This window comes from Streptomyces sp. S6 (assembly GCF_054880855.1).
In genome coordinates this window covers 1-41,509 of the sequence record NZ_JBTYMC010000023.1, presented here as the reverse complement: position 1 = coordinate 41,509, position 41,509 = coordinate 1, and the positions used below count along the sequence as shown (strand labels likewise).

38 protein-coding genes and 2 pseudogenes are annotated in these 41,509 nt (G+C 70.2%); 17 read left to right on the top strand and 23 right to left on the bottom strand.

Annotation, left to right across the window (positions count from 1 at the left end; all coding sequences use genetic code 11):
- The coding region (locus ACVNF4_RS05665; protein WP_461801546.1) for a S8 family serine peptidase at positions 1 to 794 on the top strand (794 nt) is incomplete at its 5' end.
- Between the two features lie 26 nt (positions 795 to 820).
- On the opposite strand, the gene ACVNF4_RS05660 is transcribed toward ACVNF4_RS05665, so the two are convergent.
- Together ACVNF4_RS05660 and ACVNF4_RS05655 are read right to left on the bottom strand one after the other, a co-directional pair.
- Positions 821 to 1,030, bottom strand: a complete 210-nt coding sequence (locus tag ACVNF4_RS05660; protein WP_461801545.1) for a DUF397 domain-containing protein — start codon at positions 1,028 to 1,030, stop codon at positions 821 to 823.
- On the bottom strand, positions 1,023 to 1,820 hold the full coding sequence (locus tag ACVNF4_RS05655) for a helix-turn-helix domain-containing protein (RefSeq protein WP_461801544.1): 798 nt from the start codon (positions 1,818 to 1,820) through the stop codon (positions 1,023 to 1,025). The genes ACVNF4_RS05660 and ACVNF4_RS05655 overlap by 8 nt, the downstream gene beginning before the upstream one ends.
- A 113-nt stretch (positions 1,821 to 1,933) precedes the next feature.
- On the opposite strand from ACVNF4_RS05655, the gene ACVNF4_RS05650 reads away from it, so the two are divergent.
- The 11 genes from ACVNF4_RS05650 to ACVNF4_RS05600 all read left to right on the top strand — a co-directional run bounded on the left by ACVNF4_RS05650 (position 1,934) and on the right by ACVNF4_RS05600 (position 12,404).
- Positions 1,934 to 2,161, top strand: coding sequence for a hypothetical protein (locus tag ACVNF4_RS05650; RefSeq protein WP_461801543.1), 228 nt, complete (start codon positions 1,934 to 1,936; stop codon positions 2,159 to 2,161).
- A complete protein-coding gene (locus tag ACVNF4_RS05645; RefSeq protein WP_461801542.1) occupies positions 2,145 to 2,312 on the top strand; it encodes a hypothetical protein in 168 nt (55 codons plus the stop codon). Before ACVNF4_RS05650 ends, ACVNF4_RS05645 begins: the two co-directional genes overlap by 17 nt.
- Entirely contained in the window at positions 2,309 to 2,758 is a 450-nt protein-coding gene (locus tag ACVNF4_RS05640; RefSeq protein ID WP_461801541.1) for a hypothetical protein, read from the top strand. The genes ACVNF4_RS05645 and ACVNF4_RS05640 overlap by 4 nt, the downstream gene beginning before the upstream one ends.
- Positions 2,759 to 2,765: 7 nt before the next feature.
- Positions 2,766 to 3,155 carry a hypothetical protein gene (locus tag ACVNF4_RS05635; protein ID WP_461801540.1) on the top strand — a complete coding sequence of 130 codons (390 nt, stop codon included), beginning with the start codon at positions 2,766 to 2,768 and terminating at the stop codon, positions 3,153 to 3,155.
- Between the two features lie 184 nt (positions 3,156 to 3,339).
- Positions 3,340 to 3,678, top strand: coding sequence for a hypothetical protein (locus tag ACVNF4_RS05630; RefSeq protein ID WP_461801539.1), 339 nt, complete (start codon positions 3,340 to 3,342; stop codon positions 3,676 to 3,678).
- A gap of 546 nt (positions 3,679 to 4,224) precedes the next feature.
- Positions 4,225 to 5,535 (top strand): type VII secretion-associated serine protease mycosin, encoded by a 1,311-nt coding sequence (mycP, locus tag ACVNF4_RS05625; protein WP_461801538.1) that lies wholly within the window; start codon positions 4,225 to 4,227, stop codon positions 5,533 to 5,535.
- Positions 5,536 to 5,755: 220 nt separating this feature from the next.
- Complete coding sequence (locus ACVNF4_RS05620) at positions 5,756 to 6,274, top strand: hypothetical protein (protein WP_461801537.1); 519 nt, start codon at positions 5,756 to 5,758, stop codon at positions 6,272 to 6,274.
- 64 nt (positions 6,275 to 6,338) lie between these two features.
- Positions 6,339 to 8,612, top strand: a complete 2,274-nt coding sequence (locus ACVNF4_RS05615) for a hypothetical protein (RefSeq protein WP_461801536.1) — start codon at positions 6,339 to 6,341, stop codon at positions 8,610 to 8,612.
- Positions 8,602 to 9,294 (top strand): hypothetical protein, encoded by a 693-nt coding sequence (locus ACVNF4_RS05610; protein WP_461801535.1) that lies wholly within the window; start codon positions 8,602 to 8,604, stop codon positions 9,292 to 9,294. The genes ACVNF4_RS05615 and ACVNF4_RS05610 overlap by 11 nt, the downstream gene beginning before the upstream one ends.
- 79 nt (positions 9,295 to 9,373) lie before the next feature.
- Positions 9,374 to 10,687, top strand: a complete 1,314-nt coding sequence (gene mycP / locus ACVNF4_RS05605; protein ID WP_461801534.1) for a type VII secretion-associated serine protease mycosin — start codon at positions 9,374 to 9,376, stop codon at positions 10,685 to 10,687.
- 208 nt (positions 10,688 to 10,895) lie between these two features.
- The gene (locus ACVNF4_RS05600; protein ID WP_461801533.1) at positions 10,896 to 12,404 is read left to right on the top strand and encodes an APC family permease; all 1,509 of its coding nucleotides are present in this window, start codon (positions 10,896 to 10,898) and stop codon (positions 12,402 to 12,404) included.
- A 39-nt stretch (positions 12,405 to 12,443) separates the two neighbouring features.
- On the opposite strand, the gene ACVNF4_RS05595 is transcribed toward ACVNF4_RS05600, so the two are convergent.
- The 20 genes from ACVNF4_RS05595 to ACVNF4_RS05500 all read right to left on the bottom strand — a co-directional run bounded on the left by ACVNF4_RS05595 (position 12,444) and on the right by ACVNF4_RS05500 (position 36,210).
- The gene (locus tag ACVNF4_RS05595; RefSeq protein ID WP_461801532.1) at positions 12,444 to 13,646 is read right to left on the bottom strand and encodes a cytochrome P450; all 1,203 of its coding nucleotides are present in this window, start codon (positions 13,644 to 13,646) and stop codon (positions 12,444 to 12,446) included.
- A 126-nt stretch (positions 13,647 to 13,772) separates the two neighbouring features.
- On the bottom strand, positions 13,773 to 15,419 hold the full coding sequence (locus ACVNF4_RS05590) for a cell wall-binding repeat-containing protein (RefSeq protein WP_461801531.1): 1,647 nt from the start codon (positions 15,417 to 15,419) through the stop codon (positions 13,773 to 13,775).
- A 3-nt stretch (positions 15,420 to 15,422) separates the two neighbouring features.
- A complete protein-coding gene (locus ACVNF4_RS05585; RefSeq protein WP_461801530.1) occupies positions 15,423 to 15,740 on the bottom strand; it encodes a hypothetical protein in 318 nt (105 codons plus the stop codon).
- 231 nt (positions 15,741 to 15,971) lie between these two features.
- The gene (locus ACVNF4_RS05580) at positions 15,972 to 16,643 is read right to left on the bottom strand and encodes a response regulator (RefSeq protein ID WP_461801529.1); all 672 of its coding nucleotides are present in this window, start codon (positions 16,641 to 16,643) and stop codon (positions 15,972 to 15,974) included.
- Entirely contained in the window at positions 16,640 to 18,037 is a 1,398-nt protein-coding gene (locus ACVNF4_RS05575; RefSeq protein ID WP_461801528.1) for a sensor histidine kinase, read from the bottom strand. The genes ACVNF4_RS05580 and ACVNF4_RS05575 overlap by 4 nt, the downstream gene beginning before the upstream one ends.
- A 130-nt stretch (positions 18,038 to 18,167) precedes the next feature.
- Entirely contained in the window at positions 18,168 to 18,845 is a 678-nt protein-coding gene (locus ACVNF4_RS05570) for a response regulator (RefSeq protein WP_461801527.1), read from the bottom strand.
- Positions 18,842 to 20,455, bottom strand: coding sequence for a sensor histidine kinase (locus ACVNF4_RS05565; RefSeq protein ID WP_461801548.1), 1,614 nt, complete (start codon positions 20,453 to 20,455; stop codon positions 18,842 to 18,844). Before ACVNF4_RS05565 ends, ACVNF4_RS05570 begins: the two co-directional genes overlap by 4 nt.
- A 4-nt stretch (positions 20,456 to 20,459) precedes the next feature.
- Complete coding sequence (locus ACVNF4_RS05560; RefSeq protein ID WP_461801526.1) at positions 20,460 to 21,869, bottom strand: acyltransferase family protein; 1,410 nt, start codon at positions 21,867 to 21,869, stop codon at positions 20,460 to 20,462.
- Positions 21,853 to 22,851, bottom strand: a complete 999-nt coding sequence (locus ACVNF4_RS05555; RefSeq protein ID WP_461801525.1) for an alpha/beta hydrolase — start codon at positions 22,849 to 22,851, stop codon at positions 21,853 to 21,855. The genes ACVNF4_RS05560 and ACVNF4_RS05555 overlap by 17 nt, the downstream gene beginning before the upstream one ends.
- 223 nt (positions 22,852 to 23,074) lie before the next feature.
- Positions 23,075 to 23,989: an alpha/beta hydrolase gene (locus ACVNF4_RS05550; protein WP_461801524.1), complete on the bottom strand. Its 915-nt coding sequence runs from the start codon at positions 23,987 to 23,989 to the stop codon at positions 23,075 to 23,077.
- Between the two features lie 245 nt (positions 23,990 to 24,234).
- Positions 24,235 to 25,446, bottom strand: a complete 1,212-nt coding sequence (kynU, locus tag ACVNF4_RS05545; protein ID WP_461801523.1) for a kynureninase — start codon at positions 25,444 to 25,446, stop codon at positions 24,235 to 24,237.
- Entirely contained in the window at positions 25,439 to 26,278 is an 840-nt protein-coding gene (locus ACVNF4_RS05540) for a tryptophan 2,3-dioxygenase family protein (RefSeq protein WP_461801522.1), read from the bottom strand. The genes kynU and ACVNF4_RS05540 overlap by 8 nt, the downstream gene beginning before the upstream one ends.
- 201 nt (positions 26,279 to 26,479) lie before the next feature.
- Positions 26,480 to 26,893 carry a DUF3151 domain-containing protein gene (locus ACVNF4_RS05535; protein ID WP_461801521.1) on the bottom strand — a complete coding sequence of 138 codons (414 nt, stop codon included), beginning with the start codon at positions 26,891 to 26,893 and terminating at the stop codon, positions 26,480 to 26,482.
- 255 nt (positions 26,894 to 27,148) lie between these two features.
- A complete protein-coding gene (locus ACVNF4_RS05530; RefSeq protein ID WP_461801520.1) occupies positions 27,149 to 29,134 on the bottom strand; it encodes a WD40 repeat domain-containing protein in 1,986 nt (661 codons plus the stop codon).
- Between the two features lie 252 nt (positions 29,135 to 29,386).
- The gene (gene fbaA, locus ACVNF4_RS05525) at positions 29,387 to 30,418 is read right to left on the bottom strand and encodes a class II fructose-bisphosphate aldolase (protein WP_355877667.1); all 1,032 of its coding nucleotides are present in this window, start codon (positions 30,416 to 30,418) and stop codon (positions 29,387 to 29,389) included.
- 141 nt (positions 30,419 to 30,559) lie between these two features.
- Entirely contained in the window at positions 30,560 to 31,108 is a 549-nt protein-coding gene (pyrE, locus tag ACVNF4_RS05520; RefSeq protein ID WP_461801519.1) for an orotate phosphoribosyltransferase, read from the bottom strand.
- A 138-nt stretch (positions 31,109 to 31,246) separates the two neighbouring features.
- Complete coding sequence (locus tag ACVNF4_RS05515) at positions 31,247 to 32,035, bottom strand: aldose epimerase family protein (RefSeq protein ID WP_461801518.1); 789 nt, start codon at positions 32,033 to 32,035, stop codon at positions 31,247 to 31,249.
- Positions 32,036 to 32,437: 402 nt separating this feature from the next.
- Positions 32,438 to 33,661, bottom strand: a complete 1,224-nt coding sequence (locus tag ACVNF4_RS05510) for an SRPBCC family protein (protein WP_461801517.1) — start codon at positions 33,659 to 33,661, stop codon at positions 32,438 to 32,440.
- A 168-nt stretch (positions 33,662 to 33,829) separates the two neighbouring features.
- Positions 33,830 to 35,470: a polyamine aminopropyltransferase gene (locus ACVNF4_RS05505; protein ID WP_461801516.1), complete on the bottom strand. Its 1,641-nt coding sequence runs from the start codon at positions 35,468 to 35,470 to the stop codon at positions 33,830 to 33,832.
- A 224-nt stretch (positions 35,471 to 35,694) separates the two neighbouring features.
- The gene (locus tag ACVNF4_RS05500) at positions 35,695 to 36,210 is read right to left on the bottom strand and encodes a DUF2617 family protein (RefSeq protein WP_461801515.1); all 516 of its coding nucleotides are present in this window, start codon (positions 36,208 to 36,210) and stop codon (positions 35,695 to 35,697) included.
- A 622-nt stretch (positions 36,211 to 36,832) separates the two neighbouring features.
- Here ACVNF4_RS05500 and ACVNF4_RS05495 point away from each other — a divergent pair.
- From ACVNF4_RS05495 to ACVNF4_RS05480, 4 genes and pseudogenes are all read left to right on the top strand, one after another.
- Complete coding sequence (locus tag ACVNF4_RS05495) at positions 36,833 to 37,078, top strand: hypothetical protein (protein ID WP_461801514.1); 246 nt, start codon at positions 36,833 to 36,835, stop codon at positions 37,076 to 37,078.
- A gap of 66 nt (positions 37,079 to 37,144) precedes the next feature.
- The gene (locus tag ACVNF4_RS05490) at positions 37,145 to 38,344 is read left to right on the top strand and encodes a pyridoxal phosphate-dependent aminotransferase (RefSeq protein WP_461801513.1); all 1,200 of its coding nucleotides are present in this window, start codon (positions 37,145 to 37,147) and stop codon (positions 38,342 to 38,344) included.
- 71 nt (positions 38,345 to 38,415) lie between these two features.
- The gene (locus tag ACVNF4_RS05485; protein WP_461801547.1) at positions 38,416 to 38,598 is read left to right on the top strand and encodes a type II toxin-antitoxin system Phd/YefM family antitoxin; all 183 of its coding nucleotides are present in this window, start codon (positions 38,416 to 38,418) and stop codon (positions 38,596 to 38,598) included.
- 9 nt (positions 38,599 to 38,607) lie between these two features.
- Positions 38,608 to 38,763, top strand: a pseudogene (locus ACVNF4_RS05480) (type II toxin-antitoxin system YoeB family toxin); the annotation flags it as partial.
- A 47-nt stretch (positions 38,764 to 38,810) separates the two neighbouring features.
- On the opposite strand, the gene ACVNF4_RS05475 reads toward ACVNF4_RS05480, so the two are convergent.
- Positions 38,811 to 40,961 (bottom strand): IS1096 element passenger TnpR family protein, encoded by a 2,151-nt coding sequence (locus ACVNF4_RS05475; protein WP_461801512.1) that lies wholly within the window; start codon positions 40,959 to 40,961, stop codon positions 38,811 to 38,813.
- 237 nt (positions 40,962 to 41,198) lie between these two features.
- On the opposite strand from ACVNF4_RS05475, the pseudogene ACVNF4_RS05470 reads away from it, so the two are divergent.
- Positions 41,199 to 41,509 (top strand): annotated as a pseudogene (locus tag ACVNF4_RS05470) (ATP-dependent helicase); the annotation flags it as partial.

Below are 41,509 nucleotides of genomic sequence, written 5' to 3'. Positions count from 1 at the left end.
AGTCATCGCAGGTGACCACGGCGCAGGTGACAGAAGCAGTCTCGTACGCCCTCAGGAAAGGCTCGTTGATCTTCGCGAGTGTCGGCAACGACGCGAAGGTGGGCAACCTGCCGATGTACCCGGCGGCCACCCCGGGCGTCGTCGGCGTCGCGGCAGTCGGCAAGAACCTCCACCGGACCGACTTCTCCCAGTACGGCCCCCAGGTCGACATGGCCGCCCCCGGCAAAGACATGGTCCACGCCTGCGGCGGCAAAACCGGCCTGTGCACCACCAGCGGCACCAGCGACGCCACCGCCCTAGCCTCCGCCAGCGCCGCCCTCATCTGGTCCGCCCACCCGACCTGGACCAACAATCAGATCCTCCGCGTCATGCTGAACACGATCGGCGGCCCCACCGACGGAGCAAAGCGCAACGACGCCATCGGCTACGGCATCGTCCGCCCCCGCATCGCGCTCAAAACCCCCGGGGATCCGGGTCCGGCCGACGTCTACCCCCTCCCCGACCTGGCCGAAGCCGAGAAGGCGGCGTCCCCCACACCTTCGGCGAAACAGAGCGAACCCGCGAAAGCGGCTGCCGCCTCGAAGGGGGACGACGGAGCCCCCTGGCTCGGCATCGGCCTCGGCGCGGGCGCCCTGGTGTTGGCCGGCGTGGCCACAGCCACCGTCGTCCGAAAACGCCGTAGGACCACCGCCACCGCACCCACCCCGCAACAGGGCTTCGGCCCACCCCCCGTCATGCCCGGCAGCATCCCCCCGCCGCCAGGCCCGAACTCCGGTAACTCCGGCGCGTCTTGAGAGGTTGCCTGAGCGTCGTCGGGGGCTCAGGGCTTGCGGAAGCTTTCGACGAACGTTGCCCAACTGGTCGTGGGGAAGAGTAGGGCGGGGCCGTGGGGGATCTTGCTGTCGCGGACGGGGACGCCGGGGGCGTAGCCGTCCAGGACCTCGACGCACTCGCCGCCCTGCGACCCGCTGTAGGAGGACTTGCGCCAACCGCTCAGGGTGGACGCGTCCTTGATGCGGTGTTCAGCCATGTTGTCTGTAATCCTTCTCTGCCGCCCTCAGGAAGGCTACAGACTCCCGGAGGGGTTGGGCCTCGCTCAAAGCAAGATCGTAGGCTCCCTGGATCTCCTCGACCATGGCGGGGGAGTCATGCAGCTTGCCCGTACGCATGCCTTCGGAGTACGCAACGGGTGGCTGATCCGCGAACCACATCAGCGTCACCAGTCCGTCCACCAACGGGTGCGGAGTCGCGCTGAACGGCAGCACGTTGACCCTGATCCGCCCGGACTCGGCAAGCGCCACAATGTGAGCCAGTTGGTCCGCCATGACCAGGGGGCCTCCGATGGGACGCCTGATGACCGCCTCATCCAGCAGCGCCCATAGTTCCGGGGTCAGCGGGTTCTCCAGGATCCGGGCCCGCTCAAGCCGTGTTACGACGGCCTGGTGACGCTCCGCCTCGCTGGTTCGGGGGTACCCGGCGTTGATGACCGTCGTGGCGTACTCCTCGGTCTGTAGAAGTCCCGGGACGTACGCCAGTCCGAATACACGAAGGTTCGTCGCCTGTTGCTCCAACTCACGCGCCCGCTCGAACCAGTTGGGCACATCGCCCTTCTGCCCTCCCGGCCGGAACGTCTCCAGTACATTCCCCGTCCCCAGCGCCATATCGAGTCGCTTCGCGTCCTCCTCGTTCGGAAAGCGCGTCCCCACCTCGATCGCCGCAATGAGCGAACGGGACATGATCGCCGCATTCGCCAACTGCTGCTGCGTCCACCCCTTCGCCGTCCGCGCTCCCTTCAACCACTCGCCGTAAGTCGTGGCCATCGCCTAACTCCGTTCTGTTTCCCGGGCGTTGTATCAGGATGTCAGTACCGAGCCCCTCGGAATGGGTCGTTTCCTGAATAGGTAAAACCAGCGCCCCCAGGAGGTAGACAACGATGGGCAACCGAACACGCCGAGCCGTTCCGCTCACCCCGGTCGCGTACTCCACCTACGCACCCCCCGGACACTCCTGCGCCGACTGCAAGTCCCTGATCAGCCCCGACGTCCCCGTCATCCGTCTCGCCGACGACCACATCGCGAACGGTCAGGCCAGCCCCGACTACCGGCACCTCACCTGCTTCTACCCGAAGCCGCGAAGGGGGACCCGTGGTGGTCACCGCTGAACACATCGGGCAGGAAGTCACCAACGGCGAACGCACCGGAATTCTCCAGACCCTGTGGCTCGGCCAGGCCTGGGTGCGTCCGAAACTCGGCGGCGTGGAGTGGAACGCTTCCCCGTCCGAGCTGTTCGTCCTGGAAGAGGAAGCGCGGTGAATCCGGAACGTGCCGCCGCGAGGCAACGTGTGCTGGAGGAACGTGAGTTGGTGATCCGGCGTTATCGGCTGGGGGCGCCGTTGAGTGGGCTTGCGGAGGAGTACGGGGTGACCGCCGGCTGGTTGGGGCGGCGGTTCGACGAGTGGGGCGAGCAGCGGCGGAACCTCGTCGACGCGTTGCTGTACCGGCGGGCCGGTGCGCGGGTGTTCAGGGGGCGGGCCCAGCGGCGCAGCAGTGCCGAAGTGCGGGCGGCGCGTGCCGGGTTCGTCAGGGCGCGGGAGTTGGTGGTCCGGCGGTATCAACAGGGCGTGTCCGCCGCCGCGTTGGCCCGGGAGTTCCGGGTGAGTGCGACGTTCGTGGCGGAGCGGCTCGTGGAGTGGGGGGTGATCCGGCGAGAGGGGGACGAGCCGGTGTCGTCCGTCCAGCACGTCTCAACCGATCTGTGAGGGCGTCATGTTGCAGTGCACCGGGGTCAGGCTGCTGCCCGTGCCGGAAGTGCTGGCCTTGTTGGAGTCGGCGCCCGAAGGGGCGTACGAGGACTGCGAGTTCGCGGAGGGGTACGTCTGCTGCGAGCTGGCGGAAGGGCATCCGGGGGAGCACGCCGACTTCCTGTGGGACGGGGAGGCGGCGGACGACGGGCAGTGGATCCTGTGGGGTGAGGACGGGTTCCGGTTCGCCGTCCTGCGCTGGTGCGAGGCATCACACACCAACGGGGACGCCTGCGGGCTGTTCGGCGCGCATCCCCTCGTCCACGCGTGGGACATCTCCGACCCGACCGTCGAGACACTGCTCCAGGACCTGGCGGCGAACCCGGAGAGCTGGGGGTTACCGGGGGACCTGTAGCAGCGCACCGCCCCGCGTTCGTCACCTGCCTGTTTCCGTGTTTCCCAAAACGTCGTCAGGCAGCGGGTGTTGGTGCTAGCGTGCGCTGCACAACATCAAAAAAGGTGGCCCCGCCAGGACTCGGAGTGTTGGTCGCACTCCGCTGACGGGGCCGTGACGACAACTCCCTGAAAGGTCTGTCGCCGTGCGCCACTCTATCGCGCATGCCATTTCGGCGTGCCTGCGTACCCTCTTCTCCCTCCTCTTCCCCGCCACGGGCAAACGCCGCAAGCAGCCCGCCTCCCCGGCAGTGGCCCCCACGCCCCAGCCGTACGTGAGTCCCTGGTCCCGACCGTGGACCGGACCCACGAAGGAAGAGGCGGCGGAGTTTTTCCGCCGACAGGCCGCAGCGGACGCTGAGCGCGAAGCCCGGCTCCAGTACGAACGCCGCCAGGCAGCGGCGTATGCGAGCGTCGGCGTGGACTATCCGTACACGTATGACGGCGCCCCTTTCGGCGCGGAGGCCTTCAGGGCGAGCGCGTAGAGCTTGCGTCCTGACAGGGGTGGACCCCGACGGCGTGGAGTGCTGCTCTCTCCCGTCGGCCGCCACGCGGATCGTCACGGAGACCGGTGGGGCAGCGGCATCGTCGGCGGTCGGCCCGTCCTTCCTGCCGAGGGACGGCCGACCGGGGCGATCTCGCGCGGCACGGTCGAGGGGAAGGCGCAGCCGTACGTGGCCCGATGGGGTCCATGTATGGCGAACCCGATCGGACGGACGCCGGGCGCCCCGGGCACGGCGTCCGGTGTCCGCCCGGTTTCCCCGTCCGGGTCCGGCGGCGTCGTCCTGCCCCCAACACCGGTGTCGTAGGCAGCAGTTCTGTCCAGCGGCCGAGGAGTGCGGGAGCACAGGCATCCGACAGGGGTCGCGGTCTCCGGCCCGTCCCCGTCGGCGGCGCCCCGCAGCGCGAGGAACGGTAGCGGTCGGCCGTACGGTGTGACGGAGGACGAGGAGACCTGGCGGCGGAACCGGCGGCCCACCGTGCCGCCGGTCGTCGACTGACACGTCCGGGGAACAGGGAGAGCGAAGTCCATGAGTGCCAGCAGTACGCGACACGGGGTCCGTCGTATCGTCGAGGCGACCATCCTCAGCCTGCTGCTTGCGAGCGCTGCCGCAGCACCGGCGGTCAGCGCGGAGACGATCCGCCAGGAGCAGTGGTACCTGGACCGGATGCAGGCCGAGAGCATGTGGAAGACCAGCACCGGCAAGGAAGTCACCGTCGCGGTCATCGACTCCGGTGTCGACGGGACCAACCCCGACCTCGCCGGACGCGTCCTGACGGGCAAGGACTACGCCACCGGCCAGCCCGGCGACGAGCACAAGGACTACGACACCTTCGGCCACGGCACCGGCATGGCCGCCTTGATCGCGGCAACCGGTGCTGACCTGGGGGGCAGGGGCTCTTTCGGTCTCGCTCCCGGCGCCAAGATCCTGCCGATCCGGATGCCCAAGGGTGGCGTGTCGGCCAACTTGGCTCAGGGCGAGGAAAACTTCAACAAGGCGCTGGCGCCCGCGATCCGTTACGCCGCGGACCACGGCGCGAAGGTCATCAACATCTCCATGGGAGCGTCACAGACGACACCGCAGGTGACGGAGTCGGTGAAATACGCCCTCGGCAAGGGGGCGTTGATCTTCGCGGCCGTCGGGAACAGCGGAGACAAGGCCAACTTGCCCGAATACCCGGCCGCCACCCCCGGCGTCGTCGGCGTCGCGGCGGTCGGCAAGGACCTCCACCGGACCGCCATGTCCCAGTACGGCCCCCAGGTCGACATGGCCGCCCCCGGTGAGGACATGGTCCACGCCTGCGGCGCCAAAACCGGCCTCTGCACCACCAGCGGCACCAGCGACGCCACCGCCCTAGCCTCCGCCAGCGCCGCCCTCATCTGGTCCGCCCACCCCACCTGGACCAACAACCAGGTCCTCCGCGTCATGCTGAACACCATCGGCGGCCCCACCGACGGCGCAAAGCGCAACGACGCCATCGGCTACGGCATCGTCCGCCCCCGCATCGCCCTCAAAACCCCCGGCGACCCCGGCCCCGCAGACGTCTATCCCCTCCCCGACCTGGCCGAAGCCGAAGCCCAGCAGTCCGCCACCCCGACCCCTTCAGCAAAAGAGAGCGAACCCGCGAAAACGGCCACCGCCGCCAAGGACGACGACAACGGCACCCCCTGGCTCGGCATCGGCCTCGGCGCGGGCGCCCTGGTGTTGGCCGGCGTGGCCGCAGCAGTCGTCGTACGGAAGCGTCGTAGCGCGGCCGTGCCCACTCCGCAGCAGGGTTTCGGCCCGCCCCCCGTCATGCCCGGCAACGTCCCCCCGAGCCAAGGCCCCGGCCCTTCCTGAATATGCGCCAGGACTCGACGGTTGCCCTCTCGCGAACCCCGCACCGGTAGAGACGGGCCCCTCCCCGAACACTTCACATCCGCAAGCGGATCCGTTCCAAGCGCCCAGCCCCGATTCTCTTACCAAGTTGCTAACTTGTGCCGGAGCCCGGCCACGCGAGTGGTGCCGTACGGAGGACAGTCGCGGCGGCGAGCCGCACACGGGGAAAGGTGGCAGGCCCATGGCCTGGGACGAGTGGGAACAGCTCAAGACGAACGCGCTACAGCGCGAACAGAGTTCCGGGATGCGGCTGAACGGGGTGGACGACGGCACGGGCCGAGGCTCCGGCGGCCCGGCCCTGCCGGACTCGTACGGCGTCCTGAAGGTCTCGCAGAAGGACCTCGCGGCGATCGGCAAGACGGCGCACACCCTGTTCGACGACCTCTGGAACAAAGCCCGCGTCTCGGTGCCGTCCAGCGACTCCGCGGCGACCGACCTCACCCAGCAGGGCTTCGCACTCGGCGGCGCACTCCAGCACGTGTCCAACCGCTGGGACGCCCAGCTCAAATCCCTGATGGACGCGTGCTCGCACATCTCGAACCACATGCACGTGACGAAGAAGCTGCACGCGGGGGACGACGACTACATCGCGCGGATGGTCAGCAGCATCAGCGTCCTGGACGCGGGCTTCGACGAACGGGTCGGCAAGCCCGGCGCCCCCAACCCCGTCTACGGCGAGCCGAAGAAGAAAAAGGAGTGAGGAACGGCGAACTCCCAGCCGCCCCGCACCGCCGGCCGACCTCCTCACCCTGGACTGACCCCTCGTGAAATTCGACGCCCTGTTCCACGCCAACTTCAGCCTGTTCTCCGCCGCCGTCACCGACTGGGGAACCCTCGTCAAAAGCCTCGAACAGCTCCAGAAGGACGCGGAGGACGGCCTGCACAAGGCCGCCTACAACGCCAACTGGGCCGGTGTGAACTCCCAGATCAGCAGGGAGTTCATCGGCAGGACAGCCGGCGAGTTCGCTGACGCGCACACCCAGGCGAACACCATCTACCGGATCCTGGAGGACACCCTCGGTGAACTCAAGGGTTTCCACCGGCAGTTGACGACAGCCGTCGAGGGCGCCCGCACCAAGGGGTTCACCGTCCTCCCCAACGGCGACGGTTTCATGGTCACGTTGACGACCCGCCCGCAGGACCCCGCGGGCAAGGAACCGGACCGGACTGCGGAGCTGACCGCGGTTCGCGACGACATCCAGAAGATCCTCAACCAGGCCTCCACGAGCGACAGTTCAGCCGCGACCGTCCTCAAGTCCATCGCGGACCAGAGCGAGTTGGGCTTCTCTGACGCCGACTACAAGGACCGAGACTCGGCGGCGAAGGCCGTTGCCGACGCCGAGGCGGCGGCGAAGATCCTCAAGAAGAACCCGCGCGACGTCACGAACACCGAACTGGCGTCGCTCAACTCGGCCTTGGCCAGATACCAGGACGACCCCCTCTTCTCCGAGAAGTTCACCACCGAGGTCGGGCCCAAGAAGCTGCTCACTTTCTATGCCGGAATCGCCGATCCCTACCAGGGGACGTACGACCCCGCACGGAGCGAACAGGCCAAGCAGCTTCAGAAGAACCTCGGAATCACCATCGGCCGGGCCACACTCTCGGACAGCGTCGACATGCACGAGTGGAAACGGAACATGGTCGGCCTCGGCCAGAACCAGCTCGGTATCGATGACGCGAGCAACCCGACAGGGTTCGTCGTCATGAGTAACCTCATGCGTTTTGGTGACTACGACGACCAGTTCCTGAACCAGTACGGCGACGCGCTTCTCTCCTACGACAAGCAGGTCAACGGTGAGGGCATCAATCTCTGGGTCAACAACGCCAACCAGAGCGACCTCAACTACTGGGACTACAAGAACGACCGGGGGCGGGATCCTGTGACGGGATTCCTTGAAGCGCTTGGGCATAATCCAGGGGCTTCGACGGAATTCTTTGATCAGCCGGACAACAAACCCGGTGCACTTGATGACAAGTCGAGCCTGAACGAACATCTGACGTACCTGACGAAAGAACGCGTCTGGGTGTCCGACGCCACACTCAGTGGCAACGACGATTATGTGGCGGGCCGCAAGGCACTCGGTCACGCCTTGGAATCTGCCACAACCGGCTACCCGTTCGACACCACTGCCGAGGCAGTCAGAGCCGGAGGTGAACATCGCACAGCTGAAACGGCTGCGGTGATGGAACAGGTGGCGTATCTCTACGGCAGCGAAGACGGCCCTAAGATGCTCCATGATCAGCCGGAGATGGCCGAGAGTCTGGGCAAGATGGCCGGTGCGTACATTGACGACATCGACTACAACCTTTCAGGCCTGGGCGATCACGCACGTGACGCTGGAGATTTTCCGCAGGCTTACGCAGGTGAGCGCGCTGAATTCGGAAACCAGGGTGCGATCGATTTTCTCAGCGTGCTGGGTCAGGACGAGAAATCCCACGCAGTTGTTGTCTCCGCACAGCATCTGTACACGGCGAGTCTGCTGGATGCGAACCCACCGACGAACGCCTCAAATTATGACCACGGCACAGATGCTCTCCTCATGGAAGCACAAGCCAGGGGTGTTCTCGATCACTCCAGAGTTCAACAGGCGGCGGCCGACTACGGCGCCGATTCCGAAGACGCCAACAAATCCCTTGGGCGCTCTGCCGATTGGGGCAAGCTTATTGCTGGAACCGCGGTCGGCGTTGGTGTTGCCGCTCTCCCTGTTCCCGGAGCGGCAGCAGCAGGGGTGGCGATTGCACCGATTGCCGCAGACTTTGGCGGGGAGGTGGTGAATACCATCATCGGCCATGAGATCGACAAGGCGGTCGACGATGCGGAGTCGAAGCCCAAGGAAGAGGCTCAGATCGCCAGTCGCGATTTCTTCAAAAAGGGGATCGGTGACGTCGGAAGAAATTACGACAGCTACTTCGCCGATTATGCCGAGGCCAAAAATAAAGCGGATTACGATCGACTGGTAGAGCAAATCAGGACAAGCTATGAGGCGACAGGTCCCAGCCAAAACAAACTCCGAGGGAGGGCGCCGTATGAGGATTGAGGAGCCGCCGATGATCTTTCGTCATCACACTTTCGGTTCACGACATCGAATTATTGCCCTTGCGGTAGGCATGACGCTCTCACTGTGCGCCTGCACCAAGGAGTCGGGGGAAAATAGACCGCCGCGCTTGTCGGCGGATCAGGTTTGCGACGGGGCCTTGGATACCGAGGGAAGGGCAGCGTTGACGCGCCTTTCAGATGTCAAGGAATTTGAAGAGCTTACCGGAAAGAATGATGCCGGCGAGCCGAGTAAGTTCTCTTTGGTCAGGGCCACCAAGCACCTTCATGACAGATATGAAGCGAGGAGCCGTTGCGATATCTACAAGACAGGCAAGGGAAATGATTTCCCTTTTGTGAGTATCGATTTCATGGCGTCCGAGCATTCACTGAAGCCATCGAAGGAGGGGCGCCCTAAATCAGTGCTCTTCAATGTCGGTTCTTATGCCGCCGTGACGGAAAATGGGGCCCTGCTCTACTTCAATTGCGCAACCAAGGGCAGTGCGGGGTCTTTCGTCGGGGATACCCCTTACGTGAAGGGAGACATGTACTCCACTTCGTCTGCGGCCCGCGACCCCAGGGATCGAATGGTGATTCTCAACTCGCTGGCTCGCGCGGTTGCTGAAAAACTGGGCTGTACTGCGGAAGCGGATCTCCCGGCCAAGGTGCCCACTCCCTCCGCTTGAGGTGACGGAAGGCTGTGATGCCGGTCCGCCGTAGACCGTCGTCGACTGACATGTTCAGAGATGAGGGAGAGCCGAGTTCATGCTGACCGGTAGCGCTCGACACAGGCTTTGCCGTGCGATGGCCGCGGCGGCCGTGGGGCTGTCGCTGGTGGGTGTCACGGGGACGACCGCGAGCGCGGAGTCGACTCGTGAGGAGCAGTGGTTCCTCACCGCCATGCAGGCCGAGAGCATGTGGAAGACCAGCACCGGCAAGGGAGTCACCGTCGCGGTCATCGACTCCGGTGTCGACTGGACCAACCCCGACCTCGTGGGCCGAGTCCTCCCGGGCAAGGACTACGCCACGGGCCAGTCGGGCGATGAGCACACCGATTACGAAGCCCACGGCACTGGGATGGCCGGTCTGATCGCCGGGACGGGTGCGTACGGTGGCGGCCGGGGTGCGTTCGGTCTCGCCCCCGGGGCGAAGATCCTCCCCATCCGCATGCCCAAGGCCGATGAACTGCCCAACCAGGCCGTGGGCAACAAGATGTTCAACGACATCGTTCCGCAGGCGATCCGCTACGCGGTGGGAGCCGGTGCACGAGTCATCAACATCTCCCTAGGGTTCAGCCAGGGCTCGCCGCAGTTGACGGAGGCGGTGAAGTACGCCCTCGACAAGGGGACGTTGATCTTCGCGGCCGTCGGGAACAGCGGTAACCAGGCCAACCTGCCCGAGTATCCGTCCGCCACCCCCGGCGTCGTCGGCGTCGCGGCGGTCGGCCAGAACCTTCACCGGACCGCAGAGTCCAATTACGGCCCTCAGGTCGACATGGCGGCGCCGGGGGAAAAGATGGTTCACGCCTGCGGGACCAAGAGCGGTGTCTGCGAAAGCCACGGCACCAGCGACGCCACCGCCCTCGCCTCCGCCAGCGCCGCCCTCATCTGGTCCGCCCACCCTACCTGGACCAACAACCAGGTCCTCCGCGTCATGCTGAACACGATCGGCGGCCCCACGGACGGAGCCAAACGCAACGACGCCATCGGCTACGGCATCGTCCGCCCCCGCATCGCCCTCAAAACCCCCGGCGACCCAGGCCCCGCCGACGTCTACCCCCTCCCCGACCTGGCAGCAGCCGAACAGTCCGCCTCCCCCACACCCTCGGCGAAACAGAGCGAACCGGCGAAGGCAGCTGCCGCCGCCAAGGACGACAACAACACCCCCTGGCTCGGCCTCGGCCTCGGCGCGGGCACCCTCGCAGCAGCCGGCATCGCCACAGCAGCCGTCGTCCGAAAACGCCGCAGAACCACCGCCACCTCACCCACCCCGCAACAGGGCTTCGGCCCACCCCCCGTCATGCCCGGCAGCATCTCCCCACCCCCGGGCCAGAACTCCGGCAACCCCGGCTCGTCCTGAGGACAGGTACTCAGAGCGCCCCGGCAGAGCTGACGAGCAGCCGGGTCGGGGTCAGGTGGCTGAAGGGGGCAACACGCCCCATCACCCAAAGGTCTGGTTGACGCATATTTAACCGCGCACGCCTCTTGCCCGACTCATTCGGACTACAGCATTCTCCTCCGAGAGCCGATACAGCATGGACAGCTACCGGCAGGGAGAGGGGCACCCGATGGCAGTGGACGAGGGCGTCGCACCGGCGACGGGGAACGGAGAGGCGGGGGCGGTCCACCGGCTGAAACCCAACGCCGTGGGGCTGCTGGGCGTGGTGTTCATGGCGGTCGCGACGGCCGCGCCGATCACCGCGATGACGGGCAACGTACCGTTCATCGTGTCGTCGGGGAACGGTGTCGGGGCGCCCGCGAGCTACCTCGTCGCAATGGTCGTCCTGGCAATCTTTTCCGTCGGGTTCACGGCGATGGCCCGGCACATCACGTCGACGGGCGCGTTCTACGGCTTCATCTCGTACGGGCTCGGCCGCACTGTCGGCCTGGCCTCCGGGCTCCTCGCGACCTTCGCGTACGTCGTCTTCGAGCCGGCGCTGATCGGCATCTTCTCCTCGTTCGCGACGTCAACTCTCAAGGACCAGACGGGAGTTCATGTCCCGTGGTGGCTGTTCGCGGTGCTGATGCTCGGCGTCAACGCGCTGGGCACCTGGTTCGGCATCTCGGTCGCGGAGAAGCTGCTCGTCGTGCTGCTGGCCACCGAGGTGACCGTCCTCGCGGCGATGGCGGTCTCGGTCCTCTTCCACGGCGGTGGCCCGGACGGCTTCTCGCTGGACCCGGTGAACCCGGTGAACGCGTTCAAGGGCACCTCGGCCGGGCTCGGCCTCTTCTTCGCCTTCTGGTCGTGGGTCGGGTTCGAGTCGACGGCGATGTACGGGGAGGAGTCACGCGACCCGAAGCGGATCATCCCGAAGGCAACGATGGTGAGTGTGCTGGGAGTTGGCGTCTTCTACGTCTTCGTCTCCTGGATGGCGATCAGCGGCGTCGGCGAGCGGAACGCCGTGCGGGTCGCGACCGCCAACCCGCTCGCCCTGTTCTTCGACCCCACGGAGCAGTACGTCGGCCACTGGGCCGTCGTCGTCATGCAGTGGCTGATGATCACCGGCTCGCTCGCCTGCGGTATGGCCTTCCACAACTGTGCCGCCCGCTACATCTACGCCCTCAGCCGTGAGGGTGTCCTCCCCTCCCTCCAGAGGACTACGGGTCGTACGCACCCCCGGCACGGCTCCCCGCACATCGCGGGCCTCGTCCAGACCGCCGTCTCCGCCGCGCTCATCGGCGCGTTCTGGCTCGCCGGGAAGGACCCCTACAGCGGGACGTACGTCCTGCTCGCCATCCTCGGGACGATGGCGATCCTGATCGTCCAGGCGGTGTGCTCGTTCGCCGTGCTGGCGTACTTCCGCTCCCACCACCCCGAGAGCCGCCACTGGTTCCGTACCCTGACTGCCCCTCTGGTAGGGGGTGTGGCGATGCTCTCGGTCGTAGTACTTCTGGTGTCCAACATGGGGGTGGCGGCGGGCCCGGAGTCCGGCGCGCTGGTCCTCAAGGCGACGCCCTGGCTGGTCGCCTGCGTCGCCCTCGGCGGGATCGGGTACGCGCAGTATCTGAAACGGCGTGCCCCCGAGCGGTACGCGCTGCTGGGGCGGACGGTCCTGGAGGAGACGAAGGAACGCTGATCCCGCACCGACCGCCTTCCCCAACAGGCGCCGTCGGCCTCAGAGTTCGACGTCCAGCCCCTCCAACCCCCTGATGACGAAGTTGGGTTTGCGGCGCGGCTCCTCGGCGAGCCGCAGGGTCGGCGCCTTTTCCAGCAACGCCGTTAGGGAGGCGGCCAGTTCGAGGCGGGCGAGGGGTGCGCCGATGCAGTAGTGGATGCCGGCGCTGAAGGAGATGTGCGGGTTGTCCGCGCGTCCGAGGTCGAGCCGTCCGGGGTCGGCGAAGACGGCGGGGTCGTGGTTGGCGGAGCCGAAGAGGAGGGCCACTTCGGAGCCGCGCGGGACGACGACGCCGTCGATCTCGATCTCGTCCAGCACCCAGCGTTCGAAGAGCTGGAGCGGGGTGTCGTACCGCATCAACTCCTCGACGGCGCTGGGCACCAGAGAGTGGTCGGCGCGCAGGGCCGCGAGCTGGGCGGGGTGGTGGAAGAGGGTGTTCCAGCCGTTCACCGTGGCGTTGACGGTCGCCTCGTGGCCGGCGTTGAGGAGCAGGACTGCGGTGGAGATCATCTCCTGCTCGGTGAGCCGGTCGCCCTCGTCGTGGGCGGCGATGAGACCCGAGATCAGATCGTCCCCCGGCTCGCCCCGCCGGAATGCGATCAACTCCCGCAGATACGCCGAGAATTCGACGGACGCCCGGACCGCCTCCGTCGCCGTCTCCTGCGACGGGTTCAGCTCGTACATCCCGCAGATGGCCGCCGACCAGGGCCGCAGCGGCGCGCGGTCCGCCTCGGGGATGCCCAGCATCTCCGCGATGACGGCGACGGGGAGCGGCTCGGCGACGTCGGCGAGCAGGTCGCCCCCGCCGCGCTCGACGAGCCCGTCGACCAACTCCCCCGCCAGCTTGGTGACATACGGCTTGAGCTGCTCGACCGTGCGCGGGGTGAAGGCTTTTGAGACGAGGCGCCGGATGCGGGTGTGGTCTGGCGGTTCGAGGTCCAGCATGCCGTGGTCGTTGAGCGTGTGGAACGGCTCGTGCTCGGCGGGCGGCGGGGTGCGGCCGAAGTCCTCGTGCTCGTACCGGTGCAGATAGGTCCGGCCGAGCCGCCGGTCCCGCAGCAGCGCCGAGACGTCCGCGTGGTGCGGGACGAGCCACTGGTCGGTGGGCTCGTAGTGGATCACCCGTCCCTGTCGGCGCAGGTCGGCGTAGGCGGGGTAGGGGTCGGCGAGGAACGCCGGGTCCCAGGGGTCGAAGGCTGCCATGCCGGGACGCTAACCCGGAAAACAGCCGCTGACCAGGGGTGTCTCGTACGCGGTGCGCGCTTTCGGCGGGGGTGTGACGCGGACCGGGGGCGGCGTGGAAGCCACGCCCCCGGCCCGCGTCGGCTCTCAGCGCGGGACGCGGACGACGTCGGCGTGCGCCGCCGGCGTCGTCGGGATCACCCCGTTGTAGTACCCGTGATACTCGACCTGTCCGGCACCCGCGCTGATCGCCCGGCCCGCCGCGTCGAGCGTGGCGGCGGCGACCGTACCCGTACCTCCGAAGGTCACCACGAACCGGATGCTCGCCGACCCCTGGGTGAGGTAGCTCTGGACGGCGCCGGGCAGGACCGTCGCCTTCGGCGTCCAGATCAGCGGGCTGAAGACGTTCATCGCGGCGGCGGCCGAGACGCCGTCCCGCCAGACCGGGCCGACGAGGGTGATCTGCCTCGGCGCCGACCACCAGAACTTCGCGAGCGCGATGGACGTCGCCTCGTCGGTGGAGGCGGAGACCGGGTAGTAGACGGCGTTCGACGGCCACTTCGGGTAGCGGCCGTGTCCCACCGCGTACACGGCGGGCGGGCCCACCGCGATGATCATCGTCTTGTTCGGGTTCAGGTTGTTGAGGTACGCCTGCACCGGGGCCGTCAGCTTGTTGCCGTTGCTGAGGACGACGGTGGCGGCGGAGCTCGTGCCGTCCGAACCGGCCGCCGCCGCTGCCGCGAGCGCCGCGTGGTAGTCGGTGCCGGTCGCGACGAGGACGTACTTCGGGGTGGCCGTGATCGCCTTGGCGGATGCCACCGAGGCCACGTAGCGGTCCGCGCCCGCGATCCGCTGAGGGGTGTAGCCGAGGGACTTGACCTGCGTGGCGACCGTGTTCGTGAGGACCGAGGCGCCGCCCATCAGGTAGACGGGGGCGCCCTTCTTCAGCGTCCGCTTCAGCTCGTTCTTCACGGCTGTCGTCAGGCCGGTCTTCGGCGTGGCCAGCACGGGGCCCGCCTTCTTGCCGGCGAGGGCGGGGGCGGTGAGCGCGTACGCCCAGTCGTCGTGGTTGACCAGGACCGCCGACCGCGCGTTCATCAGGCCCGGCACGGTCGGGGCGCCCAGCGTGTTCCAGGTCCAGCGCGAGGCCGCGATGTTCGTCGCGTCGGAGTTCGCACCCCATATCCGGCCGGTCCTGTTCTTGCGCAGCGGCTGCCAGCTCGGCCGGTCGCCCTTCGGCGTGCCGGGTACGCGCGTGACCTCGCCGGAGGCCAGGTCGACGTACGACGTGCTGTGCGCGTCCGTCGCGTCGGTCGCGGTGTGCGCGTCGAACACGATCCGCTTGCCCGTGGGCGACCACGAGGGGTGCTCGGCCCAGCCGGTGCCGCTGGTGCGCTGCCGCACGCCTGTGCCGTTCGCGTTCGCCGTGAAGACCTGCTTGGCGCCGTTCAGGTCCTTCGCGACGTACGCCAGTTGTCCGCCGTCCGGCGAGAACGCGGGCTGCGCCGCGTTGTCCAGCACCTTCTTCACGGTCCGCCGGGCGCTGTCGTACACGTAGACCGACTGCGCCGCCGCGCAGCTCCCGGTGCTGCGGCTGAACGCGACGAGTTTCTTCTCGTTCACCGTCGGGCCGCTGTCGCACACCGTCGCCGGTTCGAGCGCCGCCGTCAGCAGCGGCTGCGGGTCCCGGGAGCCGTCCGACGGGCCGACGACGAGCTGCCCGCCCGTCGCGAACAGGACGTCCTGCCCGCCCCACGAGAACGTCAGGTCCTGGTACGGCGCGTTCTTGCGCACCCCCTACGGCTTCGGCAGCAGGAACTGTCCGCTCCCGTCCGGCCGCACGCTCGCGATCCTGCCGCCGACGACGCTGACGATGCGGCTGCCGTCCGGCGCCCACGCCGCGTACGCCCCCGACCCGGCGCCGACCTTCGTCTGAGCCCCGGTCACCGGGTCCACCAGCACCGGACCGTCGGTCAGCAGCTTCCCCTCCGTCCCCGGCCAGGAACCCGCGCCGTCGGCAAGGGCGCTCGGCGCCGCCACCACGGTCCCGACGGCGGCCAGTGCCACCGCCGAAGCGAGCGTCGCCGCTGTGCGACGCGTGAACAACGAACTCAAGTCGTCGACCCCCCAATGGATCCGACATTCCGCCCCGCCGTCCCCCGGCCGGGCGAAGTCGATGAGAAAAGAGCGCTGGGCCGCCTGCCGCCGGGTCAGCCCGGATATCTCGGCCGACTCACAGTCACGGCGTGACGCCGGTGTGAGTGTAGGTCTCCAAGTGGCCGGTGAGGACGGGGTTTACGCGTTCATGGGAACAGATTTACGACTCGGCCCCTCCTGTGCTCGTCCCTACCCCGGCACCACCAGCCTCGTCTCGTACGCGAACACCGCCGCCTGCGTCCGGTCCCGCAGCCCCAGCTTCACCAGGACCCGGCTGACGTGCGTCTTCACCGTAGACTCCGCCACCACCAGGTGCTCCGCCATCTCCGCGTTCGACAGGCCCTGCGCGATCAGCACCAGCACCTCCGTCTCCCGCTCGGTCAGCTCCCCGTAGGCCGCCTGCGCGCTCTGCGGGATCCTGGGGCGCTCCGTCTCGGCGAGCCGGGAGAACTCCGTGATCAGCCGTCGTGTCACCGAGGGGGCGAGCAGGGACTCCCCGGCCGCCACCACCCGCACCCCGTCCGCCAGTTGCCTGGCCGAGGCGTCCTTCAGCAGGAACCCGGAGGCGCCGGCCCGCAGCGCCTGGTACACGTACTCGTCCAGGTCGAACGTCGTCAGCACGAGCACCTTCGCCGCGCCGTCCGCCGCCACGATCTCCCGCGTGGCCTCGATGCCGTTCAGCTCCGGCATCCGGATGTCCATCAGCACCACGTCCGGAGAGAGTTCGCGGACTTTCGCCACGGCCTCCCGCCCGTTCACCGCCTCCCCGACGACCTCGATGTCCGGCATCGCGTTGAGCAGGACCGAGAAACCCTCCCGCACCATCATCTGGTCGTCCGCCACCAGCACCCTGATCGTCATGTACCGGTCTCCCCCTCACCCGTGCCGTGGCTCGCGACCGGCAGGAACACCGCCACCTCGTAGCCCCCGTCGTCCGTGACGCCCGTCGTCATCTCGCCGTTCAGCATCGCGACCCGCTCCCGCATCCCCGTCAGGCCGTGCCCGGCGCCAGGCTGGGCCTTGACCAGGGTCGGGTGCGCCGCCGGGCCGTTCACCACCCGTACCCCGAGACCCCCGAGGACGTATCCGAACTCCACCGTCGCCGTCGCCCCCGGCGCGTGCCGCAGCGTGTTGCTGAGGGCCTCCTGCACTATGCGGTACGCCGACAGCTCCACCCCCTGGGGCAGCTCCCGCACCGCTCCCGTGGTCACCTTCCGCACCGGCAGGCCGGCCTCCCTGACGTTGGCCAGCAGGCCGTCCAGGTCCGCGAGCGTCGGCTGCGGGGCGTCCGGCACCTCGTAGTCCTCGGCGCGGACCACGCCCAGCACCCGGCGCAGCTCGGTGAGGGCCGCCACCGCGTTCTCCCTGATCGTCACGAACGCCTTCGCCAGCTCCGGCGGGGTGTTCTCCACCCGGTAGGGGGCCGCCTCCGCCTGGATGGCCACCACCGACATGTGGTGCGCCACCACATCGTGCAGTTCCCGGGCGATCGTCGTCCGCTCCTCCAGGAGCGTCCGGCGGGAGCGCTCGTGCTCGGTCACCGTCTGCTGCGCGGTGACCTGCCGCTCCGCCTGCCGGCGGGTGTGCCAGACGGTGACGGCGAGCAGGGAGAACGCGGAGAACGTGAGCATGAAGGTCGTGTTCGTGCGGTACCCGTCGTGGCTCCAGCCGAAGAACGACTCGGTGACGAAGCCGTAGACGGCCGTCAGCAGCCACATCCAGGCCGCCGTCCGGGGGCGGGTGCGGATCGCCACGACCGTCACCACGACGAGGTGCGAGATGAGGGAGCCCGGCCCCCAGGGCCAGAGGGAGTAGTAGGGCGTGCCGACCGTGGCGATCACCGTCGTCGAGGCGAGGGAGGCCCAGAAGGCGGCCACGGGGCGGACCAGCGTCAGCAGCACCGGCGTCAGGACCAGCAGCACGCAGAGCACGTTCAGCGCGTCGTTCCGGGAGCCCGTCCATGTGTTCGCCATCGCCAGGCCGCCGGCCGCCGCGACCAGGACGTGCCGCGCCCAGGACGCGTACTCCCGCCGGTGGCCCTTCATCCGGCGGACCAGGCGGCTGTCGTCGCCCAGGCGGGGCAGGGGGCGGTAGGCGAAGGCGTCGTCGATCAGGTCCTTGCGCAGCCCTCGCAGCGCGTCCAGCGCCGCCTTGGCCTCCGGACTGCGCGGGGTGTACGCGCCGTCGTCCGAATCGCCGTGCGGGCTCTGCGGATCCATGATCCGCGTCCGGGTGGTCTGCGTCGTCTCGGTCACGTTCACACCGTAGGGCGGGGCCGGGGGCGGGGTCGTCACCACTGAGAGGGGTTCCATCGGGTCCGTCTCAAGTACTACGGGTCCCCTCAGGGCCTGCCCGGATCCGGGCGGTGGGCCGACGGCCGGCATCTCAGCGGGCCGCCGGGCGCACAAGGCCGACCTCGTACGCGAACACCGCCGCCTGTGTCCGGTCCCGCAGCCCCAGTTTGACCAGGATCCGGCCCACATGCGTCTTCACGGTCTGCTCGGCGACGTACAGGTGCCCGGCGATCTCCGCGTTCGACAGGCCCTGCGCGATCAGGGCCAGCACCTCCGTCTCCCGCTCGGTGAGTTCGTCGAGGCGGGCCTTCTCCGGCGCGCGCGGGCTGCCGTTGATGCGGGAGAACTCGGTGATCAGCTTGCGGGTGATGCCGGGGGCGAGCAGGGCGTCGCCCGCCGCCACCACCTTGACCGCCTCGGCGAGCTGATCTGCGGAGGCGTCCTTCAGCAGGAACCCTGAGGCGCCGGCCCGCAGGGCGTCGTACACGTACTCGTCGAGGTCGAAGGTCGTCAGGACCAGCACCTTCAGGCCGGGTCGCGCGGCGGTGATGCGGCGGGTCGCCTCGATGCCGTTGAGGTCGGGCATCCGGATGTCCATCAGGACGACGTCCGGGGCGAGTTCCTCCACCTTCTCCACCGCGTCCAGGCCGTCGACCGCCTGGCCGACCACTTCGATACCGGGGTGCGTGTTGAGCAGGACGGTGAAGCCCTGGCGGACCATCTGCTGGTCGTCCGCGATGAGTACGCGGATGGTCGTGTCGTTCGTCATCGCTTCTCGTCTCCTGTCGTGTCGTTCGGGAACTTCGCTGGTGGGGGCGGGCCGTCGTCCCGTCCGCCCTTGCGGAGCGGCTCCGGGACGATCAGCCGGAACAGGGAGCTTTCCGGCGGGCCGTCGGTGAACTCCAGGCCGTCCAGCGCCTCTTCGCCGGCCCGGGTTTCTTCGCCGCCCGGGGGCGGGTCCACGCGGACGCCGTCCCTCGGCAGGAACGCCGAGACGACGTAGCCGCCGTGCAGGTTCGGGTGGGCCGTCACATGGCCGCCCAGCATCGCCGCGCGCTCGCGCATCCCCAGCAGGCCGTGCCCCGCGCCGGGGGAGGGGTCGGCCGGGCGGCTCGGGCGGGAGTTCGTGACGCACAACCACACGCCGTCCCTCTGGTGCCCGATCTCCACGGTCGCGCGCGCTCCCGGCGCGTGCCGCAGCACGTTGCTCAGCGCCTCCTGCACGATGCGGTACGCCGAGAGCTGCATGCCCGGTGAATACGGCGGCGTCGGGGACTCCCCGGTCACCACCTTGACGACGTCGAGGCCCGCCGCGCGCGTGTTGTCCAGCAGGGCGTCCAGGCGGTCCAGCGTGGGCTGCGGGGCGCCCGGCGCCGTGCCGGTCGCCGTGCCGAGCCCGTACGGGCCGTCGGGGTCCTCGGGGGTCTCCGAACGCAACACCCCCAGCACCCGGCGCAGTTCGGCCAGCGCCTCCAGGGCGTTCTGGCGGATGCCCGCGAGGTTCTCCTTCAGCTCCTCGGGCGGGTCCGCGACCAGGTGCGGGGCGACCTGGGCCTGGATCGAGATCACCGACATGTGGTGCGCCACCACGTCGTGCAGCTCCCGGGCGATGCGGTTGCGCTCCTCCAGGAGGGTGCGGCGGGCGCGCTCCTCCGCTGTGATGCCGGTCTGCTCGACGAGTTGGGTGCGGGCCTCGCGCCGGCCGCGCAGTGCCGCGCCCAGGAGGACGACGCCGAGGAAGACGGCGACGGCCAGCGCACCGCTCGGCACGTAGTACTCGCCGCCGATCACGCCCTCGACGATCCAGGTGGCCAGCGCGGTCAGGGCGAGCACCTCGGCGGAGACTCGCGCGGGGACGCGCAGGGCGAGCAGGAAGAGGACCAGCGCGTGGATGACGATGCCGGAAGCGGTCCAGGGCCAGTGGACACTCGCGGTGAGGGTGCCCATGTCCGGCAATCCTGGCGGCCATTCGGGCATCAGCAGACGGCTGCGCGCCCCCAGGGCCGCCACCACTGTCGTCACGAGCGACAGCCACCAGCCGTGCAGCGGCCACCACAGCGCCACGACCAGCGCCGCGCCCTGTGCAAGCGCGCAGACCAAGCCGAACTCGACGCCGAGCCGGTAGTCGTTGTGGAACTGGTTGGCGTTCGCCAGCGTCGCCACGACCGCCACCAGGCACACCAGTCCGTGGGGCAGCCAGCGCAGCCATACCGAGGGCGGCAAGGGCGCGCGCCTCGTCGGCCAGAGGTCCCGCCGCAGCGCGGCCAGCGCCGACAGCTCGCCGTCCCGGACCTTCCGCAGTGCCCTGCGCCGACGGTCCCCGCCCCGCGCCCGGCGCAGCGCACGCTCCACCTGCTTCTCCAACCCCGTCACCCGCATCACCTTATGCACCGCCGGCCCCCTTCAGAGCGGTCGATTCCCGGCGCGGAGGCGAGGGCCTCCGGGCTGTGAGCCGGTATGCGGACTTCCTTGTCCCATCGGGCCGTTCAGGCCGCTCGGGGGCGGAGCGCGGCGTCCCGTTGACGGCCCCGCCGCCCCTCGTCCGTACGACCCTGGACGCCTCCGCGCGCCTGCCTCCGCGCCGGGCCGTCCGCGTCTCCCAGCCGTGGAACGCCGCCCAGCACACCGCGAGCACCAGCGCGAACGCCGGAAGCCACAGGAGCCGGTACAAGGCCCAGTCCGGGGTGTCGGGGAGGGTGTGCAGGCCGGGGAAGTGGCCGGCGGGGAGCGCCAGGGTCGTCGTCGCCATCAGGGCCGTCTGGTGCCAGAGGAAGACGGTCATCGCCGAGAGGTTGAGCAGGGCCACCACCGCCCACGCGCGCGGGCGGCTCATCGCCCGCCGCAGCCGGCCTCGCAGCAGCAGCGCCAGCCCGCACTGGGCGAGTCCGAAGGTGACCGCCGCGAGGGTCGGCGGGTTGAGGTTGGAGACGGCCTCCCCGGGCACCCCCACCATCGACGCCGGGTATCCGCCCCACCGCACCAGCGCCGCCGTCACCACCGCTCCGCCGGTCAGCAGGACCCACCCCGCCCGCCGGCCCTCCAGTTCGCCGCGCGTCCAGGCCGCGCCCAGTGTGTACGGCACCGCCCAGCCCGCCGCCAGGTTCACCCAGCCCAGCCAGGCCGGGCCGCCGAGACCGAAGCGGATCAGGTCCACGTGGAGCACCACCACCAGCGGCCACAGCGGGTTGAGCCGCGCCAGCAGTGGTGTCGCCGCCGTCAGCCCCGCGAAGACCAGGAGGAACCACAGCGGGGACAGCGCCAGCTTCACGACCGTGTGCACCGTCACGAACGAGGCGCCGCCCAGCAGCAGACTGACCGCCACTGTCGCCCACACCCCCACCAGCGCGGCCACCGGCAGGAACAGCCGCGCGAGCCGGGCCCGCAGCCAGGGGGCGTAGACGCCGACCCGCCGCTCGGGCGCCTCGACGCGCCGGCCGCCGGTACCGCTGTCCCGCAGCGTCTCGCGCCCGCTGTCTGCGTCCCGCGCCCTCTTCCGTGCCGCCGCGTAGCTTCGTGTGGCCACATGCCCGCCCACCATGAAGAACACGGCGAGCGTCTGGAACGTCCACGACACGGGGGCCAGCCAGGGCACCGACGCCAAGGGGCTCGCCGTGCGCAGGGTGTCGCCGTCAGCGACCAGGGCCGTCACCAGCCAGTGGCCGAGGACGACGCCGAGGATGGCCAGCGCGCGCAGGGCGTCCACGGCGCGGTCGCGGTGCGGGGGCGTGGCGGCGTCGATGCGGGCGGCCGTCCGGCCCAGGTGTGTTCCGCGCGGATCAGCTGTCTTGTGCACGGGTGACCTCCGTCGACTCGCCGAGGACGATCCGGGCGAGGTTGGCCAGGGAGACCGAGCCCGGGGTGAAGTAGTCGCTGTGACCGCCGTCGCCGGCGGCGAAGACGTGGGCGCCGAAGGCCGGGGAGACCGGGTCGGGGCCGAAGCCGATCGTGGTGCCGAAGAGATCCGCGCTGGTGTGCGGGACGTCCGCCACCCAGTCGTCCGCGCCTCGGGCCGCCCAGACGCGGGCGCGGGTGCCGAGGTCGGCCGCCGAGTCCGCGCCGGTGCCGGGGCTGCCGAGGAGGACCAGTTCGTCGGCGTCCAGCCGGGCTGCCGCGCGGGCGCACACCACCGTGCCGTAGGAGTGGCACAGGAGGCTGACGGCGGCGTCCGGGCCGGTGAGGGCGCGCAGGCCGGCGACGAAGGTGCGGAGCTCCGGCGCCGCTTCGTCCGCCCGGTCCGGTGTCAGGACCGTCGTGCTGATGGTGTCCGGTGTCGTGTAGCCGAGCCAGGCGATCACCACGACGACCGTGCCGGCCGGGGCCTCCTCGGTCAGCCGGCGGTGGAGGGCGTCGGCACCCGCGCGGAAGCGTTCGTACGTGTCCAGCGTGGTGTCGGAGCCGGGGACCAGGATCGCGATCCGGTCCGCGTGGACGAGGTCGCCCAGCACTTCTGTCGCCCGGCCGTCGCCCCTGCCGTCGTAGGAGAGGAGGTGCCTGCCGGGGGAGGCGAGGGCGCGGTCGGCCGCCGCCCTGTGCCGGTCGCCGTTGTCCTGGGCCATCTTCGACGCCAGCGCGGCGTTCGACCGGTTGGCCGCGTACGTCTTCTCCAGGGTCGCGGCCGACAGCGAGATGTGCGCCGCCGGGGCGGGGGCCGGGATGTCCGGGCGGGCCGCCGCGAGGAGAGGTACGACCACCGCCGCGACGACCAGGACGGCGAGCAGGGCGCGGAGCAGGCGCCCCGCCCTTCCTGTCGTCTTCTCCGCGTCGCCGAGCCGCATCGCCGTGTCCCTTCGCCTCCAGTCCGCCCGGCCATCGGGCTCGACTGGTTGCGAAGTTACGGATCAGCGCGCGTCGTTCGCGTCCCGCCTGAGAGCTGTTCTCCGACGTAGCTCTCAGGTATTACGGGTATGACGAGGGTCAGCTTCGACGGGGGCCACGGGCATCACGAGGCCTACGGGTACTACGGGTACTACGGGTACTACGAGGCTCACAGGTACGACCTCACCACGCCAACTGCGCGATCTCCTCCCCCACCACCGCGCACGCGTCCGCCACCGGATCGATCAACGGGAAGTGCCCCACGTCCTCCAGCAGGGTCACCCCCACCATCTCCCCCGCCTTGGCCGCCGCGTCCGCGTACGCCTCGGCGACCGCCATCGGCACGACCTCGTCGCTGCGCCCCTGCACGAGCGTCGTCGCGATCCCCGTCGGCAGCAGCAGCGCCGGGTCCGCGTACGGCCGCCGCTCGGCGAACTTCCCCTCGCCGCCCAGGAGTTGAGTGGACGCGCCGCCGCAGACGTCCAGCTTCCGCGCGACCTCGAAGTCGGCGATGGGAGCCAGCGCGACCACACCGCGCAGGTCCGCGGGAGCGGCTGTGCGCCAGGGGGAGTCCGCCGGGAGGACGTGCCGGGCGGCGGCCCACAGCGCGAGGTGGCCGCCCGCCGAGTGGCCGGTGAGGACCGTGCGGCGCGGGTCGGCCGACGGGAGGAGGTCCCGGACGAGGGCGGGCAGCGCGTCGAGCGCGGCGGCCACGTCGTCGAAGGTGTCCGGCCAGCGCCCCGCGACCGGCGTCGCGCCCTCGGCGTCGGCCACAGGAGCGTTTCCGCCGGAGGCCGCCGTGTTCTCCAACTCCCCGCGCCGGTACTCGACGTTGGCGACGGCGAACCCCCGCCGGGCCAGGAAGCCGGCGAAGGGCGTCACGTGCCGGCGGTCGTACCGCGCGCGCCAGGCGCCTCCGTGCAGCAGGACGACCAGCGGTGCGGCGCCCGTAGCCCCCGTACCTCTCGGGAAGTAGAAGTCGATCACCTGGTCGGGGTGGTCGCCGTAGGAGGCGCCGGCGTCGGGCTCGACGGGCGGGTGGGAGAAGGCAGACTGCTCCTCGGCGGCGGTCCGGGCTGCGGCGACGTCGTCCGGCATGCTCCAACCTCTCAGCGGCGAAATGGAATTGACGACCAGGTAGCTGCGGACGGCTGCGATTCTGTCCGCTGGCGGGGACGGTATCAGGCCCGTGACGTGCGCGGACACGTGGATGTCACGCTGGGTGAGGGGTAAACGGTTCTGCCCGGATATGACACGCTCGCGCCTCGCACCGTATGTGCCGAAGGGCACACCGCGCGTGTTCGCGCGGTGTGCCCTTCGGCCGGACCCGGGGTATGACAGGGCTACTTGAGAGCCAGTCGCAGCGCCCGTGCCGCACGTTCCACGTCCGCGAACCCGAGGTACAGCGGCGTGAATCCGAACCGCAGGACGTCGGGGTACCGGAAGTCCCCCACGATGCCCTCCGCGATGAGCCGTTTCATCACGTCCCCCGCGTCGTCGCAGCGCAGCGCGATCTGGCTGCCGCGCTCCGCGTGGGCCACCGGGGTCACGCACTCGACCCGGCCCGCGGGGACGTACTCCTCGACGCATTCGAGGAAAAAGTCCGTCAGGGCAAGGGACTTGGCGCGCACCGACTCGATCGACACGCCCTCCCACACCCCGAGTGCCGCCTCCAGCGCGAGCATGGAGAGGATGTCGGGCGTCCCGACCCGGCCGCGTACGACGTCGTGTGCCGGAACGTACGAGGGGCTCATCCCGAACGGCTCGGCGTGCGAGTTCCAGCCGGGCAGCGGGGAGTCGAACTCCCCCTGGAGGTCCCGCCGCACGTAGAGGTACGCGGGTGAACCCGGGCCGCCGTTCAGGTACTTGTAGGTGCAGCCGACCGCCAGGTCCACCCCGTGCTCGTCGAGCCCGACCGGCAGCGCGCCCGCGCTGTGGCACAGGTCCCAGACGGCGAGGGCGCCCGCCTCGTGGATCGCGGACGTCAGCGCGGGGAGGTCGTGCAGCCGCCCCGAGCGGTAGTCGACGTGGTTGAGCAGGACCGCGGCGGTACGGGAGGAGAGGGCGCCGGTGACCTCCGAGGGTCGTACGGGGCGTACCGTACACCCCGTCATCCTCGCGGCGGACTCGGCTATGTAGCCGTCCGTGGGGAAGGTCGTGGCGTCGACGACGATCTCGTTCCGTCCCGCGCCGGCCATCCGCCGGGCGGCCACAAGTGCCTTGAAGACGTTGACGCTTGTCGAGTCGCCGACCACCACCTGGCCGGGGCCCGCGCCGATCAGCGGGGCGATCCGGTCGCCGATCCGCTCCGGCGCCGTCCACCAGCCGCTCTCCGTCCAGGAGCGGATGCGCAGTTCGCCCCACTGGCGGCGGACGACGTCCGCGACCGCGTCAGGGACGGCGGCGGGCAGCGCGCCCAGCGAGTTGCCGTCGAGGTAGACGCCCGCGCTGCGCGAACCGTCGTGCGAGCCGTCGTCCAGGAGGAACTCGGCGCGTTTGCCCGCGAGTTCGTCTCCGGCGTCCAACTCTTGTGCTTTGAGGTCAAGTTCAGACATGGGACCTGGCCGTCCAGAGTTCGGGGAAGACGTTCTTGCGGGCCCGCTTCTCCAGCCAGGCCACGCCCGCGGAGCCGCCGGTGCCGGACTTGGCGCCCATCGCGCGGCGGGTGGCGACCAGGTGGTCGTTGCGCCAGCGCCAGACCAGTTCGGCGACGTCGGTCAACGCCTCGCCGAGCCGGGCGAGTTCGGCGTTCTGGTCGCCCTGGTAGAGAGCCGTCCAGACCGCCTCCACCTCGGGTGAGGGCTCGTAGCGCAAGGTCACGTCACGGCGCAGCACCTCGTCCGGGACCGGGTGTCCGCGGCGGGCCAGCAGCCTCAACACCTCGTCGTACAGGCTGGGTTCGTGCAGCGCCTTCTCCAACTCCGCGTGGACACGCGGGGCTCCGCGGTGCGGGACGAGCATCGACGCGGACTTCTCGCCGAGCAGGAACTCCATCCTGCGGTACATGGCGGACTGGAAGCCGGAGCCCTCGCCGAGGGCCGAGCGGTACGAGTTGAACTGGGCGGGCGTGAGCTGGGCCAGCGGGCGCCAGGACGCGTTGAGCGCCTCCAGCTCCCGCACGGAACGCTTCAGCGCGTCGACCGCGACCGGGATGTCGTCCGAGCGCAGGGCCTTCGTGGCCGTCTCCCACTCGTGGACGATGACGGTGAACCACAGCTCCATGACCTGGGTGGTGACCAGGAAGACCATTTCTCCGGGATCGTCGGAGAGAGGGTGCTGGAGGTGGGTGAGCACATCCGCCCGGACGTAGTCCTCGTACGGCGTCGTACCCGCGAAGTCGAGGTGAGGGGTCTCGGGCTCGTGAGCCCCGTGAGCCTCCTGGGACATCGCTGTCTCCTGATTGTTGCTCCGGGTAGCGGTCCGCCCCTGCCGTTACCGACACGGGGGCCCCGGTCCCCGCCGGGCATCCTCTTCGATCGTCGGCCGAAAAGGCAAGGCCCGCCTGGTCACACGACCGGACGGGCCACCTGGGACGACCCGCAGTACATACCTCGGTACTACGGGTACATCCCCGAGAGCGCCTCAGCCTCAGCCCAGCGTCTGCGCCGCGGTCGCCGAGGAGTCCTTCAGGAACTGCGTGCACCGCTCGTACTCGTCCTGCTCGCCGATCGAGCCGGCGGCGCGGGCGAGGGCGTGCAGGGCGCGCAGGAAGCCGCGGTTCGGCTCGTGCTCCCAGGGCACCGGGCCGTGGCCCTTCCAGCCGCTGCGGCGCAGGGCGTCCAGGCCCCGGTGGTATCCCGTACGGGCGTACGCGTACGACTCCACCACGCTCCCCCGCTCGAACGCCTCGTCAGCGAGGAGCGCCCAGGCCAGCGAGGACTTCGGGTACTTCGCGGCGACATCGGCGGCCGAGGTGCCGCCGGCGAGCAGCTCGCGCGGCTCGGGGTCGTCGGGGAGGTGGGTCGGGGGCGGGCCCCCGAGGAGGTTCTCGTGAATCGTCATGGCTTCCAGTCTGTCACCCTGCCCGGCCCCCGGCACCGGCCCACCCGCCCCCTTGCACCGGCCCACCCTGTGGACCCGGTGGCCCTTACAGCGGCCCGCCCGCGCCCCGGACGGCACCAGGCCTCGCGCCCCGGGACAGCACCGAGCCCGGCACCCTGGGAAGGGCACCGGGCTCGGCCCGAGGAGTTACCTCCGAGGTATCACCGCGCAGCTAACCGCGAGGTATCACGCCGGGATGTACCACCCCGCGAGGTATCACTTCGTGAAGTTGAAGTACTTCCACGGCCCGTAGGTCGTCGTGTTCGCGATGTCCCCGTTGTAGCCGTCGACGTACACCGACCGCACACGGAACCGGTACCCGGCCGCGCCGTCGCCGTCCACCGCCACGTACGCCTTGCCGTCGGGACCCAGCTCGAAGTACTCGGAGGCGCCCGGGTACCAGCGGCCCTGGTAGTACGACTCAAGGTCGAGACGCATGTACCGCCCGGGGTAGGCGTTGATCCAGGTGGTGATCAGCGGGTCGGTCGTCTGGTGGAACGTCTGGTACTGCGTATTGCCGATCTTGGTCCACTTGTAGTGGCGCGACAGCGAGGTCGTGATGCCCGCGCGGGTGCGCACGCCGGACTTCGCCTCGGCCTTGCCGTAGCGGGCGTCGCCGGTGAAGACGGCGCTGACCGTGGTGTCCCGGGTCATCCGCAGCGTCGTCGCCAGCTGGCCCTTGGCGTTGACCTTGCCCCGCTTCAGCAGCCGCTTCGGCTCCGCACCCCACGGGTCGGCCCAGATCTCGACGGTGCGGTTCTTGTAGGTCGCGCCGAGCGTCGCCGTGTACGTCACGTTCGTGCCGTAGTTGACGGTCGTGTTGTTCCGGTCGATCTTCACGGCCGTCTTGTTGTAGGCGACCTTGACGAGCGCGGACCCGGACGCGGCCGAGTGCGTAGTACTTCCGGCGTACGTGACCTTGTAGGTGACGTTGCCGGCGACGGCCGGGGTGTCCGTGAAGGAGAACGCCCCCTTGGCGGCCAGCTTCTTCGTCCCCAGGGACTTGCCCTTGGGGGACTCGGAGTCGTACCGGGTCACGGTCAGGGGGGTACCCGTAGGCAGGGAGAGTGACCCCGAGACCGTCCCCGAGACGGTGAGCGCCTTGCCGAGCGCGCCCGTGGCCGGGGCCTTGACGGCGACCGCCGGCGCGGACTTCGTGGGCTCGTCCAGGACGTGCAGGCGGACGTTGCTGTCCCAGTTGTCGGTGACCGCGAACAGCCGGCTGCCGCCCGGCTCCCAGGCGAGTCCGCTGTTGACGAGGCCGTCGCCGGCGCTCGTCGTACCCGTCACCGGGAAGTCGTAGCTCCGGACGGACGTGCTCTGGCCGGGGCGGTAGACGAAGACGTCCTTGTCGTACGGGGCGTCGGAGCCCGCCGCGACGGTGCCGTCGGGGGCGATCGCGACCGACGTGCCGTGCTCCTTGCTGGCGTAGGTGCCTACCTCGGTGAGGTCGGACGCCTGCCAGACGTGGTGCACCGTGCCGGGGTTGGCGGTGACGATGCGGTTGCCGTCCGGGGTGTACGCGAGGTCATTGGTCTGCCCGCTGAGCGCGGAGGTATTACGGGACGTACGGGTCGCGGTGCCCGTGGTCACGTCGTACGTCGCGAGGGCGAACCGGTGGTAGTACGACCCGGCAGCCGCGATGGCGTTCGGGTTCGTCGGCGAGACCGTGAGACGCGGGGCGCCGGAGTAGTCCGTCTCGGTGTCCTGGTCGAGGGCGACGACGGGCTCGGCGCCGCTCAGGTCCAGCGAGCCGATCGAGCCGTCGGACTCGGTGCCGTACCCGAACCAGATCTTGCCGCCCGCGAGGGCGAGGAACTGCGGGTCGGTGCCTTCGCCGGTGGCGTACCGGGCCTGCTCGGCCATGGTGGTGGTGTCGAGCTCGACGATCGCGTCGGCGCTCGGGACGGCCGCGTACAAGCGGCCGGAGTCGGCGGACAGGGCGAGCCCGGCGACGCCGTACAGCTCGCGCGCCGTGCTGAGCACGTTGCCGGAGTAGTCCGTCGCGACGATCCGTCCGGTGACGGGGTCGCTGACGAAGACCTTGCGGTGGACGCCGTCCACCACGATGTCGCTCGCCGACTTCAGCGGGAGCACCTTGCTGCTGTCCGCCGCAGCCGAGACGGCCGTCCCCACGACCAGCGCGGCGGAGCTGACGAGGACCGCGAGCGCGGTCGCGGTAGAGAGAGTGCGCTTACGCACGGACACGATGAAAAGACCCCCCAATGGTCTTCGCTGCCCCGCAAGTTGGGGCGTGCCCCGAGAACCGGGGTGCGGTGATCGCAGCCTATTGCATGGCTATGACAACCCGTCCACAGGATTCCCACAACGGCCGGTTCGCCACGCACGGCACAGCCTCACCCCTACATCCCCCCGGGGTACGGGAAAGGCCCGGGACCGCCCCCTGGGGGACAGTCACCGGGCCCGGCCCGTCATACCCGTAGTACGGGCGAGCTACTTGATCCGCGTCCCCGCCGACCGCAGGTTCTGCGTGGCCTCGACGACCCGCGCCGCCATGCCCGCCTCGGCCAGCTTGCCCCAGGTACGGGGGTCGTACGTCTTCTTGGAGCCGACCTCGCCGTCGACCTTCAGGACGCCGTCGTAGTTCTGGAACATGTGCGCCGCGACCGGACGCGTGAAGGCGTACTGCGTGTCCGTGTCGAGGTTCATCTTGATGACGCCGTTCTCCAGCGCGGTCGCGATCTCCTCCTCGGAGGAGCCGGAGCCGCCGTGGAAGACGAAGTCGAACGGCTGCGAACCGGCCGGCTTGCCGAACTTGGCGGCGACGCCCTCGTTCAGCTCCTTCAGCAGGTCGGGGCGGAGCACGACGTTGCCCGGCTTGTACACGCCGTGCACGTTGCCGAACGACGCGGCGAGCAGGTAGCGGCCCTTCTCGCCGAGGCCCAGCGCCTCGACCGTGCGGATCGCGTCGTCGACCGTCGTGTAGAGGGAGTCGTTGATCTCGTGCGAGACGCCGTCCTCCTCACCACCCGTAGGGGTGATCTCCACCTCAAGGATGATCTTCGCGGCGACGGCGCGGGCGAGCAGCTCCTGGCCGATGGCCAGGTTGTCGGCGAGGGTCTCCGCCGAGCCGTCCCACATGTGCGACTGGAACAGCGGGTTGCGGCCGGCCTTCACGCGCTCCTCGGAGACGGCGAGCAGCGGCCGGACGTACCCGTCGAGCTTGTCCTTCGGGCAGTGGTCGGTGTGCAGCGCGACGGTGACCGGGTACTTCTCGGCGACGATGTGCGCGAACTCGGCGAGCGCGACGGAGCCGGTCACCATGTCCTTGCTGTACTGGCCGCCGAGGAACTCCGCGCCACCCGTGGAGATCTGGATGATGCCGTCGCTCTCCGCCTCGGCGAAGCCGCGCAGCGCCGCGTGCAGGGTCTGGGTCGAGGTGACGTTGATGGCCGGGTAGGCGAACTTGCCTGCCTTCGCCCGGTCGAGCATCTCGTTGTAGACCTCGGGGGTTGCGATGGGCATCTGTCCGCTCCTTGGGTGTGCGGGTGGGCGTTCTGCGTACTACGGCCCTGACCTAAACCTGGGGTATGACGTCGTCGTCGTCCCCATCTTTCCAGACATGGCCCGATGCTCCGGAAGGTGTAGCCGGTTACCTCTCAGGTATCAGTCCAGGCCCAGCTCGTCCTTGGAGAAGGCGAAGAGGTACGGCACTCCCGCGCCCTCCTGGATCTTCTCGGCGGCGCCGGTCGCGCGGTCGACGATCGTCGCGACCGCCACGACCTCGGCGCCCGCCGCGCGGACCGCCTCCACCGCCGTCAGCGGGGAGCCGCCGGTCGTCGAGGTGTCCTCGACCACCAGCACCCGCCGCCCGCGGATCTCCGGCCCCTCCACCTGCCGCTGCATGCCGTGCGCCTTCGCGGCCTTGCGGACGACGAAGGCGTCGAGCCGCTGCCCTCGCGCGGCGGCGGCGTGCAGCATCGACGTCGCGACCGGGTCGGCGCCCATGGTGAGCCCGCCCACCGCGTCGAACTCCAGCTCCGCCGTCAGGTCCAGCAGCACCTGGCCGACCAGCGGGGCGGCCTCACCGTCCAGGGTGACGCGGCGCAGGTCGATGTAGTAGTCCGCCTCCAGGCCCGAGGAGAGCGTGACCTTGCCGTGCACCACGGCCTTGTCCTTGATCTGTTGCAGCAGCTCAGCACGTACGTCCGTCATGGCGAACAGCTTAGAGGCGGGGGCCGCGGGGGTCGGCCGGGCCTCCGCGGGGCGTGGCTCTCGGGTAGGGGTGACCTGGGGTGGAGAGGTGGGCGTCCCGCTGAGGTCGTACGGGTACGGGTCGGGGTCGTACGGGTACTACAGGCGCCGCCAGGTCCAGGTCGTCGACGCCTCCAGCGGGTCCACCGGGGTGACCAGGCGCGGGTGCGTGTTCAGGCCGTTGGGCGGGCCGGTCTGGGGTTCGACGCAGACTGCGGACTCCTGCTCGTCGTAGACCACGACCCACTGCTCGCGGCTGGTGACCTTCAGCTCCAGCTCGTCCGGCCAGGTCAAGGTCACGCCGACGCCGTCCGGCATGCCGAAGCAGTCGTCCCAGGGGCCGGGCTTACGGTCGATCCGGTTGCCGGTGGGGAGGTGGTCGTCGCCGCGCTCCTCCTGCCAGGCGGGGTCGAAGGCGAGCTGGACGTCCGCGCCTCCCAGGGTGCGGTTGAACCAGGGGTGCCAGCCGATCTGGGCCGGGAAGGAGTCGTCGTACGTCTCCACCGACATGGTCAGGGTCAGGGCGTCCTCGGTCAGGGCGAACACCTGGGTGATACGTCCGGGGTAGGGCCAGGGAGCTACGAGGTCGTACGTGAGGACCGCCTCGTCGGCCGTGACGCGGGCGATGTCCCAGGCGCCGGCCCTGGCGGTGCCGTGGATGGCGTTCGGAGGGGCGTTGAGCGGCATCTGGTGCGTCGTGCCGCCGTTGCGGAACTTTCCGTCCCTGATCCGGCCGCACCACGGGACCATCGGGAAGCAGCCGAAGCGCTCGCCCTGGCGGAGGAGTTCGACGCCGTCGACCTGGAGGGAGGCCACGCGGGCGCCGTTGGCGGGGTGCAGGGTCGCCTGCGCGGAGCCGGCGGTCAGGGTGATCTCTTCGTTGCTCACAAGGGATGACAGTACTGGGGTGGTACGGGGGTTACGGGGTGGTGGGTGGGGTGGAGTGGGCGTCGGGGTGGGGGTGTTCGGGGTGGCTGGGTCGGTGGTGGGGGTGAGGATCGGAGGGGTGGGTGCGGGTTGGGGGTGGCTGGGGTAGGGGGTGTTGTCGCTTGCCCGCGCTGGCGGGGTGCCTCCCCCAAGCTCTTCGAGCAGGGGGACCCCCAGCCCACCCGTGCCGCCCCTAGCGGCACGACTGCCCGCAGCTGGGGCGGGGAGGAGGGGCTGCGGGTGCGTGAGGGCCGCGCGACTGCCCACAGCTGGGGCGAGGGAGGAAACGGCGGCTGCGAGTACGCGAGGGCCGCGCGGCTGCCCGCAAGCTAGGTGGCACCGACGCCGCGTTCGTCCGTGTGGTCAGCGGCGTCTGCGCAGTACTCGGCCCACCACTACCGCCGAGACCACGGCGAGGGCTGCTGCGGGGGCGGCCCAGCGGAGGGTGTTCGCCGGGGTGAAGGTCTGGGGGGCCGGGACTGGGGCGTAGCGGCCTCTCGGTGGGGCGTGGTCGACCTCTTCCGCGCTTCGGCCGATCATCGTGCGGCGGGCGTGGGCGGCTTCGGCCGGGGGGTCCAGGGGGTCGAGCGCGGACGGGGGGAGGTCGGTTTCGAAGATCGTGGGCGGGAAGGGGGGTTCGGGCTTCCGCTCGGGAGTGGGGGTCGGCTTGGGCTCGGGGTTCTGCTTCGGGTCACGGCCTTGCTGGAGGTCAGGGGCCTGCCGGTGATCGGGGGCCTGCTGGATGTCGGGGCCCTGCTCGGCCTTGCCATCCCGCTCGACTCCACCGCCAGCCTCGCCATCCCACTCAGCCCCACCGTCCAGCTCGCCCTCGCCGCCAGCCTCGCCACTCCGCTCGACTTCACCGCCCAGCCCAGCCTCGCCACTCCGCTCAGCCTCACCGCCCCGCTCGACGTCCGGCCGCTGCACGACGTCCGGCCCCTGCTCGGCGTCGGGACCCTGTTCCGCGTCCAGCCCCTGCTCGGCGTCCGGACCCCGACCGGTGTTCGCCGAACGCTGCCGCTCCGGTTCCTGCGTCGCCTGCGGGTCGTGTGCCCCGTCCAGTTCCGGTTCTCGTGCCGGAGGCGGCTCTTCCGACCTCGACCCCGACCCCGACTCCGCCCCCGACGCGGCCCCCGCCCCCGCCCCCGTAATACCCAGGTTCCCCCCGAACCGGCTCAACAGACGGGCCACTGCCGCAGTGACCGTCTCCGCCGGGAGTTCCGTGATCCGGCCCTCCACCCGTGCCGTGCCGGTGAACCTCAGGGTCGTACCCGTGGTCGCCCCCGTGGCCGAACCCGTAGGGGTCTCCGTGAGTACGAGCGTGAGGGTGAGGTGGACCTTGCCGGTGCCCCTGGCCTCCGCCGCGTCCGCCCGGAGGGTGTACGTGCCGTCGACGGCCGGTGATACCTGAGCGGTACCCCGGTAGGTGATCGTGTGGCTGCCGACGCGGACCTTCAGGCGGCCGGCGATCGGGGGCGTACCCGCGTCCTGCTGGAGGCCGGGGACCGCGCGGGCCACCTGCGCGGGGTCGGCGAGGGCCGCTCGCAGCCGCTCCGCCGAAACCGGAACGAACACCTCTTGCTCCATGTCGGTGGAGCCTACCCACCGGTTCGGGAAAAGCACCCCCGGAGAGGGGGATTCGCTCCGGTGGGCCGACGGCTGGTCGAGGCGGGTTCCGGACGCCCGGAGTCGAAGGCGGCAAGGACTCCATCCCCGGCCCCGAGCCACCCCCACCTCAACCCCCACCCCGTACCCCTAATACCTGGGATGGACCAACGTCGATACCCGCGCCCCCTCCACCCGCGTCGCCGCCGCCTCCCGCGCCCCCAAGGCCAGCGCCTGCGAACTCAGCGTCCTCGGGCGCGGCGCGCGCGGGTCGAGGGCGAGGACGGGAGCCCGGGGCCCCGCCGAGGCCAGCAGGAACCCCCAGTCCTTCGGCGCCCGGGAGCGCGCGGTCGTACGGTCGGGCCCCGCCGCGAACCCGGAGCCGCTGCCGGACACCCGGTAGGGGACGGTCACCAGCCCCGCGGCCCGTATCGTCGCGTCGACGGTCCAGAAGACCCGGGACCGGGTGGTCACCGGCCCCGCGTGGACGACCAGCCGCCCCCCGCGTGCGAGAGAGCGCCGCGCGAGGCCGTAGAACTCCTCCGAGTACAGCTTGGTGCTGGCGGTGATCCCCGGGTCGGGCAGGTCGGCGACGACGACGTCGTACGTGCCCGGCGGCGTCGTCCGCAGGACGTGGAAGGCGTCCCCGACGGTGACGTGGACGCGGGCGTCGCCGAGGGCGTGGTCGCCGAGGCCGGAGAGGGCCGGGTCGGTGCGGGCGAGGCGGACGAGCCCCGCGTCGAGGTCGACGACGTCGACGCGCCGGACGCCCGGACGGGTGAGGACCTCGCGCGCGGCGAGCCCGTCCCCGCCCCCGAGGACCAGGACGCGCGCATGGGACCCGTACATCGCGGGATGGACGAGAGCCTCGTGATACCTCCGCTCGTCCCGCCCGCCGACCCGCAGCCGGCCGTCCAGGTAGAGCCCCAGGGGATGCCCCGGAGTACCCCCCGTGAGGACCACCTCCTGGACGTCGGTCTGGAGAGCCACGCGGACGTCGTCCCCATACACCGCGTGGCGGGCTGCCCGCTCGAAGTCGTCCACGAGGACGGCCGCGGCGGCGAGGACGCCGAGCACGGTCACGTTGGCGACGAGCAGCAGCCAGCGTGCCCGGCGGGTCAGGTCGCGCCGGAACAGGCCGAGGATCAGCGCGCTGCCGGCGACGACGTTGACGGCGCCGGTGAGCAGTGAACTCGTCAACTGCCCCAGGAACGGCAGGAGGAGGAAGGGGAAGGCGAGGCCGCCGACGAGCGCGCCGACGTAGTCCGCAGCGAACAGGTCGGCGACCGCGCCGCCCGCGTCCTGGCGGCGGATGCGCTGGATCAGCTCCATCAGGAGGGGTACCTCGGCGCCGATCAGCAGGCCGATGCCGAGGGAGAACGCGACGAGCAGCACGCGTGGGCCGTTCGCCCACAGGCCGCCCCAGTCGCCGGTCCAGGCGAACACCGCGTACAGAGCCATCGCGCTGCACCCGCCGATCAGCGCGAGCGCGGCCTCGACCGCGCAGAACCCGGCGGCGGCACGGCCCCGCAGGCGTTTGGCGGCGAGCGAGCCGATGCCCATGGCGAACACCATGACGGACAGCACGACGGACGCCTGCGTGACCGAGTCGCCCATCAAGTACGAGGCCAGCGCGACGAGTTCGAGTTCGTAGACCAGCCCGCACGCGGCGCACACGAACACGCAGGCCAGGACCAGGAACCGCCCCGTCGCCGGCCGGACGGGCAACGGGGCCCGGCCTCCCCACGGAGGCGGGGCACCGGGGGGAGCGGGCGCGTGCGGTTCGATCACGACTGCGACGTTACGTCACGGCCCCAGTACGCCATGTCACCCACACGCGTGAAACCGGAGGCCGGAGTGGTCCCATGGGTTTACGGGAGGGGGCCCGGAGGGGTCCTGACGGGCTGCTCCACCCGTGTGAGGAGGGGGAGTGCGCCGGGCGGGTGACGCCACCCGGCCCGGCGGGGATTCCACCCGAAGGTGTACGACCCCTACCCCGGAGGTACCCGCGCCCCCTACCCCACAGGTACCCGTACCCCGACCCGCGTCCGGGTCGCGACGAGCTGGCCGTCCTGCGGGTAGGCGTGCCAGGTGCGCCAGTGCACGTATCCGTCCACCCGGTGGGCCAGCAGCGCGGTGAAGGCGTGCGGGCTGCCGGGGAAGACGCCGGCGAGGCCGTGGGGGTGGTCGGAGACGAGGGCGAGGAGTTCCTGCGCCCGGCTCGCGAACCGGTCGGGCGAGAGCACCTCGACGCGGGCCGCGAACTCGTACTCCCACTCGCCGACGCGTTTGGCGACGCCCAGCGGGAGCGGGGTGCTGCTGCCGGGGATGCAGGCGACCGTCTCCGAGCAGGAGCTTTGTTCCTCCTCCAGCAGCACTTGGTGGGAGGCGCCGAGGAGCCTCAACTGGAGTTTGGTACCGGACAGTTCGAGGTCGAGCGTGGCCAGGGCCGGCAGCGGCTCGCGCCCCAGGGCCCAGGCGAGGTCGGCCGCGCGCGTGTCGGTGTAGGAGGTGGTCAGGGTCGTGAGCATGGATCGGCTCCGCAAGCACGCGAGGAAGAAGCGGGTAGGTCCGGCGCACCCCGGTCGACTCCGGGGTCCGGCCCCGGCCGGCCCGGTCTGAGAGGACGTCCGCACGGGAAGTCCGAGGGGTCCGGGGGGCTGCGTTGGTGTTTTAGAGGGAATCATGAACTGTGGTCCCGCCACAGCGTTTTTACCCAACTTCGTGCGGTTTCCATCCCTCAGAGGGCTCCACAGCTCAACTGTTCAACTACGGCGTACGCCGGGCGGGCCTGGCGTACGCGGGGCGTATGTCACATACGAGGACGCCCGCCGCGTGTCGCCACACGGCGGGCGTCCCTCTGCGGTAACCCTCGGCCCCTCGCAGGTCTCCCCGTAGCGGGTCTCCCCGTAAGGGAAACCCCGTACCTCCGAAGACCCCCGGCCCCGGCGCAGCTCAGCTGCCCCGTGTCAGCTGCCTCCGCCGCAACCGCCCCCTCCCCCGCAGGAGCTACCACCGCCGCAGGAGTGCCCTCCCCCACAGGAGTGACCCCCGTGGCCTCCGCCGTGGCCCCCTCCGGAGTCACCCCCCGAGCCGCCCCCCGAGTCACCCCCGCCGACCCACCAGCCCCCGCTTCCCGAGTCGGAGCTGTTCGTGCTGTTGCTGTTCGAGTTGTTGCTGCTGCCGCTGTACGACCGCCGCCCCGCCGCGCGCGCCTTCCTCTCGGCCCGCTCCCGGCGCCGGCTGCCGATCAGCGCCGCCGTCAGCAGGGCTCCGAACAGAACCAGCAGGATGATGCCGATGGTCATAGGCATGACGATCACCCTCCTTCCGCTTCTCAACAAGTCCCCCGAAGCGGCCCCCCTCGGGCGCCTCGCACACCGGGTGAGCGGTGCGTGACCTGGGGATGCCCGGCCGTCTCAGCAGTCAAAGCACACTTGAGGAACTCCAGAGCTTGAGCGCAGGATGACGGGCATGACCAGCAGCGCACGCCCCTTCCTCAACCGCCGCCTCGCCGAGTTCGGGACGACGATCTTCGCCGAGATGTCGGCTCTCGCGGTGCGCACGGGCGCCATCAACCTCGGCCAGGGCTTCCCCGACACGGACGGCCCCGAGGAGGTGCGCGAGGCCGCGGTGCGCGCCCTGCGCGACGGGCACGGAAACCAGTACCCGCCGGGTCCGGGCGTCCCGGAGCTGCGTACGGCGATCGCCGCGCACCAGAGCACGCGCTACGGCCTGTCCTACGACCCCGACACCGAGGTCCTGGTGACGGCCGGCGCCACGGAGGCCATCGCGGCCACCCTGCTGGCCCTCCTGGAGCCCGGGGACGAGGTGGTGGCCCTGGAGCCCTACTACGACTCGTACGCCGCCTGCATCGCCATGGCGGGCGCCCGCCGGGTCCCCGTGACCCTGCGCCCCGACCCCGAGGCGGCCCGCTTCCGCCTGGACCTGGACGAGCTGCGCGACGCGGTCACCGACTCGACACGACTGCTTCTGATCAACACGCCGCACAATCCGACCGGAACGGTCCTCACGCGCGCGGAGCTCACGGCGATCGCCGAACTGGCGGTGGAACGGAACCTCCTCGTCGTCACGGACGAGGTGTACGAGCACCTCGTGTACGACGACGCCGAGCACATCCCGCTGGCGACCCTCCCGGGGATGCGCGAGCGGACGGTGACCATCGGGTCGGCCGGCAAGACGTTCTCGTTCACCGGGTGGAAGGTCGGCTGGGTGACGGCGTCCCCGGAGCTGACCGGCGCGGTCCGCTCGGCGAAGCAGTTCCTCACGTACGTCAACTCCGGGCCCTTCCAGTACGCCGTCGCCGAGGCGCTCGCCCTCCCGGAGTCGTACTTCACGTCGTTCCGCGCGGACATGCGCAGCAAGCGGGACCTGCTGTCGGCGGGCCTGCGGGAGGCCGGTTTCGGGGTGTTCAGCCCGGCCGGCACGTACTTCGTCACCACCGACATCCGGCCGCTCGGCGAGAGCGACGGCTTCGCGTTCTGCCGCGCGCTGCCGGAGCGCGCGGGGGTCGTCGCGATCCCCAACGCCGTCTTCTACGACCGCCGCGACCAGGGAGCACCGTTCGTCCGGTTCGCCTTCTGCAAACGCACCGAGGTACTTGCGGACGCGACGGAACGGCTCCGCAAGGCATTCGCGCACTGACCGCTGCCCCACTGGGCCGATCGCCACAGCCCCCGTCGCTTGCCGCACCGCAGGCTCCCACGTACAACTTCCTGTACGTGGAAAAGGGGTCGACACATGAGCCGGTCGTCATCGTCTCCCTTGAGGACTACGAGTCCCTGAAGGAGACGGCGTACTTGTTGCGGAGCCCGGCGAACGCCCGACGCCTGCTCGCGTCCATCGACGAGCTGGAAAGCGGCGGCGGCACCGTACGCGAGCTGGCGACCGACGCATAGCGGCCGCGAATGAAGATCACCTTCTCCTCTCGCGCGTGGGAGGACTACCTGTGGTGGCAGCTTCAGGACCGGAAGGTCCTGAAGCGCATCAACACACTCGTCGCGGACGTCGCCCGGAACGGCAACGAGGGGATCGGCAAACCGGAGCCCCTCAAGCACGGGTTCGCTGACAGGGGCCCAGGAGTGGCCCCGGGGCCGGGCACAGCCCCACCTCATCGTCGGTGCTGGGATCCGGCTTTGGCCGCAGACCTGCGCAGTCGCTTGGCCAGCGCCTTGTCCTGAGCCCTCAGCAGCCGCCCCGCCGCTTCCAGAACGGCCCCGGTGGCAGGGTGGCCGCAGCGCCACAGATCGTCGGCGGCCTGTTCCAGCAGCGGCAGCACCCGGTCGCCTTCCTGGTCCAGGAACATGGCAAGTGCCTCGTCCGCCACTCCGAGCGGCCCCCACAGATGGTCCACGAGCCCCCACAGCTGGAGTTCCGGGCCGTGTCCCCCGGGGATCTCACCACGGTCGGCGAGCGCGATCGCCGCGGTCTCGGCGCAGCCGGGGACCCCAGAGGCCGCGGCTTTGCGCAGGACGGCGAGCGCTCGCGGTTCATCGAGTTCCGCGAGCACCGGCGCGGCGGCAAGGCGGCGGAGGGCCGCATCGGCTTCCAAACCCGCGCAGGCGTCGATGAGCTGGACCGCGGCCGGACCCTGGCCCCGATGACCGATCCAGCCGGTGATCTCGGAGTGGGCGGCCTCCTGGCCGTAGTCGAGCAGGGCGTCGAGCAAGGTCGGGGCATCCGCGTCGGCCAGTTCGCCGATGACAGGAGCGTGGAACCCCTCGGCGAGCAGGTACTCGCGCAGTCCGTGGCGTCCCAGCGGAGTGAGTCGGAGCCGTGTCCCGGCCGGCGAAGTGCCCTCGCCGTCCGCTGCGCTCGCCTCGATACCGAGGATGCCGAGGAGGACGTGATCCCGCCGCCGGCTCGTCTCCGGGCCGTTCTCGACCTCCGCCGCCTGGTACTCGGCGAGGACAAGGGCCACCTGGTCGAGGATCTGTAGGAGGAACAGTTCGACCAGCCGTGCCTCCTGCTTCGGGAGCCCCTCGCGGAGTGCGCCGACGAGCAGCGCGCTGTCCAGCCATTCGCCGTCGGGAACCTCGTACAGTGCCCGCAGCACCACCGTCGGCAGGCCGTGGCCGTCCTCGTCCTCCATGTCCAGCGCGCCCAGCAGCACCGGGGACAGGCCGAGGTTCCCGAGGTCGTTCAGATCGTCGAGTTCGTCTTCGAGCGCATGGCACCAGAGTTCCAGCACTCCCTCGTCGTCCGCGGCGGCGGGCAGGCCGGTACCGGGGTGGGCGACGCCCTTGCCGATCTCCACCAGGTCCCCGTACACGGCGAGCTGCCAGGGGCCGTCCAGGCAGGGCAGGTCTCCGGAACTGCGCAGACGGGCCAGCCGCTGGTCGCGCTCCTCGGGCCGGAGTGCGCTCAGTTCGTCGTCCTGGGTCCAGAGTGCGAGTTCCCGCACGGCCTGGCGGCCCAGCGCGGGCTTGAGCACGTCCCGGGACGTGACGGCTCGTCCGTCCTCGCACCAGTGGGCCAGACGGAGGGCGGAGGCGATCAGCGGCACCTGCCGGGCGGACGCGGCGAGTTCCGCACGTGGTGCCAGGGACACGGGTCGCATCGGAACGGACTCCATGTCGAAGTCCTCGCCGTCGTGGACCTCGCCGCAGGAGCAGCGCCGCCCGCTGCGGGCGGCTTCGGCCGGGTCCGGTGCCGGGGCGGCCGTGGGCGGCCTCGGGTCCAGTCCGGCCAGTTCCCGGTCCAGGACGTCGCGGTCGAAGCGGGCCGGGTCGAAGCCCTCCTCGCGCAGGGTTTCCACCAGATCGGTCCACGGCTCGGGGGCCGGTTCGCCACGGTCCACGACGGCGTCGAGTACGGCTTGCAGCCCCCAGGCTCCGCCGATGTCCTCGGCAAAGGGCATGGCGCGGCGACCGCCAGAACAGCGGACGCGCCGATCGGGGGTGGACGTGGGCAGGATCTTCTCCAGCGTGATCAGGTGCCGCCAGTCGTCGCCGAAGTCGTAGGTGTACTCCAGCCGGCCGCCTTCGTCGGGCAGCACCTCGGCCACGGTCACGGACTCCTCGTCGGCGTCGCGGAAGGGATCGCGGTCCAACGGTGCGTCCCAGTCGACGAATTGGCGGCCTGAGGCAGGTTCGGTGAAGGAGTGCAAGTGAGAGTCGTCCCAGCCGAAGCACACCTGGATGATGTCGTGCAGGCAGCCGAGTGAGGTGTCAGCGGGCAGGGTGACTCGGCGCCAGATCGGCGGGCTGGTGTCTCGCAGGGAGATCTTCAACTGGTAGGTCGGCATGGGCTCGGCGGTCACGGCAAAGGGTTCCCTCGGGGCGGAGGCGGGTTCCGGCACCGGTGACGGGCTGCGACGGCGAAAGGGTCGCTCCGGTCTCTGGCGGGTGCGGGTGACATCTTTCCGCATTGCGCCGAGCGGGCGGAACACTTCTGGCGTTCCCTGCCCGTCCGCGCGGATAGCCTTGACCCGCCGAGGGCTCGTGGGCTACCCGCGCCCTCCCGAGCAGTTACGAAAGCCTGGCCAGGAGTGGGTGTGGTGGCGAAGGTCTACCCGTCGGCGGAGCCCGAGTCGGTGACTTGGGACCGGGAACGGATGCTTGCCGGATTGCCGGAGCTCGCCCTGGGCGAGGCGGTGTTCCTTCCCGGGGACCCGCCCCGGACGGGACGGATCGCGTTCTGGACGCCTGGGAGTGAGCCACCTGACCTCGGGGTGGAACCCGAGGAACTCACCGTGGTCCGTCCGCACGGTTCGTCCGTGCGCCGGGCGCGCGTGGTCGCCGTGCTGCTGCCGGTCGAGCAGGCGCTGCCGCTGCTGACCCGCTGCCGGGCACTCGGCGCGGACGGCAG

What these genes read in the sequence shown, in the direction of transcription:
- ACVNF4_RS05660 (WP_461801545.1), bottom strand. Translation starts at nt 1,030, where the DNA reads ATGGCTGAACACCGCATCAAGGACGCGTCCACCCTGAGCGGTTGGCGC.
- ACVNF4_RS05655 (WP_461801544.1), bottom strand. Translation starts at nt 1,820, where the DNA reads ATGGCCACGACTTACGGCGAGTGGTTGAAGGGAGCGCGGACGGCGAAG.
- ACVNF4_RS05650 (WP_461801543.1), top strand. Translation starts at nt 1,934, where the DNA reads ATGGGCAACCGAACACGCCGAGCCGTTCCGCTCACCCCGGTCGCGTAC.
- ACVNF4_RS05635 (WP_461801540.1), top strand. Translation starts at nt 2,766, where the DNA reads ATGTTGCAGTGCACCGGGGTCAGGCTGCTGCCCGTGCCGGAAGTGCTG.
- mycP (WP_461801538.1), top strand. Translation starts at nt 4,225, where the DNA reads ATGAGTGCCAGCAGTACGCGACACGGGGTCCGTCGTATCGTCGAGGCG.
- ACVNF4_RS05620 (WP_461801537.1), top strand. Translation starts at nt 5,756, where the DNA reads ATGGCCTGGGACGAGTGGGAACAGCTCAAGACGAACGCGCTACAGCGC.
- ACVNF4_RS05610 (WP_461801535.1), top strand. Translation starts at nt 8,602, where the DNA reads ATGAGGATTGAGGAGCCGCCGATGATCTTTCGTCATCACACTTTCGGT.
- mycP (WP_461801534.1), top strand. Translation starts at nt 9,374, where the DNA reads ATGCTGACCGGTAGCGCTCGACACAGGCTTTGCCGTGCGATGGCCGCG.
- ACVNF4_RS05600 (WP_461801533.1), top strand. Translation starts at nt 10,896, where the DNA reads ATGGCAGTGGACGAGGGCGTCGCACCGGCGACGGGGAACGGAGAGGCG.
- ACVNF4_RS05595 (WP_461801532.1), bottom strand. Translation starts at nt 13,646, where the DNA reads ATGGCAGCCTTCGACCCCTGGGACCCGGCGTTCCTCGCCGACCCCTAC.
- ACVNF4_RS05580 (WP_461801529.1), bottom strand. Translation starts at nt 16,643, where the DNA reads ATGACGATCAGGGTGCTGGTGGCGGACGACCAGATGATGGTGCGGGAG.
- ACVNF4_RS05570 (WP_461801527.1), bottom strand. Translation starts at nt 18,845, where the DNA reads ATGACGAACGACACGACCATCCGCGTACTCATCGCGGACGACCAGCAG.
- ACVNF4_RS05565 (WP_461801548.1), bottom strand. Translation starts at nt 20,455, where the DNA reads ATGCGGGTGACGGGGTTGGAGAAGCAGGTGGAGCGTGCGCTGCGCCGG.
- ACVNF4_RS05555 (WP_461801525.1), bottom strand. Translation starts at nt 22,851, where the DNA reads ATGCGGCTCGGCGACGCGGAGAAGACGACAGGAAGGGCGGGGCGCCTG.
- ACVNF4_RS05550 (WP_461801524.1), bottom strand. Translation starts at nt 23,989, where the DNA reads ATGCCGGACGACGTCGCCGCAGCCCGGACCGCCGCCGAGGAGCAGTCT.
- kynU (WP_461801523.1), bottom strand. Translation starts at nt 25,446, where the DNA reads ATGTCTGAACTTGACCTCAAAGCACAAGAGTTGGACGCCGGAGACGAA.
- ACVNF4_RS05540 (WP_461801522.1), bottom strand. Translation starts at nt 26,278, where the DNA reads ATGTCCCAGGAGGCTCACGGGGCTCACGAGCCCGAGACCCCTCACCTC.
- ACVNF4_RS05535 (WP_461801521.1), bottom strand. Translation starts at nt 26,893, where the DNA reads ATGACGATTCACGAGAACCTCCTCGGGGGCCCGCCCCCGACCCACCTC.
- fbaA (WP_355877667.1), bottom strand. Translation starts at nt 30,418, where the DNA reads ATGCCCATCGCAACCCCCGAGGTCTACAACGAGATGCTCGACCGGGCG.
- pyrE (WP_461801519.1), bottom strand. Translation starts at nt 31,108, where the DNA reads ATGACGGACGTACGTGCTGAGCTGCTGCAACAGATCAAGGACAAGGCC.
- ACVNF4_RS05510 (WP_461801517.1), bottom strand. Translation starts at nt 33,661, where the DNA reads ATGGAGCAAGAGGTGTTCGTTCCGGTTTCGGCGGAGCGGCTGCGAGCG.
- ACVNF4_RS05500 (WP_461801515.1), bottom strand. Translation starts at nt 36,210, where the DNA reads ATGCTCACGACCCTGACCACCTCCTACACCGACACGCGCGCGGCCGAC.
- ACVNF4_RS05490 (WP_461801513.1), top strand. Translation starts at nt 37,145, where the DNA reads ATGACGGGCATGACCAGCAGCGCACGCCCCTTCCTCAACCGCCGCCTC.